At 48.7% G+C, this 57,671-nt stretch carries 52 protein-coding genes, 3 tRNA genes and 1 other RNA gene (2 of these 56 cut by a window edge); 26 read left to right on the forward strand and 30 right to left on the reverse strand.

What is annotated here, in order from left to right; all coding sequences use genetic code 11:
• The 9 genes from ftsW to rnpB all read right to left on the reverse strand — a co-directional run.
• On the reverse strand, positions 1 to 1,118 hold the 5' portion of the coding sequence (gene ftsW, locus ABD980_RS05970) for a putative lipid II flippase FtsW (protein WP_345370335.1). Its footprint begins 73 nt before the window's first position; only the first 1,118 of its 1,191 coding nucleotides appear in the window; it begins with the start codon at positions 1,116 to 1,118; its stop codon lies off the left edge, out of view.
• Entirely contained in the window at positions 1,115 to 2,572 is a 1,458-nt protein-coding gene (gene murD / locus ABD980_RS05975; protein WP_345371127.1) for a UDP-N-acetylmuramoyl-L-alanine--D-glutamate ligase, read from the reverse strand. Before murD ends, ftsW begins: the two co-directional genes overlap by 4 nt.
• The gene (gene mraY / locus ABD980_RS05980; protein WP_260649280.1) at positions 2,569 to 3,741 is read right to left on the reverse strand and encodes a phospho-N-acetylmuramoyl-pentapeptide-transferase; all 1,173 of its coding nucleotides are present in this window, start codon (positions 3,739 to 3,741) and stop codon (positions 2,569 to 2,571) included. The genes murD and mraY overlap by 4 nt, the downstream gene beginning before the upstream one ends.
• A complete protein-coding gene (gene murF / locus ABD980_RS05985; protein WP_345370338.1) occupies positions 3,731 to 6,502 on the reverse strand; it encodes a bifunctional UDP-N-acetylmuramoyl-L-alanyl-D-glutamate--2,6-diaminopimelate ligase MurE/UDP-N-acetylmuramoyl-tripeptide--D-alanyl-D-alanine ligase MurF in 2,772 nt (923 codons plus the stop codon). Before murF ends, mraY begins: the two co-directional genes overlap by 11 nt.
• Complete coding sequence (locus ABD980_RS05990; protein WP_345370340.1) at positions 6,502 to 8,241, reverse strand: peptidoglycan D,D-transpeptidase FtsI family protein; 1,740 nt, start codon at positions 8,239 to 8,241, stop codon at positions 6,502 to 6,504. The genes murF and ABD980_RS05990 overlap by 1 nt, the downstream gene beginning before the upstream one ends.
• Positions 8,238 to 8,540: a cell division protein FtsL gene (gene ftsL, locus ABD980_RS05995; protein WP_345370342.1), complete on the reverse strand. Its 303-nt coding sequence runs from the start codon at positions 8,538 to 8,540 to the stop codon at positions 8,238 to 8,240. Before ftsL ends, ABD980_RS05990 begins: the two co-directional genes overlap by 4 nt.
• Positions 8,537 to 9,604 carry a 16S rRNA (cytosine(1402)-N(4))-methyltransferase RsmH gene (rsmH, locus tag ABD980_RS06000; protein ID WP_345370344.1) on the reverse strand — a complete coding sequence of 356 codons (1,068 nt, stop codon included), beginning with the start codon at positions 9,602 to 9,604 and terminating at the stop codon, positions 8,537 to 8,539. Before rsmH ends, ftsL begins: the two co-directional genes overlap by 4 nt.
• Before the next feature lie 10 nt (positions 9,605 to 9,614).
• The gene (gene mraZ, locus ABD980_RS06005; RefSeq protein WP_260649502.1) at positions 9,615 to 10,043 is read right to left on the reverse strand and encodes a division/cell wall cluster transcriptional repressor MraZ; all 429 of its coding nucleotides are present in this window, start codon (positions 10,041 to 10,043) and stop codon (positions 9,615 to 9,617) included.
• A gap of 257 nt (positions 10,044 to 10,300) precedes the next feature.
• Positions 10,301 to 10,692: RNase P RNA component class A (gene rnpB, locus ABD980_RS06010), an RNA gene on the reverse strand.
• A gap of 58 nt (positions 10,693 to 10,750) precedes the next feature.
• Here rnpB and ABD980_RS06015 point away from each other — a divergent pair.
• Positions 10,751 to 12,562, forward strand: a complete 1,812-nt coding sequence (locus tag ABD980_RS06015; RefSeq protein WP_345370346.1) for an ATP-binding cassette domain-containing protein — start codon at positions 10,751 to 10,753, stop codon at positions 12,560 to 12,562.
• A gap of 63 nt (positions 12,563 to 12,625) precedes the next feature.
• Here the strand turns inward: ABD980_RS06015 and pyrC are convergent, their stop codons facing one another.
• Both pyrC and ABD980_RS06025 read right to left on the reverse strand, forming a co-directional pair.
• Positions 12,626 to 13,690 (reverse strand): dihydroorotase, encoded by a 1,065-nt coding sequence (gene pyrC, locus ABD980_RS06020; RefSeq protein ID WP_345370348.1) that lies wholly within the window; start codon positions 13,688 to 13,690, stop codon positions 12,626 to 12,628.
• A 1-nt stretch (position 13,691) separates the two neighbouring features.
• Entirely contained in the window at positions 13,692 to 14,894 is a 1,203-nt protein-coding gene (locus ABD980_RS06025) for a M20 aminoacylase family protein (protein ID WP_345370350.1), read from the reverse strand.
• Positions 14,895 to 15,116: 222 nt separating this feature from the next.
• Here ABD980_RS06025 and ABD980_RS06030 point away from each other — a divergent pair, with 222 nt between their 5' ends.
• Positions 15,117 to 15,344, forward strand: coding sequence for an SWIB/MDM2 domain-containing protein (locus ABD980_RS06030; protein WP_260649504.1), 228 nt, complete (start codon positions 15,117 to 15,119; stop codon positions 15,342 to 15,344).
• Positions 15,345 to 15,406: 62 nt separating this feature from the next.
• Complete coding sequence (locus ABD980_RS06035) at positions 15,407 to 16,219, forward strand: alpha/beta fold hydrolase (protein ID WP_345370352.1); 813 nt, start codon at positions 15,407 to 15,409, stop codon at positions 16,217 to 16,219.
• On the opposite strand, the gene ABD980_RS06040 is transcribed toward ABD980_RS06035, so the two are convergent.
• The 6 genes from ABD980_RS06040 to mog all read right to left on the reverse strand — a co-directional run bounded on the left by ABD980_RS06040 (position 16,190) and on the right by mog (position 21,545).
• Positions 16,190 to 17,182, reverse strand: coding sequence for an L-threonylcarbamoyladenylate synthase (locus ABD980_RS06040; protein WP_345370354.1), 993 nt, complete (start codon positions 17,180 to 17,182; stop codon positions 16,190 to 16,192). The two genes, ABD980_RS06035 and ABD980_RS06040, sit on opposite strands and share 30 nt — an antisense overlap.
• Entirely contained in the window at positions 17,175 to 18,344 is a 1,170-nt protein-coding gene (locus tag ABD980_RS06045; RefSeq protein WP_345370356.1) for a 5-(carboxyamino)imidazole ribonucleotide synthase, read from the reverse strand. Before ABD980_RS06045 ends, ABD980_RS06040 begins: the two co-directional genes overlap by 8 nt.
• Before the next feature lie 2 nt (positions 18,345 to 18,346).
• Positions 18,347 to 18,847 carry a 5-(carboxyamino)imidazole ribonucleotide mutase gene (gene purE, locus ABD980_RS06050; protein WP_260649290.1) on the reverse strand — a complete coding sequence of 167 codons (501 nt, stop codon included), beginning with the start codon at positions 18,845 to 18,847 and terminating at the stop codon, positions 18,347 to 18,349.
• Positions 18,848 to 18,852: 5 nt separating this feature from the next.
• The gene (locus ABD980_RS06055) at positions 18,853 to 19,734 is read right to left on the reverse strand and encodes a phosphoribosylaminoimidazolesuccinocarboxamide synthase (RefSeq protein WP_345371130.1); all 882 of its coding nucleotides are present in this window, start codon (positions 19,732 to 19,734) and stop codon (positions 18,853 to 18,855) included.
• A 51-nt stretch (positions 19,735 to 19,785) separates the two neighbouring features.
• A complete protein-coding gene (gene fba, locus ABD980_RS06060) occupies positions 19,786 to 20,850 on the reverse strand; it encodes a class II fructose-bisphosphate aldolase (RefSeq protein WP_260649291.1) in 1,065 nt (354 codons plus the stop codon).
• A gap of 74 nt (positions 20,851 to 20,924) precedes the next feature.
• A complete protein-coding gene (mog, locus tag ABD980_RS06065) occupies positions 20,925 to 21,545 on the reverse strand; it encodes a molybdopterin adenylyltransferase (RefSeq protein WP_345371131.1) in 621 nt (206 codons plus the stop codon).
• A 152-nt stretch (positions 21,546 to 21,697) separates the two neighbouring features.
• On the opposite strand from mog, the gene ABD980_RS06070 reads away from it, so the two are divergent.
• On the forward strand, positions 21,698 to 22,531 hold the full coding sequence (locus ABD980_RS06070; protein WP_345370360.1) for an NAD-dependent epimerase/dehydratase family protein: 834 nt from the start codon (positions 21,698 to 21,700) through the stop codon (positions 22,529 to 22,531).
• 3 nt (positions 22,532 to 22,534) lie between these two features.
• On the forward strand, positions 22,535 to 23,866 hold the full coding sequence (locus tag ABD980_RS06075) for an MATE family efflux transporter (protein ID WP_345370362.1): 1,332 nt from the start codon (positions 22,535 to 22,537) through the stop codon (positions 23,864 to 23,866).
• Between the two features lie 42 nt (positions 23,867 to 23,908).
• Here the strand turns inward: ABD980_RS06075 and ABD980_RS06080 are convergent, their stop codons facing one another.
• The 3 genes from ABD980_RS06080 to tkt all read right to left on the reverse strand — a co-directional run bounded on the left by ABD980_RS06080 (position 23,909) and on the right by tkt (position 28,242).
• Complete coding sequence (locus ABD980_RS06080) at positions 23,909 to 25,105, reverse strand: phosphoglycerate kinase (RefSeq protein WP_300647435.1); 1,197 nt, start codon at positions 25,103 to 25,105, stop codon at positions 23,909 to 23,911.
• Positions 25,106 to 25,166: 61 nt separating this feature from the next.
• Positions 25,167 to 26,183 carry a type I glyceraldehyde-3-phosphate dehydrogenase gene (gene gap / locus ABD980_RS06085; protein ID WP_260649295.1) on the reverse strand — a complete coding sequence of 339 codons (1,017 nt, stop codon included), beginning with the start codon at positions 26,181 to 26,183 and terminating at the stop codon, positions 25,167 to 25,169.
• Positions 26,184 to 26,196: 13 nt separating this feature from the next.
• Positions 26,197 to 28,242, reverse strand: a complete 2,046-nt coding sequence (gene tkt / locus ABD980_RS06090; protein ID WP_300647423.1) for a transketolase — start codon at positions 28,240 to 28,242, stop codon at positions 26,197 to 26,199.
• 165 nt (positions 28,243 to 28,407) lie between these two features.
• Between tkt and ABD980_RS06095 the strand changes: the two genes are divergently transcribed.
• Positions 28,408 to 29,154, forward strand: a complete 747-nt coding sequence (locus ABD980_RS06095; RefSeq protein WP_345370366.1) for a 16S rRNA (uracil(1498)-N(3))-methyltransferase — start codon at positions 28,408 to 28,410, stop codon at positions 29,152 to 29,154.
• On the opposite strand, the gene ABD980_RS06100 is transcribed toward ABD980_RS06095, so the two are convergent.
• The 3 genes from ABD980_RS06100 to ABD980_RS06110 form a co-directional block, all read right to left on the reverse strand.
• Entirely contained in the window at positions 29,151 to 29,618 is a 468-nt protein-coding gene (locus ABD980_RS06100) for a barstar family protein (RefSeq protein ID WP_300647424.1), read from the reverse strand. The two genes, ABD980_RS06095 and ABD980_RS06100, sit on opposite strands and share 4 nt — an antisense overlap.
• A 198-nt stretch (positions 29,619 to 29,816) precedes the next feature.
• A complete protein-coding gene (locus ABD980_RS06105; RefSeq protein WP_345370369.1) occupies positions 29,817 to 32,111 on the reverse strand; it encodes an NADP-dependent malic enzyme in 2,295 nt (764 codons plus the stop codon).
• 146 nt (positions 32,112 to 32,257) lie between these two features.
• A complete protein-coding gene (locus ABD980_RS06110; protein ID WP_345370371.1) occupies positions 32,258 to 33,130 on the reverse strand; it encodes a hypothetical protein in 873 nt (290 codons plus the stop codon).
• Between the two features lie 43 nt (positions 33,131 to 33,173).
• Here ABD980_RS06110 and ABD980_RS06115 point away from each other — a divergent pair, with 43 nt between their 5' ends.
• Positions 33,174 to 34,331 carry a pyridoxal phosphate-dependent aminotransferase gene (locus tag ABD980_RS06115; RefSeq protein ID WP_300647436.1) on the forward strand — a complete coding sequence of 386 codons (1,158 nt, stop codon included), beginning with the start codon at positions 33,174 to 33,176 and terminating at the stop codon, positions 34,329 to 34,331.
• Here ABD980_RS06115 and ABD980_RS06120 read toward each other — a convergent pair.
• Entirely contained in the window at positions 34,328 to 35,158 is an 831-nt protein-coding gene (locus tag ABD980_RS06120) for a transglycosylase SLT domain-containing protein (RefSeq protein WP_300647427.1), read from the reverse strand. The genes ABD980_RS06115 and ABD980_RS06120 overlap by 4 nt on opposite strands.
• Before the next feature lie 77 nt (positions 35,159 to 35,235).
• Here ABD980_RS06120 and ABD980_RS06125 point away from each other — a divergent pair, with 77 nt between their 5' ends.
• Entirely contained in the window at positions 35,236 to 36,780 is a 1,545-nt protein-coding gene (locus ABD980_RS06125) for a UbiD family decarboxylase (protein WP_345370374.1), read from the forward strand.
• Between the two features lie 164 nt (positions 36,781 to 36,944).
• A complete protein-coding gene (gene nadA / locus ABD980_RS06130) occupies positions 36,945 to 37,970 on the forward strand; it encodes a quinolinate synthase NadA (RefSeq protein WP_345370375.1) in 1,026 nt (341 codons plus the stop codon).
• A 4-nt stretch (positions 37,971 to 37,974) separates the two neighbouring features.
• Here the strand turns inward: nadA and ABD980_RS06135 are convergent, their stop codons facing one another.
• From ABD980_RS06135 to dacB, 5 genes are all read right to left on the reverse strand, one after another.
• The gene (locus tag ABD980_RS06135; protein ID WP_300648150.1) at positions 37,975 to 38,400 is read right to left on the reverse strand and encodes a hypothetical protein; all 426 of its coding nucleotides are present in this window, start codon (positions 38,398 to 38,400) and stop codon (positions 37,975 to 37,977) included.
• The gene (locus tag ABD980_RS06140; RefSeq protein WP_260649305.1) at positions 38,400 to 38,786 is read right to left on the reverse strand and encodes a phage holin family protein; all 387 of its coding nucleotides are present in this window, start codon (positions 38,784 to 38,786) and stop codon (positions 38,400 to 38,402) included. The genes ABD980_RS06135 and ABD980_RS06140 overlap by 1 nt, the downstream gene beginning before the upstream one ends.
• A gap of 55 nt (positions 38,787 to 38,841) precedes the next feature.
• The gene (locus tag ABD980_RS06145; protein ID WP_260649306.1) at positions 38,842 to 39,159 is read right to left on the reverse strand and encodes an ElaB/YgaM/YqjD family protein; all 318 of its coding nucleotides are present in this window, start codon (positions 39,157 to 39,159) and stop codon (positions 38,842 to 38,844) included.
• A gap of 167 nt (positions 39,160 to 39,326) precedes the next feature.
• A complete protein-coding gene (gene upp, locus ABD980_RS06150) occupies positions 39,327 to 39,968 on the reverse strand; it encodes a uracil phosphoribosyltransferase (protein WP_345370377.1) in 642 nt (213 codons plus the stop codon).
• 53 nt (positions 39,969 to 40,021) lie between these two features.
• Positions 40,022 to 41,443 (reverse strand): D-alanyl-D-alanine carboxypeptidase/D-alanyl-D-alanine endopeptidase, encoded by a 1,422-nt coding sequence (gene dacB, locus ABD980_RS06155; protein WP_260649308.1) that lies wholly within the window; start codon positions 41,441 to 41,443, stop codon positions 40,022 to 40,024.
• A 146-nt stretch (positions 41,444 to 41,589) separates the two neighbouring features.
• Between dacB and queA the strand changes: the two genes are divergently transcribed.
• From queA to ABD980_RS06230, 15 genes are all read left to right on the forward strand, one after another.
• Complete coding sequence (gene queA, locus ABD980_RS06160) at positions 41,590 to 42,651, forward strand: tRNA preQ1(34) S-adenosylmethionine ribosyltransferase-isomerase QueA (RefSeq protein ID WP_345370380.1); 1,062 nt, start codon at positions 41,590 to 41,592, stop codon at positions 42,649 to 42,651.
• Positions 42,648 to 43,784: a tRNA guanosine(34) transglycosylase Tgt gene (tgt, locus tag ABD980_RS06165; protein WP_300648158.1), complete on the forward strand. Its 1,137-nt coding sequence runs from the start codon at positions 42,648 to 42,650 to the stop codon at positions 43,782 to 43,784. Before queA ends, tgt begins: the two co-directional genes overlap by 4 nt.
• Positions 43,785 to 43,848: 64 nt before the next feature.
• Complete coding sequence (gene yajC / locus ABD980_RS06170; protein ID WP_260649311.1) at positions 43,849 to 44,184, forward strand: preprotein translocase subunit YajC; 336 nt, start codon at positions 43,849 to 43,851, stop codon at positions 44,182 to 44,184.
• Positions 44,185 to 44,255: 71 nt separating this feature from the next.
• Positions 44,256 to 46,130, forward strand: coding sequence for a protein translocase subunit SecD (gene secD / locus ABD980_RS06175; protein ID WP_300648161.1), 1,875 nt, complete (start codon positions 44,256 to 44,258; stop codon positions 46,128 to 46,130).
• Between the two features lie 2 nt (positions 46,131 to 46,132).
• Entirely contained in the window at positions 46,133 to 47,077 is a 945-nt protein-coding gene (gene secF / locus ABD980_RS06180) for a protein translocase subunit SecF (RefSeq protein ID WP_300648163.1), read from the forward strand.
• A 213-nt stretch (positions 47,078 to 47,290) separates the two neighbouring features.
• Positions 47,291 to 48,682 carry a tRNA (N6-isopentenyl adenosine(37)-C2)-methylthiotransferase MiaB gene (miaB, locus tag ABD980_RS06185; RefSeq protein WP_300648173.1) on the forward strand — a complete coding sequence of 464 codons (1,392 nt, stop codon included), beginning with the start codon at positions 47,291 to 47,293 and terminating at the stop codon, positions 48,680 to 48,682.
• Positions 48,682 to 49,677: a PhoH family protein gene (locus tag ABD980_RS06190; RefSeq protein WP_345370385.1), complete on the forward strand. Its 996-nt coding sequence runs from the start codon at positions 48,682 to 48,684 to the stop codon at positions 49,675 to 49,677. Before miaB ends, ABD980_RS06190 begins: the two co-directional genes overlap by 1 nt.
• 2 nt (positions 49,678 to 49,679) lie before the next feature.
• Positions 49,680 to 50,159, forward strand: a complete 480-nt coding sequence (ybeY, locus tag ABD980_RS06195) for an rRNA maturation RNase YbeY (protein WP_345370387.1) — start codon at positions 49,680 to 49,682, stop codon at positions 50,157 to 50,159.
• Positions 50,160 to 50,225: 66 nt separating this feature from the next.
• Positions 50,226 to 51,098 (forward strand): transporter associated domain-containing protein, encoded by an 873-nt coding sequence (locus ABD980_RS06200; protein ID WP_260649317.1) that lies wholly within the window; start codon positions 50,226 to 50,228, stop codon positions 51,096 to 51,098.
• A 4-nt stretch (positions 51,099 to 51,102) separates the two neighbouring features.
• Positions 51,103 to 52,734 carry an apolipoprotein N-acyltransferase gene (lnt, locus tag ABD980_RS06205; protein ID WP_345370390.1) on the forward strand — a complete coding sequence of 544 codons (1,632 nt, stop codon included), beginning with the start codon at positions 51,103 to 51,105 and terminating at the stop codon, positions 52,732 to 52,734.
• A gap of 200 nt (positions 52,735 to 52,934) precedes the next feature.
• Positions 52,935 to 53,010, forward strand: a tRNA-Ala gene (locus ABD980_RS06210).
• Positions 53,011 to 53,101: 91 nt separating this feature from the next.
• Positions 53,102 to 53,177: transfer RNA gene (locus tag ABD980_RS06215), tRNA-Glu, on the forward strand.
• Positions 53,178 to 53,208: 31 nt separating this feature from the next.
• Positions 53,209 to 53,285 (forward strand) — tRNA-Asp (locus tag ABD980_RS06220).
• A 239-nt stretch (positions 53,286 to 53,524) separates the two neighbouring features.
• Entirely contained in the window at positions 53,525 to 54,568 is a 1,044-nt protein-coding gene (gene bioB / locus ABD980_RS06225) for a biotin synthase BioB (RefSeq protein WP_300648183.1), read from the forward strand.
• Positions 54,569 to 55,417 (forward strand): EamA family transporter, encoded by an 849-nt coding sequence (locus tag ABD980_RS06230; RefSeq protein WP_345370392.1) that lies wholly within the window; start codon positions 54,569 to 54,571, stop codon positions 55,415 to 55,417.
• On the opposite strand, the gene ABD980_RS06235 is transcribed toward ABD980_RS06230, so the two are convergent.
• Entirely contained in the window at positions 55,414 to 56,745 is a 1,332-nt protein-coding gene (locus tag ABD980_RS06235; RefSeq protein ID WP_345370394.1) for an MFS transporter, read from the reverse strand. The two genes, ABD980_RS06230 and ABD980_RS06235, sit on opposite strands and share 4 nt — an antisense overlap.
• A gap of 216 nt (positions 56,746 to 56,961) precedes the next feature.
• Between ABD980_RS06235 and moaC the strand changes: the two genes are divergently transcribed.
• Both moaC and moaD read left to right on the forward strand, forming a co-directional pair.
• Positions 56,962 to 57,468: a cyclic pyranopterin monophosphate synthase MoaC gene (gene moaC, locus ABD980_RS06240; RefSeq protein WP_345370396.1), complete on the forward strand. Its 507-nt coding sequence runs from the start codon at positions 56,962 to 56,964 to the stop codon at positions 57,466 to 57,468.
• Between the two features lie 18 nt (positions 57,469 to 57,486).
• Positions 57,487 to 57,671, forward strand: partial view of a molybdopterin converting factor subunit 1 gene (moaD, locus tag ABD980_RS06245; RefSeq protein ID WP_300648199.1) — the 5' portion only. Its footprint extends 70 nt past the window's final position; only the first 185 of its 255 coding nucleotides appear in the window; it begins with the start codon at positions 57,487 to 57,489; its stop codon lies beyond the right edge, outside the window.

Raw genomic sequence — 57,671 nt, forward strand, 5'->3', positions numbered from 1 at the left:
TTCATTAAAATGGCTGAGCCACCGTAACTCACTAAAGGTAATGTCAGCCCTTTAGTTGGCAATAAACCCAAGCAAACACCAATATTAATAAAGGTCTGCACCCCAAACCACACGCCTACCCCTTGAGCTAGCATGCCATTAAATAACCGCTCCATAGCAATGGCTTGACGACCTATTTCAAAAGCACGCCAAATAATAAAGGCAAAAGTCAAAATAAGTAGGGTCACACCAACAAAACCAAGCTCCTCACCGATTACCGCTACAATAAAATCCGTATGCGCCTCGGGCAAATAATGCAGCTTTTCGATACTGGATCCAAGACCCACACCAAACCATTCACCACGCCCAAATGCAATCAACGAGTGGGATAACTGATAAGCACTACCATAAGCATTTTCTGGTTTCCAGGGGTCTAAGTAAACAAACAAACGCTCCCTACGCCATGGGGCAAACCAAATCATCGCTGCACCAATGCCACCAAAAAGTGTAATCATCCCTAGCATCCAGCGCAAAGCGATACCACCAATAAACAGAATCCCCATAGCAATGCAGGCGATGACAACAAACGCGCCAAGATCAGGCTCAAGTATTAGTAAGCCGCCGACCAAACCAACAACAGCGATCATTGGCACAAAGCCACGTAAAAACTCCGACATATGATCTTTTCTCACTACAACGTATTTAGCAGCAAAGATCATCATGGCGACCTTCATAAACTCTGATGGCTGAAAATTGACCAAGCCTAACGGGATCCAACGCCTAGCTCCGTTGACTTCTCGACCAATACCCGGAATCAATACGAGTAATAGCAACAGCACTGCAATAACAAAAACAGGGTAAGCCATTTTTTCCCATACACGCATGGGAATAAAACTGACGGCTCCCGCTAACAGCGCCCCTAGAGCTAAAAACAGAGCATGACGTAATACAAAATAATAATGCCCATAACCACGGTACTGCGGCCCATCAGCCAGAGCAATGGACGCAGAATACACCATGAGTAGCCCAAATGCCGCCAACATGCATACAACGGTAAGTAAAGAAATATCGATACTCGGCATCGTTGTGCGTGTAGGGCGCTTACTGCGCCAAAGACGTTGTGTTAACGGGGTACTCATGCGACTTCTCCATGATCTAAAGCCAAATCGGTCACGGCTTCTATAAAGCACTGACCACGCTCGATATAATTTTTAAACATATCCAAGCTAGCGCAAGCCGGCGATAGCAGTACAGCATCCCCACTTAAGGCATGAGAGAAAGCCTGATGCACGGCCTGTTCTAAGCTAGAGACTAACTCCACAGGAACCGATACCACCTGCAACTGCTCCGCTATTTTCTGCGCATCTTGACCAAATAAAACCACAGCTCTACATATGTTTTTTTGAATACTCGTGACCAATGGGGCAAAATCCTGACCCTTTCCAACGCCACCAGCAATTAAAACCAAAGGTCGCTTTAACCCTTCTATCGCTGCTACCGTCGCACCTACATTCGTCCCTTTGCTATCATTGATAAAGTCAATACCTTGAATATTGCGCACAAACTGACAACGGTGGGGCTCGCCCTGATAATGCCGTAAAGTCTCTAATAAAGGCCCCCATGCCAAGCCAGCGGCATGCGCTAAAGCTAAAGCAGCTAGCGCATTGCTCAAATTGTGCTTGCCCTGAACAAGCAAAGCGGCAGCAGGCAATAGATAATCAGGCTTCCCGTCTGCTGTTGTAGTACAAATCCAATCCTGACCCTGGAACTCGCAGACTCCCATATCCTGTCGCTGAGGGGGGCGATTCAATCCAAAACTTTGTACCTGGTGGTGAGCCACTAGGTTCAAGGTGGCCGCATCGTCTCGATTAACAATAGCTAACTGACTCATGCTTAGTAAGCGCGCTTTAGCCTGAGCATAAGCGGCCATTGAACCATGCCAGTCAATATGATCTTGCGATAAATTCAGTACCGTGCCCGCTAACACCGGTAAAGATTCGGTGTGCTGAAGCTGAAAGCTAGAGAGCTCAATCACCCAAAAGTCAGGTAGGGCGTCTTGGTCAAGGGCTTCAGTTAACGCCGCCAACGCCGCTGGACTAATGTTTCCTGCTGCCCGCACCGTTAAACCGCTCGCCTGCACCATCGCTTTTAGCATTTGTGTTACCGTGGTTTTACCGTTAGTTCCGGTGACTGCCAGCAGCTTGGGCTGATAGCCCTGTAAGCGTAAGTCAGCAAGCGCTTGCGCAAATAGCTCTATTTCGCTGATAACACGAATACCCCGCTCTGTAGCAGCCGTTAATAATGCCGCCACTTCAGGCTGCGTCACCGCTAAGCCTGGACTCAACACTACGGTTTGCACCCCATCAAGCACATTTAGCTGCATCGCCGCTGCGCCAAGAACCACCTCTATAGCGGCGATCTCATACTGCTGGTGTAGTTGATCGATATAGTCCTGATAATGTGGTCGCGTGTCGGCCAAACGTACGGGCAACTGTTGACGTAAATACCAATGTGCCGCCGCAAGACCGGTTTCCCCTAACCCGAGGATCAGTGTAAAGCCATTTTTAGAGGTGGAAAATATCGGGCTGTTCATCGTAATTTCAATGTGGAAAGACCAATCAATACGAGCATCATGGTAATAATCCAAAAGCGCACCACCACTTGGGTTTCTTTCCAACCACTGACCTCGAAATGATGATGTAAAGGCGCCATTTTAAAAATACGCCTACCTTCTCCGTAACGCTTTTTCGTGTATTTAAACCACGTGACCTGCATCATTACGGAAAGTGTCTCAACCACAAAGACCCCACCCATAATGAAAAATACGATTTCCTGACGAACGATCACAGCAATCGTACCCAAGGCGCCCCCTAAGGCTAACGCTCCCACATCACCCATAAATACTTGGGCAGGATAGGCGTTAAACCATAAAAAGGCCAAACCGGCACCCGCAATCGCAGCACAAATAACCATAAGCTCTGAGGCACCAGGAATATAAGGAAAGAGCAAATACTTGGAGTAATCCACACGCCCTACAACATAGGCAAAAATACCCAAGGCACTGCCCACCATCACCGTTGGCATAATGGCCAAACCATCTAACCCATCCGTCAGGTTAACCGCATTGCTCGAGCCTACAATTACAAACCACGTTAGCGCCGCAAAACCAAACACCCCCAGGGGATAACTAATGCTCTTGAAAAAGGGCACAATTAAGTCTGCCTGAGTGGGCAAGGGCATCGTAAAGCCGCTTAGTACCCACGCTTTAAACAAAGGCCATAAGTCCCCTGTGGCTGGCGCAGAGACCGCAAATGTGAGATACACCGAGGCAACAATGCCAATAACGGTTTGCCAAAAAAACTTTTGCCGAGAGGACATGCCCTCTGGGTCTCGATGCACCACTTTTTTATAATCGTCTGCCCAACCAATCCAACCAAAACCAAAAGTAACCAGCAATACCACCCATACAAAGCGGTTTGTCCAGTCTGCCCACAATAAAGTACTGACCCCTATTGAAATCAGTACCAGTACCCCTCCCATCGTTGGAGTTCCATTTTTTTGTAGATGGCTCTCAGGACCATAACTACGTACAGCCTGACCGATTTTCATTTCTGTCAAACGCCGTATCACCCATGGGCCACACCATAAGCCAATAACTAGCGACGTGGCACATGCTAACACCGCTCGTAGTGTGATGTATTCAAATACACCAAAGGCTCGAATATGTGATTCAGCCAACCAGCGGGCTAATTCAAGAAGCATTCTGGTTCTCCGTAAAATACTGCTCTACGGCTTCTACGACCCGCTCCATGCGTGTACTACGAGAGCCTTTGACTACAATTTGTGCCGGCATGGCCTGCAATAGCTGAGCAATTAATTCATCTAAACTCTCAAAGCCACATGCACCCTCCCCAAAAGCATCAGCGGCTTTTTGGGCATCGTTGCCTAAGGCCAATAACACATCAATGCCTTGTTCCCGAGCATAAGCTCCCACTTCGGAATGCACTGCCCCACTATGGATTCCAACTTCTGCCATATTGCCTAAAACAAGGATTTTTTTCCCTTTGAGCTGTGCCAAAACGTCAATAGCCGCTCGCACCGAATCCGGATTGGCGTTATAGCTATCATCAATTAACTGCATTCCATTAGGTAAAGGTTTAAGCTGCATGCGTCCTGCCACTGCTTGGAAAGACTCCAAGCCCGTAACAATCGCAGCAAGGGGGGCTCCAGCAGCCTGCGCACATGCTGCTGCGGCTAAAGCATTACGTAAGTTATGAACCCCAGGAACAGGCAAGTGCACAGCGGCACTATCTGCACCCATGACCAAACGAAAGCGGGTTACGGTTGCATCGGCATGGATGTTTTCCGCACGTACCACCGCTTGCTCATTTAGACCAAAGCACAAGGTTTGTCGCGCCCCGGCTAACTGCTGCCACAATGGTGTGTACGTATCATCAGCTGGAAATACGGCTACCCCTTGTTCTGGCAAAGCGGTGATCACGCTACCATTTTCTTGGGCTACAGCCTCCACCGTGTGTAGGTATTCTTGATGCTCTCGCTGCGCATTATTCACCAACGCAATCGTCGGCGCCGCCACCTGTGCTAAAGGTGCGATTTCCCCAGGATGGTTCATCCCCAACTCAAAAACTGCAGCCTGATGCGAAGGACGCAAGCGCAACACGGAAAGTGGCACCCCGAGTTGATTATTTAAATTTCCCTCTGTAGCTAAATATGTATTATCCGTACCTAGCCATTGTGCAAAAATGGCCGCTATCATTTCTTTGGTTGTGGTTTTACCATTACTCCCCGTTACAGCCACAACGGGGATAGCAAAACGCTGTCGCCATAATGTAGCGACCTTGGTTAACACCGCCTGCGTATCCCCTAAGACAAACTGGGGTAAAGACACGTCAACAGGGCGAGCCACAATGGCCGCTACCGCCCCTTTTTCTTTGGCCATTTGCACATAATCATGACCATCAAATTGTTCCCCTTGCAAAGCTACAAAAAGCTGCCCTGCTTGCAAGCGTCGGGTATCGGTACAAATAGAGACATGGCGTAGCCAAGTTAATGCAAAACCTGCCCAATGCGTATCATCAAAGACATAGCGCTGGCCTTGGATCTCTTGGTAAGTTTCATGGCCTTTACCTGCAATCAACACAATATCATTGGGCTCTGCTGCCCATAACGCATGTAGTATTGCTGTAGCTCGGTCTAGCTCTGTATGTACATGGCGTGTTGTTATACCTGCTAAAATCTGCTCTGCGATCGCTTGAGCGGACTCACTACGAGGGTTATCAGTGGTAACCACCACCTGATCCGCCAGTCGACTCGCAATATCCCCCATGAGCGGACGCTTAGCCGTATCACGATCCCCACCACAACCAAAAACACACCAAAGTTTGCCTTGTCGCACCTGAGCGACCTCACGCAAAGAATGTAAAGCATGTTCTAGGGCGTCGGGCGTATGGGCGTAATCCACCACTGCTAAGGGCAAAGGACGATGCTCGCCTACAGCCAACGGTTTTACAATCTGCAGACGACCGGGCACAGGGCCTAACGTTGCCATTAAACGAGCAATCTTAGCAATCGGCCAGCCTAGCTCTAAGAGCACGGCGGCCACCAATAACAGATTAGAAACGTTATGATCACCTAGCAAGTGCGTTAGGATCTGCGCTGTACCATGCGCTTCAATTAAATTAAAAACCTGTCCATCGGCACCAGTATGCACATCATCCGCGTACAAATCAGCAGAAGCATCTTTCATAGAGTAACTTAATACTCGTTGCGCCTGAGCCTCTGTTAAGAGTTCACGTCCAAATGCATCATCTTGATTGATCACGGCTAAGCGTAAACGCGGCCATTGAAATAAAAGACGTTTTGCTGCCTTATAGTTAGCTAAGGTTTGATGATAGTCCAAATGATCATGAGACAGATTCGTAAAAGCCGCGATATCTATCGCTACCGCATCTAAACGCCCCTGTTCTAAGCCGATAGAGGAGGCTTCGAGAGCCACTAAGTTTGCTCCGGCTTGATGCATCGCTGCTAAACTACGATGCATAGTTAAGACATCTGGGGTTGTCAGCACACCACCTAGATTTGTTCCATCTGGTAGACTCACCCCTAAGGTGCCAATTGTGCCGCATGAAACACCCGAGTTATTCAGCATGGCAGCAATCCACTGTACAGAAGATGTTTTGCCATTTGTCCCCGTCACAGCAATGACAGTCATTTGCTCAGAGGGACGACCATACCACTCATGCCCAATGGCCCCTAACAAAGCACTCAGATTCTCTACCTCTAAGGTTGGCACCGACGTAGTACGCGCATGTGCCTGATCCTGTACCACAGCAGCTGCTCCTGCCGCAATCGCCTGATCAATGTATTCATGTCCATTTGAATGCAAGCCTGAGCAAGCAAAAAACACATCGCCTGCTTGAATTGCACGCGAATCCAAACACAAGTGCGCAGAAGTCGATACCCCTTGCGCCGTTAACCAATCTACTATTTGTAATGCTTGCATTATTGTTTTTTCTCCTGATTGGGGTTTGCCGCCACCAATGCATCTACCGGCTCATCCGGCTCTATATCCAATCGGCGCAGGCTACTGGCAACAATCTCTGAAAACACAGGTGCCGCCACCCTTCCACCAAAATAATGCCCTTTAGGCTCATCAATACTTACAGCTACCACAATACGAGGGTTACCTGCCGGTGCAAAGCCAACAAAAGAGCTACGGTAACGCGAGCGGCTATACTGACCATTAACAATTTTTCTGGCCGTACCACTTTTACCCGCAACCCGATAGCCTTGTACCTGGGCGAGTTTAGCCCCATCAGGGCCTGCCGCGGCTTCGAGCATAGCTCGTACTGCTTGTGCTACCTCGGGCCTAAATACCTGAACACTGGTGGGGCTGGTTTCACGCTTTATTAACGAAAGCGATACCATATCGCCATTTCGAGCAAAAACCGTATAGGCTTGTGCCATTTGCATTAATGACACCGACAAGCCATAGCCATAAGCCATCGTTGCTCGCTCAATAGGCCGCCAACGATCCCAAGGACGCAAACGACCAGAAACTGCTCCGGGGAAGCCGATTTGTGGTGCACGCCCAAAGCCAAGGGCGGTAAAAGCCTGCCACATCTCCTCTGAGGTGAGTAGCTCTGATATCATCGTCATCCCAATATTGCTGGAACGTCGAAGAATCCCGGCCGCATCTAAGACACCATTATGGCGGCTGACATCAGTAATCGTATGTCCTTGATAGCGATACTGCCCACTACCGGTATTGAACTTTGTATTTAATCCAATACGTTTTAGGTCTAGTGCCAAAGCCACTGTAAAAGGCTTCATCGTAGAGCCCGGCTCAAACGTATCCGTCAGCGCTCGGTTTCGAGTCATCTCAGGGCGGATAGTACTGCGTTTAGCCGGATCAAATGTGGGCAGGTTAACCAAAGCTAAGATCTCACCGGTTTGCACATCCACCACAACAGCACTGGCCGCATCAGCATTATTTTCTGCCATTGCTTTGGTTAAAGCCGAAAATGTGTCGTACTGAATTCCTGCATCTAGGGATAAGTAAATATCTTTGCCATGCTGAGGTGGTATGACCTCGGCCACATCCTCAAGGATATGGCCTAAACGATCGCGTAAGACCTTTCGGGAACCAGCCTGCCCTGCTAACTCTGTGTTAAACGCAAGCTCTAAGCCCTCACTCCCTTTACCATCGATATCGGTAATCCCAACAATTTGTGAAACGGTTTCACCTTCGGGGTAAACCCGTCGTAATTCATCACGGGTACCAATACCCGGCACTTTTAAGGCTAGAATTTTCTCAGCGGTATCTAATTCCACCTGACGCTTTAAGTAAGCAAATTCTCGCCCACCATTAGCTATCAAGCGCTTTACCTCTGAGAGTGGTAACTGAAGTAATTCCCCGACTTGACTTAGCTGTGCATCCGTAGCTCGCGCCGTATTCTGAGGATTAGCCCAAATTGCCTTCACCAATACTGATGAGGCTAAAACGACTTTGCCACTACGATCAAAGATTTTCCCACGGATAGGAGGTAAGCTTAATTCTTGCAAATAGCGACGCTCACCCTGAGCTTGTAAAAAGTCCGTAGTCAGCCCTTGCAGATGTAAAGCACGCGCAATCAACGCGATAAAAGCTAATAAGATACACAGTAAAACGAATCTAGCCCGCCATAACGGTAAACTAATGGCGGGCTGCTTGTGACGTGATTTATGATCCCTAGGCCTCATGGCTGAGCCCCCCGTGGCGGTAGAATCGAGGGTTTGCCTTGAATGTAAAGCGTGCGACTTAGATCCGCGGGGTAAAGTGCTAAGTCTTGTCGGGCAATACGATCAATACGCGCATTACGCGCTAACTCAGCACGATCCGATTGTAAATGGCGCCACGCCACATCCAGCTCTTGCGCCTGTAATTGTAGCTGCTCGCTTTTAATAAAAAGCGCACGAGACTGATAGCGCGTATTAACTAAGTAAATCGCCGATGCCATCACTAGCAACGCTAAGATAGGGACCCAAATACGTAGATTCATCGGCGCCCTCCGCGTTTAGAGTGCGCCCCCGCTACGGCTGAATAGTCAATAGCCGCTGCTAACTGCTGCTGCCAGCCAGAAACCAAAGGTGCAGCCGTACGCTGGGCCACCCGTAATACCGCAGAACGAGCACGCACATTGTGCTCAATTTCCTCTGTGCTAGGCAAAACCCGCCCGAGACTCTCTAACCAAGCTGAAGGCAAATCTTTTTCTGCAATAGGTAGCCGTGCATACTGCATCGCTGGGTTAGCTGCGCCAGTGATAAACTGCTTAACGATCCGGTCCTCTAGGGAGTGAAAGCTAATTACCGCCAAACGACCACCCGTTTTTAATAGGCTTAAGATTGACGGGAGCGCATCCGTAAGCTCCTGGAGCTCGCGGTTGAGGAAAATCCGTATAGCCTGGAAGGTCCGAGTGGCTGGGTGATGATTCTTTTCCCGCGTGCGGACGGTGCTGGCGACCAGCTCGGCGAGATCATGCGTGGTACGTAGCGGGCTGGATTCGCGGCGACTTGTAATCGCCTTTGCAATCTGGAAAGCAAACCGTTCTTCGCCATAATCTGCGATGACCTCCTTAATATCATCTAGGTCAGCTGTAGCCAACCATTCTGCGGCCGTAGGGCCGGTTGAGTTATCCATACGCATGTCCAAAGGACCATTGCGCATAAAAGAAAAACCACGATCAGCATCATCTAGCTGAGGCGAAGACACCCCCAGATCCATCATGACGCCATCGACCTGATCCACCCCTAAAACGGCTAAGCGCTCTGCTATCTGCGCAAAACCAGCATGTACCACTGTTACACGCGTATCCTCGGCGCTTAAGGCTTGAGCATAAGCAATAGCCGCAGGGTCCTTATCAAAAACAATAAGGCGGGCCTTAGGGGAAAGAAACTGTAATAAGTATCGACTATGCCCACCACGCCCAAATGTTGCGTCGACAAAAACCCCGTCTTTAGGGGCAAAGGTGGTATCGGGCACAGACCAACGCCGCGCTTTAAATGCAGGCGCGATCAATGCAGAAACCGTAGGTTCCAATAAAACGGAACGGTGTTTGAGTTCCATGACTAGCCGATTAAAGAGAAAAATGATCTAAAGACTCGGGTAGGCCTTGAGCCAAATCTGCGGCTTGGCGAAGTTCGAGTTGCTCAGCGTCCCAGAGTTCAAAGTGAGCACCTAAACCTAACAGCATGACATTTTTGTGCAGACTGGCGACTTGACGTAGTTCAGGACTGATCAAAATACGCCCAGCCGAATCAATGTCCACGTCTTGTGCAGAGCCAAGCATCAGCCGTTGCAACGCCCTCGCTGACATAGGCAAAGCCGCAATTTGTTCACGCTTTTGCTCCCACGTGGAACGGGGATAGAGGATTAAGCAGCCATCAGGGTGTCGTGTCAAAGTCAGGCGGCCGGATTCCTCCGCCATTAAGACGGCTCGATGACGCGTAGGGATCGTCATGCGACCCTTAGCATCGAGGCTAAGCGCACTGCTACCTTGGAACACCCGACCCATCCTTTTCCACAAAAACCCACTTTTTCCCACTCTAAGCCATGCGGGTCGTAGGGTCAAGACTCTGAACGATTTTTTTCAATTACAACAATCACTTAGATTCGGATTCATTTCAAATTAAATCAAGAGAAAACCCTATAAAATCAATAAATTGAATCTGAATCTAAAAGTAAAATGTAACAAGCCATACCCTCTTGATGAATTATCAGGATACGGCTTTTACATATAGATACAATATGGAAAGAATGAGGAGGTGGGACAGGTCTATAGGCCGGATTTTGTAAGCCTGATCAGGCTGGCAATCATTCATCTAGGCGTATGGTTACCCATACGCTCAAGCCATCTACCCGCATATTCGGACGAGCCGCCCTTTCGGTGCTTTGAACACCTGCATATGCCTATTTGATGTTGCTCCAGATAGAGGTTACCGCGTTTCACCCTGCATCGTTATGGTGTGAAACACACCAAACAGTACGGAGATAGCCGTACCAGTGCATATAATAGATATGCCCCCGACGCAGTCTCGTCTCTGTGGCCCTATTCCTTGGCTCGGCGCATGCCTTGCCAGACGGCTGTTAGCCGCTATCTTGCTCTATGGAGTCCGGACCTTCCTCGGGGATCCCGCGATTGCCCGACCTGCCCCACAACCTTATTGTAACCTGCGACAATATAAACATTCATCTTTTATTTTAATTTTGCCTATGTCTACTCATCTCGTAACGCTAAACCGCGTACAACTCGCCTTTGGTCATTACCCCTTGTTAGATCAAGCTGACCTCATTATTTATGATAATGAGCGGTGCGGGCTTATCGGGCGCAATGGTACAGGCAAATCTTCACTACTAAAACTAATCGATCAACGCTTACAGCCTGATGAAGGCGAAATCATGTTCAAAAGTGGTTTGCGTGTGGCCACCGTGGAACAAGAGCCAGAGCTTCCTGCCCAAACCACTATTTATGATTACTTGTGTGGTGACTATGCTGAAACAGAAGACTGGCAGCGCGTGGGCCGTGTAGGCGCTCTTATTGACCAACTGGGCTTAGATGGCCAAGCCTATACCGATGCCCTATCTGGTGGAACACGTAAACGCGTGGCTTTGGCTAAAGCTATGGCGGATGAGCCCGACCTATTATTACTCGATGAGCCCACAAACCATTTAGACTTCGATGGGATTTTATGGCTAGAGCAACAGCTTAAACAGTTTAAAGGCAGTGTTGTGGTGATCACCCATGACCGTGCTTTTTTAGATGCGGTAGCCACCCGCATTATTGAACTGGATCGAGGCCAAATTTTTAGCTTCCCCGGTAACTTTTCTAAGTGGCAAGAACGTAAAGCCGAATGGCTAGAAGCCGAAGCACAACAAAATGCTAAGTTTGATAAATTTCTTGCACAAGAAGAAGTCTGGATTCGTACCGGCGTGCAAGCACGGCGCACACGCGACGAAGGGCGAGTACGCCGTCTAGAAGCGTTACGACGTGAACGCGCAGAGCGACGTGAGCGCTCTGGTAATGTGAATTTTGCTATTGCAGAGGGGCGCAAGTCAGGCAAAATCGTAATCGAAGCCGAGCACATTTATCAAATCTATGATGATAAAACGCTAATCGACAACTTTTCTACTGTTATTATGCGTGGTGACCGCATCGGTCTGATTGGACCAAACGGCGCTGGTAAAACCACTTTGCTACGTATCTTACTCGGCTTGCAAACTCCCACTCAGGGCCAGATCAAACACGGGACTCAGCTAAACATTGGTTATTTTGATCAAATGCGCGCTAATCTGGATGAAAATGCCACCCTCAAAGAAACCATTAGCCCAGGCACAGAATGGGTGGAGATTGGGGATCAGCGCAAGCACGTAATGAGCTATTTAGAGGATTTTCTCTTCCCGGCTGCGCGGGCAAATTCGCCTGTTAAAACCCTATCCGGGGGCGAGCGCGCTCGGTTGGCTTTAGCCCGTATGTTTGCTCAGCCAACAAATGTGCTGGTACTGGATGAGCCCACCAACGACCTAGATATTGAAACCCTTGAGCTATTAGAGCAGCTTCTTACCGAGTACAGCGGGACGGTTATGCTAGTTAGCCATGACCGCGCTTTTCTAAATAATGTGGTCACTCAAGTGATTGCTGCCGAAGGAAACGGGAAATGGGGCGAATACATCGGCGGCTATGACGAATGGCTTGCGCAACGCCCTGACCCAGAGCCTGCACCGAGCAAAGCAGCTGAAAAAGCACCAGCGCCTAAAGCCGCTCCAGCCCCCACACCAAGCCCTCGCCCTAGCAATAAAAATCGCCTCGCCCCCTGGGAAGAAAAGGAGCTAGCTGAGCTACCGGAAAAAATCGCAGCCATCGAGACCCAGCAAGCCGAGCTTGCCGAGCAATTGGCCGACCCCAATCTTTATAGCGAAGGTAATAACAAAGCCGAAGCCATTAACCAGCAGCTTGCCCAGCTCGAAGCAGACCTCATGGGGCTCTTTGACCGGTGGGAACAGCTAGAAGAGAAAAAAGGGGACTAACCTAACAGCACGTTTCGCAAAGCCAAGCCCCCACCTAGAAAAGCGCTTGGCTCTTTGGCCTTTTTAACCAACAAAACGCCAAGGCAATGACTCTCCTGCCGCCAAAGGCACAATCTGATCATTAGCCAATGCGAGCGCCTGTGGAATAGCCAACGGCGCCCGCTCTAGCGTCACATGCTCGGCATTTGGCTCCAACCCATAAAAAGCGGGGCCATTTAAGCTTGCAAATGCTTCTAAGCGATCTAACTTACCTACTGACTCAAAAGCGGTTGCATACAGTTCCAAGGCGTGAAATGCAGAATAGCACCCCGCACAACCACAGTCTTTTTCTTTTTGTCCTTTTACGTGGGGCGCACTATCTGTTCCTAAGAAAAAGCGGGGGCTGTCACTTGTAGCCGCAGCCAACAAAGCTTGTCTATGTACCTCTCGCTTTAAAATAGGAAGGCAATACCAATGTGGACGCAAGCCCCCTTGAAATAAAGCATTACGGTTATACAGTAAATGCTGGGGGGTAATGGTGGCGGCTACAGGCCCCTCGGCGTGCATGACATAGTCCGCCCCTTCTTTAGTGGTAATGTGCTCAAACACCACTTTAAGCTCAGGGAACTGACGTCGTAAAGGCAACATCACCCGATCAATAAATACTGCCTCTCGATCAAAAACATCAACGTCCGGATCTGTGACCTCGCCATGCACTAACAAAGGCAGCTCATGCTTTTGCATGGCTTCTAGTACCGCGCCGCCGTACTTTAATAGATCCGTTACGCCCGCATCGGAGTTTGTGGTCGCACCCGCAGGATAAAGTTTGACCGCATGCACTACGCCAGACGCCTTGGCTTTTTCAATTTCAGATGCCGGGGTATTATCAGTCAAATATAAAGTCATCAACGGCGTAAAAGTATAAGGCGAGTCTTGCGCAGCCAATGCCGACATAATCCGAGAACGATAAGCCACCGCTTGCTCTGTAGTTGTCACAGGCGGAGTAAGATTAGGCATCACTATCGCACGCGCAAACTGTCGGGCCGTATGCGCTACCACCGACGCTAATACGGACCCATCACGCAAATGCACATGCCAATCATCGGGTCGTCGAATTCGTAATTGCTCTGTAGCCACCGTTATTTTCATCCTATAGAGAATCTGTTGTTGCTAGAAACTGCTGCGCTAACCGTACAAACATCGCAGCACCGTGCGGAATCACCGCATCATTAAAATCAAACTGGGCATTATGCAGTACCCGCCCTTGCTCTGCGCCCCCCTGTCCCAAACGAAAATACGCCCCCGGACGCTGACGCAACATAAACGCAAAATCCTCAGCCCCCATCGATGGAGTTAACTGATCATCCACCTGCGCCGCCCCAAATAACTCTGTGGCAACCTGTGCCACTAACCTCGCATAATGTGGCGTGTTAATCGTGGCTGGAAATAACGGCATATAACGCAGTGCTACCTGTACCCCAAACATCGCCGCCACCCCATCACACACTTGCTGCATGCGCTGCTGAACATGTTGTTGCACAGCCTCAGAAAACGTACGTACCGTCCCACTCAGGTGCGCCGTATCAGGTATGACACTATATGCCGACAAATCTCCTGCCTGCATAGCTGACACCGTGAGCACAGCGGAGTCAAAAGGATGTACATTACGTGCCACAATGCTTTGCAAAGCCGTCACTAAATGCGCTGCGGCAACCAAGGGGTCTTTGGCCTGATAGGGGTGCGCCCCATGGCCCCCATGTCCAGTGATAGTAATCTCAAAACTATCTGCTGCAGCCATCATCGGTCCCTCATTGACACCAATATGCCCAGGAGGCAAGCTAGGCCAATTATGTAACGCAAAAACCGCATCACAAGGAAAGCGCTCAAACAAGCCATCCTCAATCATAGCTTGGGCACCCCCTAAACCTTCTTCAGCGGGCTGAAAAATAAAACATACTGTGCCAGAAAAATCTCGGTGTTTAGCAAGATACGCCGCTGTCGCCAATAAAATCGCTGTATGTCCATCATGCCCACAAGCATGCATTTTACCGGCCACAGTTGACTGGTAGCTTAACCCTGTACGCTCTTGTATAGGTAGTGCATCCATATCGGCTCTTAACCCTACCCAACGTCCATTATCCGGACCTAGCCCGCGCAAAACACCGACCACACCTGTTTTTCCAATACCTGTTGTCACCGCTATATCATGGGCTTGCAAAAACTGTGTTACCAATGCCGCCGTTTGGTGCTCCTCAAACCCCAGCTCTGGAAAAGCATGAATTTGCTGCCGTATTGCTCGAAGCTCTGGCAGCAAGCTGTGAAGTTCTGTTAATAAAGGTGTTTGTGGTGTCATTCGTACGGTTTCTATGGATAAAATAAAGAAATGGAGGAATAATTCCTGTCAGCGAAGATTAAATAGCCATAGCATGCTATGTTTTCATAAGGCTGACAACCCGCCTAATTATCATCTGCGACTTTCTTATAGGAGCAAGCCATGGCAAAAGCCACCAAAACCACAGCGGCAAAATCCACTAAAGCGGCTAAAACCACCAAAAAAACGGCTAACAGCGGTTTCATGAAACCCATGACCCCAAGCGCAGAGCTAGCCGAGATCGTAGGCAAAAAACCGTTACCTCGTACCGAAGTAACAAAAAAAATGTGGGAATACATCAAAAAGCATGATTTACAGGCCCCAGAAAATCGCCGTAATATTAATGCCGATGCTAAGCTCAAACCCATTTTTGGCAAAGATCAAATCAGTATGTTCGAGTTAAGCAAATGCTTAAATGCGCATTTGAGCTAAGCACATCGACCCTGATTTAATAAGCGACTGCTTTTCAGTCGCTTTTTTATTAAAAAATCACCATGATGAAAACCACACAAACCATTCACTTACACTGGAATGGTAGAGACAGAAATATTGAATACCAATGGGTAGGAGTCCAGGATTCTGCCGCGCCTTTGATGATTTTTTTACACGAAGGTTTAGGCTCTGTTGCCCATTGGCAGCATTGGCCCGAGCAGCTCTGCCAAGTCCTTGGCTATAGGGGCTTATTCTATTCCCGTTACGCCTATGGCAACAGCAGCCCTCGTCCTAGCGACGAGATTTGGCAAGGCGATTATCTGCACATCGAAGCACAGCAAGCCCTACCCGCTTTGCTCCAAGCCTTAGGCATTGACCAACCTTTTAGTCTTTTTGGTCATAGTGATGGTGGCACCATTGCTTTGTTATACGCCGCCCAGCCCAACAACCTTGCCCAAGACCTTATCGTTTTAGCACCGCATATTTACATCGAGGCACAAAGCACCCAATCCGTACAAAAAGCAATCCATTGGTATCAGCACGGAGATTTAAAACAACGTCTTGCTCGTTATCACGCAGATGTGGACTCTGCCTTTTGGGGCTGGGCAACAGTTTGGGGTGACGAAATCTACCAAAAAACGTGGAATATAGAGCGTGATATTCAGACTATTCGCTGCCCTATTTTAGCCATCCAAGGCACCGAAGATGAATATGCCTCTTTGGATCAGATCCACATTATTCAACGCCACCTGCCCCAGCAAACCACATTGTGTGTGCTAGAGCACTGTCGCCATACTCCCTATATTGACGCGCCCGAAGCCGTGACTAAAGCGGTACAAGACTTTTTAGCTGAACGCCGCTGCCGCACGAGCTAAGCGATCATTTACCGCCTCCCAAGCCTCATTGTGAGGCGGCTGCTGTACATAAATCGCACTATATCCCTGCTGATCCAACTGACGTAACATGCTATAGAGTTGACTTGCAAAATGCTCTGGTACTGCAGGGGCTTGATAATACGGCACTACAGACGGCGGCGATGCATCGATCACAACCGCTATGCTATTAGGCGCCGCTAGCTGCTCTATATGCTCTGCCGAAACCAAATATAACGGCGTACGTGGCGCATAATGTGCCTTAAGCGAACCAGATACACGTGGGGTATTCGGCGTACTTTTTTGCCCTAAGTCCTGCTGTAAAACACGAGCAATCTGTTGTGCCGTAATATGACCTGGGCGCAGCACCACAGGCGCTACCCCCTCGGCCACACGCGATACATCAACAATTGTGGACTCAATGCCAACATCCGCATCCCCCCCCGCTAGAATAAATAGCGTATCAGGGTCCAGGTCAGGAAACTCATCACGCACATGCTGTGCTTGTGTCGGCGACACCTGCCCAAACCGATTTGCCGATGGCGCCGCGACCCCCGCCGATGGATTAGCGGTAATCTGCGCAAAAGCTTTTAATAGTGCCTGTGCCACGGGGTGCGAGGGACAACGTATCCCAATGGTATCCTGCCCCCCTGTGACCAACGCGTTTACCGCCTTGGCTTTAGGTAAAATCAAAGTTAAAGGCCCAGGCCAGAATGCCTGCATCAGTTTCGTGGCTTCCTCTGGAATCGATGCCACCCAGGGCGTGATATCTGCATCCACAGCCACATGCACAATCACTGGATGATCAGCCGGACGCCCTTTGGCAGAAAAAATAGCGCGAACCGCCTGGGGGTTAGAGGCATCCGCCCCCAACCCATAGACCGTTTCTGTCGGAAAGGCGACCAACTGGCCTTTGGCTAAGCGCTGTGCCGCATCATGAACCAATGCGTCTAACTGCTTACTCATACCAATCAAAGCCTAGAATTTCAGCCACTTGGAGCGCTTTTGCCTGTAGCTGTTTCGCATTGGGCGCCAAGAGTGTGACATGACCCATTTTGCGCCCTTTTCGGGCTTCATTCTTGCCATACAAGTGCAAATATACCCCTGGCAGCGCTAATAACGCACTCCAGTTAGGCTCCTGGTGATGACCCTGCTCATCAAACCAAAGATCCCCTAACAAGTTGAACATCTTAGACAGCTGTAGATCTTGAGGGGAGCCTAAAGGCAAGCCCGCCATCACGCGCACCTGTTGTTCAAACTGGCTACTTAAACAGGCTTCTATCGTAAAGTGTCCACTATTATGTGGGCGTGGAGCAATTTCATTGGCTAATAATGTGCCATCAGCCAAAACAAAAAACTCCACACACAACACGCCATAGTAATTTAGGGATTCGGCAATAGCGATGGCAGCAGTTTTGGCTTGCTCATGATAAGGGGTCAAGCGACAAGGATTTGCTGCGGTTGATACTGCTAAAATCCCATCTCGATGTTGGTTATGCGACGGTGTATAAATTGCGGTTTTTCCATCTAAGCTACGCGCCACAATAACAGAGATTTCGTCCTCTAGGGGCTGTAAGGATTCCAGCACACAAGCAACCTGACCAAAATTTGCAAAAGCCTCTAAGGCTTGCTCTTTTGTTTGTACGCGAGCTTGGCCTTTACCGTCATAACCAAAGCGTGCTGCTTTTAATATGCCCGGAAACAATGCGGCATCGGCTTTCAACAAATCTTCCATACTATGGACCACACAATGTGGTACCACCGGCACACCCGCTTTGCTAATAAATTGCTTTTCCCGAATACGGTCCTGCACCACAGAAACCGCCTCGCCGCTTGGGGTCACCCGACTGTGCTCAGCCAGACGGTTCAAACTTTGGGCAGGTACGTTTTCAAACTCTGTCGTAATAGCTGGGCAAAGCTCTGCTAACTGCTGCAAAGCAGCCGTATCATCATAAGCAGCACAAATATGTTTATCCGCCACGGCTCCTGCGGGACTAAAATGATCTGGGTCTAAAATAGCGACTTTATATCCCATGCGTTGAGCGGCATAACAAAACATGCGTGCTAGCTGCCCACCGCCGACCATGCCTAGCCACTGGCCGGGTAAAATGGTTTCTACATTTGACATAACTAATTCGCTTCAACAGCAGGTAGATGCATAGCACGCGCATTTTCAGTTTGCTGTGCCCGAAAGGCTTTTAGTTTGGTTTTAAGCGCCGCATCATGCACCGCCAAATTCGCGACCACATGCAAAGCTGCATTCGCCGCGCCGGCCTCGCCAATGGCAAACGTTGCCACCGGCACGCCTTTAGGCATTTGCACAATAGACAAAAGCGAATCCTCGCCTTTGAGATAACGCGACGGTACCGGCACACCGAATACGGGGACCTCTGTCAGAGCCGCTAACATGCCCGGGAGATGCGCTGCCCCCCCTGCCCCAGCAATAATAGCATGGTAACCTTTAGCCGAGGCCTGTTGACCGTATTCCACCATATCTACTGGCATACGATGCGCTGACACCACCTTGGCTTCAAAAGGTATGCCAAAATCACTCAAAACCTGCGCCGCATGTTGCATCACCGGCCAGTCCGATGAGGACCCCATCACAATACCTACTTTTACTTCTGTCATGCGTATTATGCTCCTAGCCGTGTAACGGCTTCAGCGTATTTAGCTGCCGTTTGCTCAATCACCGTCTGCGGCAAACGTGGTGCCGGCGCCGTTTTATCCCAATCCTGAGCCGCTAACCAATCACGTACAAACTGCTTATCAAAAGATGGCGGGTTGCTCCCCACCTGATAAGTGCTAGCATCCCAAAAGCGGGAAGAATCAGGAGTTAAGACCTCGTCCATCAAATGAAGTTGCCCCTGCTCATCTAGACCAAACTCAAATTTCGTATCGGCAATAATAATGCCTTTGGTCGCAGCATAATCCGCCGCTGCTTGATAAAGAGCCAAGGTCGTATCACGCAGCTTTTCTGCAAGCCCTTGCCCTAGTTGGTCAACCACATAATCAAAGCTTACGTTGACATCGTGCTCACCCACTTCCGCTTTTGCGGCGGGGGTAAAAATAGGTTGCGCTAATTTTTGGGCTTGTTGTAAACCCGCTGGTAATGCAATACCACAGATCGCGCCTGTTTTTTGGTATTCCTCCCAGCCTGAGCCCACCACATAACCACGCGCCACGCATTCCACCATAATAGGGCGTAAGCGTTTAACGACCATCGCGCGGTCTTTGACCAGTGGTTGTTCTTCAGGGCTTACTACGGTTAACGGATCAATACCGGTAGCATGATTTGGCACAATTGATGCGAGTTTCTGTAACCAGAATTCGGTAAGATGCGTTAACACAGCCCCCTTTCCGGGAATGGGGTCATCAAGAATCACATCAAAAGCGGACAAGCGATCGGATGCAACAATGAGTAATTTGTCGTCGCCCACGGCATACATATCACGGACTTTGCCGCGGCCAAGTAAAGGCAACGATTTTAGCGTGCTTTGATATAGAGCTGGCACGATATATCCTATAAAACAAAGGGCGGTGTATCACACCGCCATAACCATGGTTAATTATTCAACACGTTGAGCAAGCTCGCCTGCGGCGTATTTTGCTGCCATTTCGGATAAAGGAATGGGTTTAATTTTGGAAGCATTGCCTGCCGCCCCAAACTGCTGGTAACGCGCAATACAAATGGCTTTAGCAGCTTCGCGTGCGGGTTTTAGGAACTCGCGAGGGTCAAATTTAGATGGATGCTCTACTAAGAAACGACGCACGGCCGCTGTCATTGCCAAGCGAATATCGGTATCAATGTTAACTTTGCGTACACCATATTTAATGGCTTCTTGGATTTCCTCGACGGGAACCCCGTAAGTTTCTTTCATATCGCCACCGAACTCGCGGATTTCCGCTAAGAGCTCCTGAGGTACGCTGGAGCTACCATGCATGACTAAGTGAGTATTAGGAATGCGCGCATGGATTTCTTTAACCCGATCAATCGCTAAAATATCACCCGTTGGCTCACGTGTAAATTTATACGCCCCATGGCTAGTGCCAATCGCAATCGCTAATGCATCAAGCTGCGTCCGGCGCACAAATTCAGCAGCCTCTTCGGGGCTGGTGAGCAACTGCTCTCGTGTTAAAGTGCCCTCGAAACCATGCCCGTCTTCTTTGTCACCCTGCATGGTTTCTAGTGAGCCTAAACAACCCAGCTCACCCTCTACCGTAACACCGAGCTTATGTGCCATTTCAACAACCCGACGCGTCACATCCACGTTGTACTCGAAATCGGCAACGGTTTTGCCATCCTCTTTGAGTGAGCCATCCATCATGACACTGGAAAAACCAAGGTCTATCGCCCCCTGACATACGGCAGGAGACTGCCCGTGGTCCTGGTGCATCACCACAGGAATATGTGGATAGCTTTCTACCGCAGCTTGAATCAGATGTTTTAAAAAACCTTCGCCTGCATATTTACGTGCACCCGCAGAAGCTTGCATGATAACAGGGCTATCTGTTTCATGGGCGGCTTCCATAATGGCCTGAACCTGTTCTAGGTTATTAACGTTAAATGCCGGAATGCCGTAACCATTTTCAGCCGCATGATCCAGCAACTGACGCATGGAAACCAAAGCCATGATGAAATCTCCTAGATAAACAAATAATGAATACTGTCATTTTAATGGGGAATGCCGTTTTTTGCTTGCTTGATTTAAGCCGTGGGCTGACGGCGCGCTGATTTAGGCCGGAAAGCTTTCACAACATGCTCGTGGGTTTCAATATAGGGCCCACCAATTAAATCAATACAATAGGGAACGGCGGCAAAAATACCGGGCACGATCGATTGGCCTGCTTCGTCTTTTAAACCCTCTAGGGTTTCAGCAATGGCTTTAGGCTGCCCTGGTAAATTGATAATCAGTGCTGCATGTGAATCTGTCTCACGAATCACCGCCACCTGGCGTGATAAAATCGCAGTAGGAACAAACCGCAAGCTAATTTGACGCATTTGCTCGCCAAAGCCAGGCATTTCTTTGGTCGCTACGGCTAACGTCGCCTCTGGAGTCACATCTCGCCGCGCTGGGCCTGTGCCCCCTGTAGTCAACACCAAGTCACAACCGACCTCATCTACCAGTTCGACTAAAGCATTAGAAATAGCTTGAGGCTCATCGGCTACCAAACGCGTAACATACTGAGAGGGCTGCACAACCGCCTTATCAAGCCAGTCTTTTAACGCAGGAATACCCTGATCCTCGTATTGTCCGGTGGCAGCACGATCAGAAATAGAAACCAACCCCACAATCAACTGATCGGGATGTTGGCGGTGTAAACGCATAGAGCTCATAGTTATCCTAATCAAAAAGCGTGTAATTTTAATCAGTTAGGCTCTATTCTACACCGAGCTTGCTCTTACTGCTGTGAAGCAGGCTGCAACAAAAATTAACTACGTTATGATGTGGGTTTTGCTTTTTCTTTTTGAGCATCATCATGAAATCATTACTTTGGATTGGAGCCGGTGATTTGGCTCAAAAAAGCGTATCTCAATTAAACGCTGACTGGAAAACCACAGCGCTACGTCGGCACTCGGCTGCGCAAGGTTTTCAACAAAGCCTGCTTGCCGATGTGACCCAAGCAGACTCGCTACGTGTACTCAACGCCCCTTATACACATCTGGTTTATAGCCCCACTCCTGCACAACGCACGGAGCAAAGCTATACGGCTATTTACCAGCAAGGCCTAGAAAACCTGTTACAGCACATAAACCTAAATACCTTAACCCGTTTTATTTTCATTTCCTCTACAGCGGTTTACGGTGCCGACGCTGTACCTCAAGACGAGTACTCCATGCTCCGTCCAGCAGCGTTTAATGGGGAGTCTCTTTTAAAGGCTGAGCAGTGGCTACAGCAGGAATTAGGCGATAAGCTCTGTGTGGTTCGCTTTAGCGGTATCTATGGGCCGGGGCGTTATCGTATTTTTGAGCGCTTACGCCAACAGCAGCTGCACATCAACCCAGCTATGGATAACTATGCTAACCGTATCCATAGTGAAGATGCGGCACGTGTCTGCTCGCACCTTTTAACGCTAGATACACCTTTGCCTTGTTATGTAGCAACCGATAGCACCCCGCTACCCGCACGTCAATTATATTCCCATATAGCTAAGCAGATTCAGGCCCCAATGCCTATTCTAGATCCAAGCATTCCCTACCAAAGTAAGCATTTTTCTAATCAGCGCTTACTTAACAGTGGTTTTTTATTTCATTACCCCAATACGCTAGAAGGATACACGACGCTTTTAGCTTCCCTGTCCCCAGACGCTTAACGTATGTCTCGTCTTTCCTACTCTGAGCTTTTCCGTCTAGCGCTTCCTATTATTCTGGCTAATGCCGCTGTGCCCTTATTGGGCTTAATTGATACAGCGGTCATTGGTCAAACAGGCTCTGCAGCAGACTTGGGTGCCATCGCTCTAGCCGCTTTGATTTTTAGCTTTGTTTACTGGGGGTTTGGTTTTTTACGCATGGGTACCACCGGCTTTGTTGCACAAGCCCTAGGCGCCAAAGATAAGCAAGAGCTGCACGCCTTGCTTTTTCGTACGCTCTTACTGGGCCTCAGTATTGGCGTTGCACTTATCCTATTACAAATTCCCATAGAACAAACTGCCACCTATTTACTTAAAGCCAGTAACGATGTAAATGCTCGTGTTCGCGATTATTTTTATATCCGTATTTGGGGTGCACCAGCCACACTGATGACCTTTGCACTGCTCGGTATTTTAATTGGCATGGGCTGGACACAACAGCTGCTATGGGTACAACTCCTTTTAAATGGTCTTAACCTGATCCTAAATGTGATTTTTGTGGTTGGCATGGATTTAGGTGTAGCCGGGATCGCACTCGGTACCGTACTCGCAGAATGGGTGGCCTGGCTGTTCGCTCTTTGGCTAGTCATTCAAAAAATGGAGATTAGCCACCCACAACAACGCCTATGGCAACTACGCCAACGCATTTTTGACCGTATTCGCCTCGTAGCATTGTTTCGAGTCAACAGCGACATTATGATTCGCACCTTGGCATTAATTACTGGCTTTGCTTGGTTTGCTAAGCAAGGAGCTCAGTTTGGTGATCACACTCTCGCTGCAAACCATATCTTGCTACAGTTTGTTTCCCTATCTGCATTTTTTCTCGATGGTTATGCCAATGTCGCTGAAATGCTGGTAGGCAAAGCCTATGGACAGCGCAATCAAAAACAGTTTGAGCTCGCCATACAGCGCTCTTCTATTCTGGCCGCTGCTACCGCTTGTTGTTTGGCACTACTCATTTTTTTATTTGGCAACCACTTTATTCCATGGCTCACCAAAGACCCGGTTGTACAACAGGTAGCAAGTGAACATGTCTTTTTAGCTGCCCTTTATATCGCCTGCTCTTTTGCTGCTTTTCAACTGGATGGAATTTTTATTGGTGTGACCTATAGCCAAGCCATGCGCAATTCCACGTTGGTGGCTTTGGCCTGTCTAATTGGCTTGGGCACATGGTGGATTATCCCCTACGGCAATACCGGCCTCTGGAGCGCTTTTATTGTTTATGTGGTGGTGCGCGCCGTTGTCTTGGGGTTTTATTATCCACGTATTTGGTCACGACTGCTGACTGGTACCCATTAAAAAAGCAGCCTAACGGCTGCTTTTTTAGCATTAATGCTGCCTTTAGTCTTGAGCGCGTTCTTCTAAAACGGCCACAGCGGGAAGTTTCTTACCCTCTAAAAACTCTAAGAAAGCGCCGCCGCCGGTCGAAATATAACCAACTTTATCTGCAATACCAAATTTGGCGATTGCCGCTAATGTATCGCCACCCCCAGCAATCGAAAAGGCCTGCGAATCCGCAATCGCATTAGCAATGGTACGAGTACCACTAGCAAAAGCGGGAAATTCAAACACCCCAACTGGGCCATTCCACACAATAGTCCCAGCATTACGCAAAATATCAGCTAGCTGGTGTGCTGATTCAGGACCAATATCTAAAATCATATCGTCCTCTGCCACGTTGTCTGCTGGTTTTATCGTTGCTGTGGCATCGGTAGAAAAGGTTTTTGCACAAACCACGTCAACAGGTATTGGCACTGCAGCACCACGCTCTGCCATATGCTGTAGTACCTCGTTGGCCTCACCGATTTGGTCCGTTTCCGCTAACGATTTTCCAATGGCTAAGCCTTGTGCTGCCATAAATGTATTCGCAATACCACCACCCACAATGAGCTGATCAACCTTATCGGCTAAAGCACGCAAAATAGAAAGCTTTGTCGAAACTTTGGCTCCTCCTACAATCGCAACCAAAGGACGTGCGGGCTCTTTTAGTGTACGCCCTAATGCTTCTAGCTCTGCCGCTAGCAATGGCCCGGCACAAGCCACTGGCGCAAAACGAGCAATACCCTCTGTAGAGGCTTGAGCCCGATGTGCGGTTCCAAAAGCATCGTTCACATAAACATCACATAATGCCGCCATCTTTTTCGACAACTCTGGGTCGTTCGCTTTTTCACCAACATTACAGCGGCAGTTTTCCAACATCACAACCTGCCCTGGTGCAACCTCTACCCCATCGACCCAATCACGACGCAAGGGCACAGGCAAAGCCAACATGCGTGATAGACGCTCTGCTACCGGCGCAAGAGAATCCTCTGGTGCTACTACCCCTTCTTTAGGGCGTCCCAAATGCGAGGTCACCATAACGGCAGCACCAGCATCCAAAGCCATTCGAATCGCCGGCAACGACGCTTTAATACGCGTATCCTCTGTGATTTCCCCATTGCTTAATGGAACGTTCATATCGGAACGGATAAATACGCGCTTACCTTTTAGCTGCCCTGCGGCCGCCAGCTCCGCCAATGTTGTGATATGTGTAGTCATGCTCATTTTGTCTAGACGAAATAAAGGCGGGGGTCAAACCCCGCCTAACAATTAAAAACGATTATTTAGCTGCCATCATCGCTGCGGTAGTATCCAACATACGCACAGAGAATGCCCATTCGTTGTCATACCATGCCGAGACCTTAACCAAGCTGCCTGAAACCTTTGTCAGCAATGAGTCCACAATACTGGATGCTGTGCTGTGATTATGATCAATCGAGACCAAAGGCTCATCACAATAAGCCAATACGCCTTTTAAGCGTCCTTCTGCGGCATTTTTCAAAATACCGTTTACTTCTTCGACCGTTGTCGGGCGGCTAGACACAAAAGTCAGATCTACCATCGAAACGTTAACCGTAGGTACGCGCACAGCAAAACCGTCTAGCTTTCCGTTTAACTCGGGTAGAACCAAGCCCACAGCCGCTGCGGCACCGGTTTTCGTGGGAATAATGCTTTCTGCTGCAGCACGAGCACGACGTAAGTCTTTGTGCGCCACATCAATTAACACCTGATCGTTGGTGTAAGCATGAATAGTCGTCATTAAACCATTGACCACCCCTAGCTCTTGGTGCAAAGGCTGCACCAAGGGTGCTAAACAGTTTGTGGTGCAAGAAGCATTCGACACCACCGTGTCAGTGGCCTTTAAGATATCGTGGTTAACACCGTAAACCACAGTGGCATCCACATCTTTGCCACCAGGAGCAGAAATCAATACTTTTTTCGCTCCTGCTTGTAAGTGCGCACTAGCGGCTTCCTTAGTGGTAAAACGCCCCGTACAATCCAGCACCACGTCCACCTTCAAATCCCCCCAAGGCAGCTTGGCAGGGTCACGCTCAGAAAGCAAACGAATACGATCGCCATTAACGATCAAGTACTGATTATCCTCGGATAGCTCCACGTCGGCGTTAAAACGCCCGTGTACGGAATCATAACGGGTGAGGTGACGTGCAACGACGTCTTGGCCGGGAGCGTTCACTGCCACAATCTCAATACCGTGTTTTTTACCGTATTCGTAGTGAGCTCGTAATGTCATGCGGCCAATACGACCGTAACCGTTAATCGCGACACGAATGGTCATGGATACATCTCCTTTATAAAACGTTTTCTACGGCCTCAACAAGCTTAGCCGCGGTAATTCCAAAATGCTCAAACAACTGTCCTGCAGGCGCGGATTCGCCATACGTATCTAACCCAATAACGGCACCGTCTAGGCCCACATATTTATACCAACCCATAGTCGAGCCAGCCTCTATAGCTACCCGAGGAACCCCTGGCAATAACACCTGATCACGCCACTCGGCCGGCTGCTCATCGAATACATTCGTACATGGCATCGATACCACTCGCACAGCGATACCCTTATCCGCTAGTTGCTTTTGCGCTGCCAGTGCGATTTCAACCTCGGAGCCGGTGGCAATAATAATGGCCTGTGGGTTCTCCACATCACGTAACACATAACCGCCTCGAGCTATCGCGGCGACGGTTTGCTCATCACGCTCAATAAAAGGTAGGTTTTGACGTGAGAGCAGTAATGCGCTCGGCCCCCCGTCTTTGACATCCATCCCCACACTTTGAGGGCGTGTTAACGCTTGCACCCAAGCCACGGCCGTTTCTGTCGTATCACAAGGACGCCAAACATGCAGATTCGGGATTAAACGCAGACTGGTAGCGTGCTCTACCGACTGATGGGTTGGACCATCTTCGCCTAAGCCAATAGAATCATGTGTAAAGACATGAATCACACGTTGCTTCATCAACGCCGCCATACGGATCGCATTGCGAGAATAATCCGAAAAAGTCAGGAAGGTTCCACCGAAAGGAATATACCCCCCATGCAGCGCCATACCATTCATAATGGCGGCCATACCAAACTCGCGTACGCCGTAGTTAATATGACGCCCAAACTGCAAGCCATCGGCCCCGACACGTAAGGGCGTCACCCCTGGCCAATTCGTTAGGTTAGAGCCAGTTAAGTCGGCCGACCCCCCAATCATCTCGGGCACAACATCCACCAAAGCGGTAATCGCTAATTGGGATGCTTTGCGTGTGGCCACGGTTTGCGCTTGCTTAGTGGTCTCAGTAATAAAGGCCTGCGCTTTTTCTGCAAAGTCAGCAGGAAGTTCCCCGGCCATACGGCGACGCAGTTCGACTGCTAACTCTGGATAAGCCGCCTCGTATTGGGCAAAGGCCTCGTTCCAGGCGGACTCAAGTTGCGCCCCACGAGCTTTAGCATCCCACAGCTCGTAAACATCAGCGGGAATCTCAAAAGGGGCATAAGGCCAATCGATCGCTTGGCGAGTCAGGGCAATTTCCTCATCACCTAATGGAGCACCATGCGATTTTTCAGAGCCGGCTAGATTCGGGGAGCCTTTACCAATGACAGTGCGACAACAAATCAGAGTCGGGCCTTTGTTTTCAGCCGCAAACTGCTTCGCTTGAATAATCGCGGCATTTACGGCCTCAGGATCATGTCCATCAACAGCAGGAATCACGTTCCAACCATAGCTGCGGAATCGCTCAGGCGTGTTATCGTTAAACCAAGGCTGTACTTGACCATCAATGGAAATACCATTGTCATCATAAAGGGCAATGAGCTTAGATAGCTTCAGTGTGCCAGCAAGAGAACACGCTTCGTGTGAAATCCCCTCCATCAAACAGCCATCACCAAGAAAAACATAGGTAAAATGGTCAATGATGTTGTGATTGGGGCGGTTAAACTCTTTGGCTAACATGGCTTCGGCTAAAGCCATCCCCACAGCATTAGTCACCCCCTGCCCTAGGGGGCCAGTCGTGGTTTCCACACCGGCGGTATAACCGACCTCTGGGTGGCCTGGGGTTTTAGAGTGCAACTGACGGAAGTTCTTTAACTCCTCAATTGACAAGTCGTAGCCGGTTAAATGTAATAAGGCATAAATCAGCATCGACCCATGACCATTGGACAAGACAAAACGGTCACGGTCTAACCAAGCAGGATTAGACGGGTTATGTTTTAAATGCCGATTCCATAAAACTTCGGCAATATCAGCCATGCCCATAGGGGCGCCGGGGTGTCCGGATTTGGCACGTTGAACAGCGTCCATAGCTAACGCACGAATCGCATTAGCCATCGTTTTTGCGGTGGAAGGAGGAAGATCCATGGGATATGCTCACAAGGGCTAGCAAAGTCGCTATGCACCTATTTAGTCAATCAGAAATTCTAAAGGTTAGATTTTACCATTATTGCGCAGCTCAAAGCGCCGCCCTGCTCTGCACAGACAATTTGCCCTCTAATTTAACGCATTTACTTTGTTTTTGTACAACTTATGAGCTTACCTCGCTTTTTCTATGCCGATTCTTTACAAAGCCAAGCACGTATTCTTCTTCCCAAAGAGCTCGCGCATTATATGCAACGCGTTTTGCGCTTAACTGACCAAAGCCCTGTAGTTCTATTTAATGGCCAAGGTGGTGAATATCATGCCACCCTCGAATATGAGGGCAAGCTTGTCTACGCCCATATAGGAGCACATCATGCCATTGAACGGGAGCTACCTTGGGCGATCAGTGTTGCTCAAGGTCTCGCCACGGGTGACAAAATGGACTGGATTTGCGAAAAAGCCGTAGAAATGGGGGTTGCACAACTATTTCCTATCGCCGCTCGCTACAGCACGTTAAAACTCGTAGGAGAGCGTCAAGAAAAACGCTTACAGCACTGGCAACGCATCGCTCAAGCGGCAAGTGAGCAGTGCGGGCGCAATCAAATCATGCCGGTCCATCCGGTGCTCACCCTGTCACAGCTCATACAACAACACAGCACAAAGGCCCAATTTATTTTTTGTGATCCAGATGCCAAAGACGACTTTCCTACGGTGCTCAAGCAAGCCGCGCAAAGCAATACGCATCATTGGGTATTACTAATCGGACCTGAAGGTGGGTGGTCTGAAGAGGAAAAAGAAATAGCGCTCGAAGCCGGCGCTATGGGGATGCGGTTTGGGTCACGTGTATTGCGCACCGAAACCGCTGCAATTGCCCTGGTTGGCGCTATTCGCGGCCAACTAGGGTGGACGGATTAGTTATCATCCGCACTACCAGAATAAGGCGTGGGCGCGACGCCAGGGTCAGGATCAGGATGCTTTCCGGCATGAATCACCGTATAAGCAAAATAGCGATCTTTGGTGCTGGCAAAATCCGATACATCGTTGCAAACACTTAAAATAGCTTGCGCGTCCTCGGCCAACGAGGGATCCCCCGTATGAAGCTTGTTAAACCACAAATACAGACCGGTTTTTTGATCCATTACGGTGTCACATAGGCAGTCGTACAATGCGTCTAAGTCATTGCCAAAAAACTCGGGGAAATCCACGGCTTTTACAATTGCGCGTAAAACAGCTGAACGACTACGAGCGCGATCACACTCGACTGTCAAAGCGGTTATTTCCGCTGCTTGTGCCAAAGCAAAAATGCCCTCTTGTTGGGACTCGGTAGCCTCAATGAGACCGCCATTCTGCAGTAAAGCTTGCAGTGTCGCTTGGCTCATTACCAGGCCTCCTGAATAGTGTGGATACGATTGATTCCAATCATGGTGGTGTAAATCCTGCTATAAAAATGATGTCACTACGATTAAAAGAGGCTTTTTAATCCATTTAGATAGACTTAGGCAAGCGCAGTAAAAAAATTACCACGCCTGCCTAAGCGAAATGCTGCTTTCTGATCACACCTAGCCGCAAGTTAAACACTATGCATTGGCTTTGGCGTTGGCCTCAAGAACGGTTAAAGCAGTCATATTAATAATACGGCGTACAGAAGAGGTCGCGGTCAAAATCGAGACCGGTGCATTTGCCCCCAGCAAAAACGGACCTATCGCTACATTACCGCCCCGGTCTGTTTTAAGTAGATTGTAGGCAATATTTGCAGCATCCACGTTGGGACAAACCAACAGATTAGCGGAACCGGTGAGTGTCGTTTGCGGCAAGATGCTTTTACGCATTTCCTCATCTAAGGCACAATCCCCGTGCATCTCCCCATCCACCTCTAAATCTGGCGCTTGGTTACGGATCAAGTGCAAGGCTTCGCGCATTTTCTGACTAGAAGGTGTTAGCTCCGTGCCAAAATTAGAGCGGGAAAGCAAAGCTGCTTTAGGCTCAATACTGAGTGCTTTCATACGATGTGCTGAAGCAATGGTGATTTCGGCTATCTGCTCAGCAGAAGGGTTGTCATTGACATGGGTGTCTGCAATCGCTACCGTACGCTCTCCTAGCAGCAAAATGTTCATCGCCCCATAAGTCTTTGCCCCTGGAGCTTGACCTATGACCTCGTCCACATACCGCAAATGATTCGCATAGGTACCCACCGTACCACAAATCATGCCATCGGCCTCGCCCAAGTACAGCATCATAGCGCCAATTAACGTAAAGCGCCTACGCATTTCCACTCGTGCCATTTCTCGTGTGACACCATCACGACAACGTAGCTCCCAGTAAGCTTTCCAGTACGTATCAAAGCGCTCGTCTTGTTCTGGATTGGTAATTTCAATGTCTACCCCAGGACGTAAGCGCAAACCATAACGTGCAATACGCTGCTCGATCACAGATGGTCGCCCCACCAAAATGGGTTTAGCAAGCTTCTCGTCCACCACCACTTGGACTGCTCTCAGTACACGCTCGTCCTCGCCTTCGGCGTAAACAATTCGTGCTTTAGCGCCGTCTTTAACCAAGCCTTTGGCAATACCATAAATTGGCTTCATGAACGCGCCCGAGCGATACATAAACTGCTGCAACTGATAGATATAACTGCTGAAATCATTAATCGGGCGGGTAGCCACCCCTTCTAACATACCCGCTTGGGCTACGGCAGGGGCAATACGAGAAATCAAACGAGAATCAAAAGGTTTAGGTATGAAGTAGTTGGGCCCAAACTCCATATTGTCTAACCCATAAGCAGCGGCGACTAGCTCGTCTTGCTCTTCACGAGCTAATTGACAAATAGCATGTACTGCAGCTTTTTCCATGCCCCGTGTAATAGTCGTCGCGCCAATATCTAAAGCACCACGGAAAATATACGGGAAGCAAAGCACATTATTGACTTGGTTAGGGTAATCGGAACGTCCGGTCGCCATCACCACATCATCACGTACAGCGTGTGCGACCTCGGGTAAAATTTCTGGGGTGGGATTGGCCAGCGCTAGAATCAACGGGCGCGGTGCCATTTGTGCCACCATTTCGGGTTTTAATACCCCCCCAGCAGACAGGCCTAAGAACACATCGGCATCAGGAATAACCTCGGCTAATGTACGCGCCTCTGTTGACTGAGCATACTGCTGCTTTTTTTCATCCATCAGCACTGTACGCCCTTGGTAAACTACACCTTCAATATCAGTTAACCAAATGTTTTCCACGGGCAGGCCTAAATCCACCATCAGATCCAAGCATGCCAAAGCCGCTGCTCCCGCCCCTGATACCACGACTTTAACTTTTTTCAGGTCTTTTTTAACAACAGATAAGCCATTTAAAAAAGCCGCCGCCACACAAATCGCCGTGCCATGCTGGTCATCATGGAAAACAGGGATATTCATACGTTCACGCAGCTTGCGCTCCACCTCGAAACACTCTGGCGCTTTGATATCCTCGAGGTTAATTCCACCAAATGTAGGCTCGAGCCCAGCAATAATATCCACTAACTTATCGGGGTCGGTTTCATTAATTTCAATATCAAAAACATCTATACCCGCAAAGTTTTTAAACAGAACCGCTTTACCTTCCATCACGGGCTTAGAGGCTAAAGCACCGATATTGCCTAAGCCCAACACAGCAGTGCCGTTAGTAATCACGCCCACTAAATTACCCCTACCGGTGTAGCGATAAGCATTTTGTGGGTCAGCCACAATTTCCTCACAAGCAGCCGCCACCCCAGGCGAATAAGCCAGTGCTAAGTCGCGTTGGTTGGCTAACTGTTTTGTGGGCGTAACAGATAATTTACCGGGGCGCCCTTGTTCGTGATATTCCAGCGCGGCTTTACGAAGATTCTCATCCATGGTGACAACTACCCTACAAAGAGTGAATGGGGATTGTTACAAAAACGATTAAAAGACTTATTCTACCCGCAGCCGCCCCTAAAGACATGCTGCACTACAACATCGCTATCTACATATAAGACACCAGAGGGCGCCATGATAGGTTTTTAGTATGAAAACAACGCGTCAGGATCAAAAGCCGCACGTACGGCAGCATCAAGCTCCTGGGCTAAAATCTGCAGGGTGGCGCTAAGCGGAGGGCTCTTTAAGGGCGGTGGTACACGTAGCTCCGACTGTTGTATGACCACCCACTCCAATACACCTAAATGCCCACCGTGGCCTAAAAGTAAATAAGCAAGATTCACGGGCTCAGTTACCAGAGCATCCAGTCGATACTGTGCCCCCCAGGCTGGTAGCCTTAGTAGCTGCTGCATCGCCTCGGACTGACTCAGCTGAAACAACTGTGGCACCAATTGCCTTAGGGTGGGTGTGTTCAGTGGCTTGGTATTTTGGGTGCCAAAAGCCCCTAGGCTACTTACTGTGCCATCAGCCATTAATAATGAAGCATGCACCAAACCGCTTTTTTGTACCTGTTGCGGCGCATAGGGATGATACTGTGGCTGCGCTAACCAACAGGCCACATTTAGCGTATCGGGCAGGTCCGCGAGCTGACTAAAGCCCGCCGCTTTTAACTGTGCCATGGTCACACCAGCCTGCATAAACCATTGGTTTTTTTCCTTGTCTACAAGCAGCAATTGATTAAGCTGCCCCACATCTACCCACAAAACGGGGTCGACCAAGTCCTCGGCACAGTAAGGTATCCCCAAAACGTAGAGCTTTACCCCAAAGGCATGGCATAATTGACGAGCATGATGTAAATCCGCAATAACTGCCACTGTAAGCAATGCTTGTGAGCTTTCTGCTTCCAAAGGATGTACGGTGCCTTGTACCTTACGGTGCAACTGCAATAAAAACTGATCCCATGGACTGAGCTCAGGGACTTTGCCCCCTAAAAATGCACGTCTTGATGGATTTTCCATGCCTCTGCTTTCCTTTTTTCGCATTTATTACAACGAGACTGTTATGCCCCGCCTTGCCCATCGCACAGAGCTGGCTGTGCCTTTTCATGCTGTAGAGCTTTTTAAAGAAGCCAATACCCTAATTGCCCAAGGTAAAGATATTATTAGCTTGGGAATCGGAGAGCCGGATTTCACCGCTCCCCCCACTGTGGTTGAAGCCCTACAACGCGCGGCAGCGGCAGGCCAAGCTCAGTACACCCCTCCCTCTGGCACCGATGAGCTTAAGGCAGCCTTGTGTGATTATTATCGCGATCATTTTAATGCTTCTGTTCAACCGGAACAAATCCTTGTCACAGCCGGTGCTTCCGGTGCATTGAACTTAGCCGCCTTAGCGCTGGTTAACCCCGGCGATGAGGTGCTCATGCCTGACCCCTCCTACCCTGCAAACCAAAACTTTATTCTGGCTGCTGGTGGTATCCCACGCTTAATACCCAGCACGGCCGAAAACCGTTTTCAGTTGACCGCAGCCGATATTGAACAACACTGGACAGAAAAAACACGTGGGGTGTTGATAGCATCTCCCAGCAACCCAACTGGCGCCACCATAGACCCTAAAGATCTTGCTGAACTTATTCAAGCCGTAAAAGCCCGAGATGGTTTTATCATCATGGATGAAATCTACTTAGGGCTTTACTACGAGGACAAGCCACAAAGCGCACTCTGCTTAGACCCAAGCCTGATTGTTATCAATAGTTTTTCTAAGTATTTCCATATGACAGGCTGGCGCCTAGGCTGGTTGATTGTGCCCACTGAAATCCGCCCAGCCATAGAGAAAATCGCCGCAAGCTTAGCGATTTGTGCTCCTGCCTTAGCCCAGCATGCGGCTTTAGCCTGTTTTGAGCCCGAGGCCATGGCTATTTACGAGCAACGCCGTCTGGCTTTTAAAGCGCGCCGTGATTTTTTATTACCTGCTTTTGCTGCCATGGGGATTCAGGTGCCCGTTACGCCAGACGGGGCATTTTATATTTATGCGGATATTAGCCAGCACAGCCAAGACAGTGATGATTTTTCTCATCGTCTCTTGCACGAAGCCCACGTTGCAGCGGTACCGGGCTTGGATTTTGGCCCTGCGTATGCCAAAAAAATGTTACGGTTTTCGTATTCCACCTCTCTGGAACGACTGGAAGAAGCTGTCGAGCGTATGCGCCGCTTTTTAGCCTAATCTTTAATCGGGATCCCTGACGCCAAGGCTATACGACGGCGCTCGGCTAATACCCGTGCGCCGTATCCACCATCGCTAGGCCCTGTGGCTCCCACATAACAAGCCAAAGCACCGGTTATCGACCCCCGACGCTTTCTACAGTCATACAAAATCTGGGTGCCTGCTCGAATATTGGCTTCGGGGCTAAACACAGCCAAATTACCCTCACTGTACATATCGAGCTTATCCTGATGCACCCGGGTCATTACCTGCATTAGCCCTTGCGCGCCAGCATGGCTCTCTACAAAAGGGTTATAAGACGACTCAATCGCAATCACCGCTAAAATCAGTAGCGGATCCAGGTCTTTTTCCCTGCCATTCACATACGCCAAGTGAATCAAGGCCGAAGTCACCTGATTAGCTAGCTTATACTTACGAGAAAGATAACTGCGCAAAGCATTCAGCTGTGTGCGAGACACCCCACTGATTGTAAAGTTTGTACTGCTTTGCTGTAGTGTCTGTGCAAAACCCAAATAGGCCGAAGGAGATGGGCGGCTGACCAGGGGCTCGTCGCCCTCTTCTATAGAATAGCCCTCACCTGACTGACGCCCAAACCAACCTAACGTTGCATAGTGATCATTACTCATCACTTCAGGGCGCAAAGCCTCCATCACCACTTGATAAATTTGCTTGGCTTGCTCTCGCATTGATGGCACCACTGCCCCTGCCGCCAACGTTACTAAAACGGCGATCCCTAAATAAATAGCACAGAGGTGGATAAACTCGCCCAAGCGCGAATGCAGCCCCTTAAAACCACGCACTAACCATGAGGTATTGGCTGTGACCATACCCTTGTTCCTATAAAATGAATTAAACTGATCATACCGTTATTGGACTTAGAGTTAAACTGGAGCCCTATACCCCTGTGAAATACCGAGACCTCAGAGACTTCATGGCTCAGCTTGAGCAAGCTGGTGAACTAAAACGCATTCACCACCCGATTTCCACCCATTTAGAAATGACGGAAATAGGGGACCGTGTTTTACGCGCCGAAGGCCCAGCATTGTTGTTTGAAAACCCCATTCATCTCGGCCAGCCAGCCAAAATGCCGGTGCTCGCTAACTTATTTGGTACACCAAAACGCGTTGCTTGGGGCATGGGAGCCGAAAACATCGACGCTCTACGCGACGTTGGTGAGCTGCTTGCTAACCTGCGTGAGCCAGAGCCTCCGCGCGGCTTTAAAGATGCTCTATCTAAAATCTCCATGCTAAAAGCCGCCCTTTGGGATATGGCACCCAAACAGATTAAAAACCCAGCCTGCCAAGAAATCATCCTTGAGGGCGACGACGTAGACCTGGATACGATCCCTTTGCAACACTGTTGGCCCGAAGACGCTGCCCCCTTATTAACATGGGGATTAGTCATCACCAAAGGCCCACATGCTAAACGTCAAAACCTAGGCATTTATCGCCAACAACAGCTAGGGCGCAATAAGCTTATTATGCGCTGGTTATCGCACCGTGGGGGCGCCTTAGATTTTAGGGATCATGCTTTGGCTCACCCCGGTCAGCCTTTTCCTGTTGCTGTAGCTCTGGGCTGCGATCCAGCAACCATTTTAGGGGCTGTAACACCTGTACCGGACAGTTTGTCAGAGTATCAGTTTGCAGGGTTATTGCGTGGTGCTAAAACCGAGCTAGCTAAGGCAATCGGCAGCGACTTATCTGTGCCGGCCTTTGCTGAAATCGTGCTCGAGGGCCATATTTTACCTGCCAACCACCCAGATGCTATGACTCCCGACGTACCCGAGGGAGTCAATCCACTTCCCCCCTCGGATTACGAAATGGCCTTAGAGGGGCCCTATGGCGACCACACTGGGTATTACAACGAGCAAGACTGGTTCCCAGTGTTTACGGTCGAGCGCATCACTATGCGTAAAAATCCTATCTACCACAGCACCTACACGGGCAAACCCCCAGATGAGCCTGCTGTACTCGGGGTGGCGTTAAACGAGGTTTTTGTCCCCTTATTAAAAAGGCAACTCCCTGAGATTGTCGATTTTTACCTACCTCCCGAAGGCTGTAGCTATCGACTGGCTGTGGTCTCCATCCGCAAACAATATGCCGGACATGCTAAGCGCGTGATGTTCGGCGTATGGAGTATTCTGCGACAATTTATGTACACCAAATTTATTGTTGTGGTCGATGAGGATGTAAACACGCGAGATTGGAAAGAAGTCATCTGGGCCATGACAACGCGTATGGATCCTGTGCGCGATACGGTACTAGTGGAAAACACCCCTATCGACTATTTGGATTTTGCGTCGCCGGTTTCAGGATTGGGGGGCAAAATGGGCATGGACGCCACCAACAAATGGCCGGGAGAAACCCAGCGCGAATGGGGCCGCGTCATCAAAATGGACGAAGCCACACGCCTAAAAGTGGATAGCATCTGGGACAAGCTCGGCTTTTGACAACCTCACTACCCTAAAGGACGGGGTTTTTCGCGCAAAGCTCATAAAAAACAGGCGGTTTTTACCGCTTGTTTTTTTCTTCATCTCTACTTATACTCAAAAAAAGCATAATTGCTATTATTTTTTACCCCCATTATGCTCAAAAAGAGCAATAAGGAGACGCTATGCCCTCACTACAAGAACTAGCGACCCAATTACAAGAAAAAAATATCGCCCTCATCGCTCATTACTATACCGACCCACTGGTTCAAGATCTCGCAAAACTGAGCCAAGGTTGTGTTGGGGACTCGCTAGAAATGGCGCGCTTTGGCCACGATCATCCTGCTCAAACCCTCATGGTAGCGGGTGTGAAGTTCATGGCAGAAACCGCTAAAATACTTAGTCCCGACAAAACCGTGTATTTGCTCGATCAAGATGCCACCTGTTCTTTAGACATCCATTGTCCTAGTGATGCCTTTGCTGCGTTTAAAGCGCAACACCCAGATAGAGTGGTCGTGGTGTATGCCAACACCAGCGCCGCCGTGAAAGCCCAAGCCGATTGGGTGATTACCTCTTCTATCGCCCTAGACGTTGTACGTCATTTACATAATCAAGGGAAAAAAATCCTCTGGGCTCCAGATAAATATCTTGGGCATTGGATCCAAAGCCAAACCCAAGCCGATATGGTAATTTGGGATGGGGCTTGTGTGGTGCACGAAGAATTTAAGGCCAAAGAGCTAGCCGCTTTGCAAGCGCAGCATCCCGAAGCGCTTACCTTAGTACACCCAGAATCTCCCGCCGATGTCATTGCTCTGGCTGATATCGTAGGCTCTACAACCCAGCTTATCAAAGCCGCTAGCACGCATCCTGCTACCCTATGCATTGTGGCAACAGACCAGCATATTTTGCATGCAATGCGCCAAGCCGCACCACATAAGCAATTCATTGCAGCCCCCACTGCTGGTCATAGCGGCAGCTGTAAAAGCTGCGCATTTTGTCCATGGATGGGCTTAAACACTATCGAAAAAGTTCAAGCACTATTACAACAGCCTTCGACAACCGCCATAGAGGTCCCCACTCCGGTACGCACCAAAGCCTTTCAAGCTCTAAAAAAAATGCTGGACTTTGCACAGCAAAACCAGCAACGAGTACAGACCTCTGGAGACGTGGAAAAAGACCAGCCCTTATTCGAACATACAGGCATGGCCTAAACGATTAAAAAGGCCCGATCACTCGCCCACTTTTGGGTTGACTGGGTTGAATGTATTTTTCTTTTTTCTTCTTTTGAAGTTTTTGATAAGCACTAAATAGGCGCCAGCCCGTCATCGCTAAGGCGCCTAAGCGCCACTTTTTCTTACCAACCACCGTACCTGCAAGCGCTGATAGCCCGGATACCACTAGCGGGTATCGCTTTCCTAAGGACAAGACAAAATCCAACCATCCTCCCGCTTTGGATCCTGCCCCAAAGCTTGCAGATAGACCTTGGGTAAATTGACCTTTAACCATACCTAACAAATGTTCAGGCTGTAGCGAACTACTAATTTCACGGGCTAAATAGCACGCCTCGCGGCGCTCTAGCTCCGCACGCGCCCGTAACAATTCGATACGAACCAAGCGATTAATTTCTGTTTTTTTTGCCATTATTTCGCCTCATCATCGGATCGTAAGCGTTCTAACATTTGGATATCTTTGCCTAGCTCCTCTATCGTAGCAGCAAATGGCATAGGCCCTTTATTTAATCGATTCATAATCGTTAACACTAAAACTGCCGCTAATCCTGCATAGACCACAATTAAAATACCAATTGCCCAATAACGATATTCTGTAGGCCAAAAAAACAAAGCAATTAATAAACTAAATATCAATAACGCCAAGGTAGAAAATAGCAACGCACCAAATAACATAGCTAATAATGTTAGCAACCCTGATTTTTGTTGCCCGGCTTCTAGGGCAAACAACTCTAGGCGTGTACGCACAATCGAAATTGCGGTGCTGCTTAGATCCCCTACACGTTGTCTTAAGGACATGCGTAATCCTTTTGTCAAAAAAGCCCCCTATGGGTTTAGGGGGCTATATCATCAATTACTTACGGCTCACTAACATCCCGAAGAGCAAGCCAACAATCCCTGCGATACCAATCGCTTGCCAAGGATTATCGTGCACGTAATGATCCGTGGCCTTAGCGGCCTGACGACCACTTTCTACAATGGCGTCCTGCGTATCTTGCAAGGCTTCGCGCGTGTTACGCAAGGATCGCATGGCGGCCTCGCGAATCTCATTGGCTTTATCGCCTGTCGCCTCTGCGGCCTCGCTAAGCAAGCGCTCGGCTTCATCTAGACTTTTTTTAACGTCTTCCATGAAGTCGTCCTCTACTTTTTGCGCATTTCGTTTGGTAACCATGATTGAACTCCTTGAGTAATAAAATAACGAAGCAATCCATCAACACTCTATTTATTAACTAAAGCATAAATAGATATGCACTCAGTTTATGCTACCTGATTTTTTATCACTCTGCGTGTTTAGATGGCGCAAGGATTGTAAAAAAATATCGCAAAAGTAAAAATAAATCAGGACTCCACTTTTTGGCGTGTACCAAAAATACGATCCCCAGCATCCCCTAAACCGGGCACAATATAGCCATTTTCATCCAAATGACTATCTATCGATGCTGTATAAATTTCCACATCTGGATGGGCGTTTTGTACAGTACGTATCCCCTCGGGGGCGGCAACCAGTACTAAGGCCCGAATCGTTTTACAGCCTGCTTTCTTTAATAAATCGATAGTGGCAACCATCGACCCCCCTGTAGCCAGCATTGGGTCAATAATTAACGCAAAGCGTTGGTCAAGCTCACCCACAAGTCGCTCTAAATACGTTTGAGCCTCGAAGGTTTCCTCATTACGAGCAATACCAATTACAGAGACCTTAGCACCCGGGATAAGACTTAACACGCCATCTAACATCCCAATCCCAGCACGTAAAATTGGCACAACGGTTACTTTTTTACCAGCAATTTTCTCTACGTTCACCTCACCACACCAACCTTCGATGGTGGTGGATTCTAAAGGTAAGTCTTTGGTGGCCTCATAGGTCAGCAATGCCGCAATCTCTTGCGACATTTCCCGAAAATTCTTGGTGCTTAAATCTGCTCTACGCATTAGACCAAGCTTATGGCGAATCAAAGGGTGTTGTATTTCATGTATAGCCATGCTGTACTCATTAAGTAATCACCTAATCCATTAGGTTTGTTATTGAACAAAAATTATTGGGCGGCAAGCCATTTTACTAGCGCATCATCAAAAGGCCGAACCGAAGCAGCCCCCTCGCCATTGACCATACTCACCATAATATAGCGTTTGCCGCTCGTGCCTAAAACATATCCTGCCAAAGCACGTGCATCGCGTAAGGTGCCGGTTTTTAAATGAGCACGACCCTGAACCTCATCGTCCTTTAACCGTCGTCGCACCGTGCCATCTACCCCGGCAATAGCTAACGACGACATAAACTCTGGCATGTAATTAGAGCGCCAAATCACATCCAACATCTGCGCCATACCCTGCGCCGTTACCCGCGCTTGTCGTGATAGCCCTGAGCCATTATCAATACGCCAGCCATTGGTATTGATTCCCTGCGACTGCAACACCCGCATCGCGGCCTGCTCTGCGGTAGCTACCGTTGCCCCAGCACCATTTAGTTGTTGCCCTAACCGCAATAACAACAACGTTGCCATTACATTATTACTTTGTTTATTGATCACACGTATTTGATCTGCCAGCGTTGGCGAGTCATGCCAAGCTAACGCTTTTGCCTGAGCAGGGACTTTACCTGAGCGAATATCGTGCGCTAACGTGCCACCCAGCTCTTTCCAAATCATTTTAAAAACATGATTGAAAAATGGCTGTTGCCCCATGGTAAGGCGATATACACTGAACTCGCCACAGGAGCCGGCAGCTGTACCCGAAGCAACAACCTGAATGCCATTGGGTGCTTGTTGTATACGGGTACTAATAGCCGGAGAGCCTGGGCAGCGTTGGTCGCTCCAACTGACTTGGTTGTCTATGCGTAGGCCGGGAACCGGTGGATCCATCACGCCTATCCATTTTTTATTCTTCTCATCCGGCAAAAACAATAAGCGCGACGCCCCAAAACCAACCATCATGGCATCAGGACTTGCATTATAAGGACGATCCCCAGCCCCATCAAACGCATAAGGGTCTGTGGCCACCTGCCCAAAAACAGAGCGATCCACCACCACTTCGCTTAAGTTTTTAACACCTCGCAAACGTAAGTCACGTAACAAATTCCATAAGTCTGATATGGAAAAAAAGGGGTCACCCGATGCCTGAATATATAAAGGGCCTTGTAGAGTGCCCTGAGCATCAATCGTCGCGTTTGCTTGTCGATATAAGGTAGTACGCCATGTGTGTTCGGGCCCTAAAGCCGATAACCCCGCCCATGTAGTCACCATTTTCATGACAGAAGCTGGGTTACGAGGCGTGGTCGCGTTATGATTTACTAAGGTAGGACCGTCCACCTCTTTGATATAGACCGATAGATTTTGCTCAGAGAGCCGCGTGTTTTTCCAAGCTTGCTGTAACTCAGCAGGCAGTGCTTGCGCTAAAACTGGCACACTGACTACCCATAGAGCCACCCAAAGCATGGCGCGCTTTTTTAGCTTATTCATGTTTTGCCCTGTTATTTCTACAAATCCGACTTTATGATCTAAGCATAACCAAAATCTGTCCACCCATGGATTTTTATATGCAAATCCAGCAATCGGCTTAAAATAGCTAGTTATGCCTATTGCTGTTGCTTCTTATTTTATTCGTTATGGCCGATTCTGCTAAGCTTTCCCTGTCTTTATTTGACTACCATCTACCTGAGGCCTTAATCGCCCAGCACCCTGCCCCAGAACGTGTGGGCAGCCGTTTACTTGTTTTAGAAAAAAACGGGCATTATTACGACAGCCAATTTAGCGCCTTGCCACAGTTGCTGCGCGCCGGTGACTTATTGGTTTTTAATAATACTCAAGTCATTAAAGCCCGCCTCCAAGGGCAAAAGCACACCGGTGGCCGGGTCGAAGTACTCATTGAACGTGTGCTGGATGAGTACCATGCCATCGCGCATATTCGTGCCAGCAAAGCTCCTAAACCAGGCACAGACTTACTCTTTGCTGAAGGCGCTCTCATCCTCACCGTTACTGGCCGCGATGACGCACTCTTTCATGTGCGCTTTAACCAACCAGCGCTGGCCGCTCTAGAGCAATATGGAGCACTACCGCTACCACCTTATATTAGCCATACTGCGGACGCCGAAGATGAACAGCGCTATCAAACGGTGTATGCCTCTGAGCCTGGCGCCGTTGCCGCCCCCACTGCAGGGCTGCACTTTGATGAAAATATGCTAGCCTTATTACAAAAGCAGGGCATACAAACGGCGTTTGTCACTCTTCATGTGGGCGCAGGTACCTTTCAGCCGGTACGTGTTGAGCATATAGAAGACCACCAAATGCATGCCGAACGCTATGTGGTTCCAGCCGAAACTCTAGCGCTTATTGAGCAAACTCGCGCCGCAGGAAACCGCGTGATTGCAGTGGGGACAACCAGTGTTCGTGCTCTTGAGTCTGCCGCCCAACCGGAGCTCACTCAAGGCCTAACCCTTAGCAATGGTGATCAATGCGGCGACACCCGTATTTTTATCACCCCAGGCTATACATTTCACTATGTGGATGCCTTAATTACTAACTTTCATCTACCTCAATCCACCCTATTAATGTTAGTGTCTGCCTTAGCTGGTATTGAGCCCATTCGTGCCGCTTATCAGCACGCAGTAGAACAACAATACCGATTTTTTAGCTATGGCGATGCCATGTTTATAGAAAAAAATTCATGAGCGGACTCAATTTTCAATTATTAACCACTGACGGCCAAGCACGTCGCGGTACGATCACACTCAACCATGGTCAAGTGCAAACCCCTATTTTTATGCCCGTAGGCACCTATGGCAGCGTAAAAGCCATGCTTCCACATGAACTGGAAGACATTCAAGCACAAATTATCTTAGGGAATACCTTCCACCTATGGTTACGCCCCGGCACCGAGATTATGGATCTACACGGTGGGCTCCATGATTTTATGGGCTGGAACAAACCTATTTTGACCGACTCTGGGGGCTTTCAGGTTTTCAGCCTTAAAGGTATGCGTAAAATTACCGAAGAGGGGGTAACCTTTGCCTCTCCCATTAACGGCGACCGTCTCTTTCTCACCCCAGAAAAATCCATGCAAATCCAGCGTGCTTTGAATTCGGATATAGCCATGGTGTTTGATGAATGTACGCCATACTTAATCAACGACCGCCCCGCCACCCACGATGAGGCAGCGCAATCAATGCGCATGTCTTTACGCTGGGCTAAGCGTTCACGTACGGCATTTAAAGAATCAGAAAACCCCAATGCCTTATTTGGCATTGTTCAAGGGGGGATGTACGAAGATCTGCGCGATGAATCTTTAGCGGGACTGGTCGATATTGGCTTTGAAGGCTACGCTATCGGTGGGCTCTCTGTTGGCGAACCCAAAGAAGATATGCTACGCATTCTTTCTCACATCACGCCCGCATTACCTGAGCAAGCCCCCCGCTATTTAATGGGTGTGGGAACGCCAGAAGATCTCGTTGACGGGGTCGCCAATGGGGTAGATATGTTTGACTGCGTTATGCCTACACGCAACGCGCGTAATGGCTGGCTCTTTACTCGTTTTGGTGACGTTAAAATCCGTAATGCTCGCTATAAAGACGATACCAAACCTTTAGACCCCAGCTGCTCGTGCCACACCTGTCAACACTTCAGCCGCTCGTACTTGCATCACTTACAGCGAGCCAATGAGATCACAGGGGCTCGACTTAATACGCTGCATAACTTACATTTTTATTTACAAATCATGCAAGAGATGCGCGATGCGATTGAAGCTGGAGAATTTTCTCAGTGGCGGGCACAATTTCAAGAAGATCGCGCCCGAGGCACCGATTAAGCATTACAATAGCCCCTTTTAGCTAACTATTTCCTGAATACTTTCCCTTTGTGGAGCAACTCTTATGACTTTAACCGACGTGTTAACACTGGTTCCTGCTCAAGCAGAGCCCAATGCCCTCGCTAGCATGCTACCCATCATTTTAATGTTTGTGATTTTATATTTTTTGATGATTCGTCCCCAGATGAAACGTCAGAAAGAGCATCGCAATATGGTAGCCAACCTTGCTAAAGGCGATGAGGTCATCACTGGTGGCGGCATTCTAGGAAAAATCACCAAAGTCAGCGATAACTACATCACACTCGAAGTCGCAGACTTAGCCGATAAACCCGTTGAGATTCTGCTACAGCGTCAGGCTGTTAGCTCTGTTCTGCCAAAAGGCACGATCAAATCCCTCTAATGGGTTACGCTATCTTGTCGGTCTAGTCCATACTAGACCGATCTCCTTTTCGTACCGTTGCCGCTAGAACTATGAACCGTTATCCCCTTTGGAAATACCTCACCGTATTGGTGGCCCTCATAATTGGGGTGCTGTACTCCATACCCAATTTATTTGGTGAATCACCCGCTGTACAAATTGCCAGCGCCAAGTCCGTCGTCAAAGTAGACGTCTCCACCCTAAGCCGTGTAGAAGACATACTACGCCGTCACAATATCCCTATCAGCGGTAGCTATTTCGAACAAAATGGTCCTGCCGGCACCGTGCGTATTCGCTTTGACTCCACAGACACCCAGCTCAAAGCCAAAGACATTTTAGAAAAAGAATTGGTCCCCAATGCCGAGGACCCTTCCTATACGGTTGCTTTAAACTTAATGTCCGCTACCCCAAACTGGTTGACCTCTCTGGGTGCTAAACCCATGCACCTAGGCTTGGACTTGCGTGGTGGCGTGCACTTCTTGCTCGAAGTTGACATGCAAGGCGCCCTCAATGGCCGCTATGATTCGCTCGCTTCAGAAATTCGTACCGTATTACGAGAGGCCGACCTACGCGCACAAAGCATTGAGCGTCAAGATCAGTCTGTTGTCATGCGTTTTGACTCTCCTACAGCTCGTGATGAGGCTCAAACTCGTCTACGTCGTCAAATCCCGGATTTGCAATTTGCTCCTACCTCAGACAACCAGCTCCAAGCGACCTTATCTGAAGCCTCTATCTTGCAGGCACAATCAAACGCCTTACGTCAAAACATCACCACTTTACATAATCGAATTAACGAGCTAGGTGTTGCTGAACCCATTATCCAGCAACAGGGGGCTGATCGCATCGTGGTTCAACTACCTGGTGTGCAAGACGTAGCAAAAGCCAAAGAGATTCTAGGCCGCACTGCCACCTTAGAAATCCGGATGGTCGATGACTCTCCTACCGCCATGGCAGCCCTTGCAGCCGGCACCGTTCCTTTTGGTTTAGAGCGCTATAAAGACCGTGATGGTCATGAGCTTTTGCTGCGTCGACAGGTCATTCTTACCGGTGAAAACCTTCAAGACGCTCAACCTGGACGCGACTCACAAACCCAACAACCCACTGTCAACCTAACGCTAGATAGTAAGGGCGCCCGCATTTTCCGTGATGTCACGCGCAACAACATCAACAAGCGTTTAGCGATTGTCTTATTTGAAAAAGGGCAAGGCGAAGTCGTCACGGCGCCTGTGATTCGCTCTGAAATCCCCGGTGGACAGGTACAAATCTCCGGCAGCATGGGTGTACAAGAAGCCGCTGACGTTGCCTTGCTTTTACGCGCCGGATCTTTGGCAGCCCCCATGGCTATTATCGAAGAGCGAACCATTGGGCCTAGCCTTGGTGCAGAAAACATCCAACAGGGTTTTAACTCCACGTTGTATGGTTTTATTGCACTCGCCATTTTCATCATCGCCTACTACCACCTATTTGGGATCTTTTCTACCTTAGGTCTCACCTTTAACCTACTGCTCTTGATCGCCGTGTTATCTATGCTGCAAGCTACCATGACTCTACCGGGTATTGCCGCACTTGCCTTAACACTAGGTATGGCTATTGATGCTAACGTTTTGATCAACGAGCGCATACGCGAAGAGCTACGCAATGGACTTAGCCCACAAGCCGCTATTCACGCCGGTTTTGATCGGGCATGGGCTACCATTTTTGACTCAAACTTAACTAGCCTCATTGTGGGAGTGGCCCTGCTCACCTTTGGTTCCGGCCCCGTACGTGGCTTTGCCGTGGTCCACACCATAGGGATTTTGACCTCCATGTTCTCCTCTGTCGTAGGGGTACGAGCTTTGGTTAACCTTTGGTACGGTGGGCGTCGTCGCCTGCAACATATTTCCATCGGTCAGGTATGGAAACCTAAAGACACGAATAAGGCAGACTAGTCATGGAATTTTTTCGTATTTCGCGCATTATTCCTTTTATGCGCCATGTTAAGCTGCTGAACCTTATCAGTTTGGCCGTATTTATTGCCGCCGTGTTTTTTATCGTCACACGTGGCTTTAATCTTTCTATTGAGTTTACCGGCGGTACGGTCATGGAGGTCCACTACCAGCAAACCGCACAGGTAGAGGAGGTCCGCGAAGCCTTAACTGACTTAGGCTACAACGACTTTCAGGTTCAAAGCTTTGGTACATCGCAAGATGTTTTGATCCGCTTACCGGCTACCGATACCAATGACACCACAGCCCAAAGCGAATCCGTACTCAGAGCACTTCAGGCACAACATAGCGATGTGGAGCTACGGCGGGTAGAGTTCGTTGGCCCACAAGTTGGGCAAGAGCTGATTCATAATGGCTTGATGGCGCTACTTTTTGTGGTCATTGGCATTATGGTGTATTTGGCTTTCCGCTTTGAATGGAAGCTCGCTATTGCCTGCGCGGTGGCAAACTTACACGACGTGGTCATTATCCTAGGCTTTTTTGCCCTATTCCAATGGGAGTTTTCTTTGCCCGTGCTAGCTGGGGTGCTTGCCGTACTAGGCTACTCGGTGAACGAGTCCGTGGTGGTCATGGACCGTATCCGTGAAAACTTCCGTAAACAACGTCGTATGCCTGTACCTGAGATCATTAACCTCTCCATTACCCAAAACATCTCTCGTACGATTATTACTCATGGCTCCACGCAGCTCATGGTGCTATCCATGCTGTTTTTTGGTGGGCCTACCTTGCACTATTTCTCATTGGCACTAACCATTGGGATTTGGTTTGGTATTTATTCTTCTGTTTTTGTGGCTTCTGGGATTTCCCTAGGCCTAGGCTTAAAGCGCGAAGACCTGATCCCCAAACCTGTTAATAAAGACGAGGATCCAGCCGTAGAAATCATGGATTAAAACCGTAGACTACACCTAAAGAACGCTCTGTTATTTCTCAGAGCGTTCTTTATTTTAGACATAGGCATAGCCACGAGTTCGTTACAGAGCTTAGTGCTGCTTTACGTACACGCCTACGGTTATTATTTTTATTGAAATCCAATTACATGGTTATAATTAGAGGTTTAATCTTATTTTTGCCCACGGGGTCAACACCCGCTACGGCTTATCATTATGCAAAAAGATCCATTACAAAATACCGTAACTACCACAGCATCACCCAAAAAACTCTTCATTCGCACTTTTGGCTGCCAAATGAATGAGTACGATTCGGATAAAATGGCAGATGTTCTCAATGAGCACGGCCCCATTGAGCTCACTACCAACCCTGACGAAGCCGATATTATTCTTTTTAATACCTGCTCCGTACGCGAAAAAGCGCAAGAAAAAGTTTTTTCTGATTTAGGGCGTGTGCGCCATCTTAAACAGCAAAATCCCAATCTCATTATTGGCGTAGGTGGCTGTGTGGCCAGCCAAGAAGGCAAAACGATTATCGAGCGTGCGCCTTATGTAGATGTGGTCTTTGGCCCACAAACCTTGCATCGCTTACCCGAGCTCATTGTAGAGCGCAAAAAACGTGGGCGTGCCCAAGTCGATATCAGCTTTCCTGAAATTGAAAAATTCGACAACCTCCCCCCAGCACGCATCGAAGGGCCAACGGCCTTTGTCTCCATTATGGAAGGCTGTAGCAAATACTGCAGCTTCTGCGTCGTGCCCTACACACGTGGTGCCGAGATTTCCCGCCCTTTCGAAGACGTTCTCATCGAGGTCGCTGATTTGGCAGACCAAGGTGTCAAAGAGGTCACCCTTTTAGGTCAAAACGTAAACGCATACCGTGGTGCCTTGCCCGACTCCGAGGAGATCGCCGACTTTGCCATGCTCCTCGAGTATGTACACGAAATCCCTGGCATCGAGCGCATTCGCTACACCACCTCGCACCCCAAAGAAATGACATCGCGCCTCATCGAAGCACATGGCAAATTACCCAAACTGGTGCCGTTTTTACACTTGCCTGTGCAAGCAGGTAGTGACCGTGTACTCAGCGCCATGAAGCGTGGCTACACAGCGCTAGAGTTTAAATCCATCGCTCGACGCCTGCGCGAGGCTCGCCCCGGGCTCACCCTGTCATCGGATTTCATTGTTGGCTTTCCTGGAGAAACTGAAGCCGATTTCGAGAAAACCATGCAGCTGATCCGCGACGTGGGTTTTGATACTTCGTTTTCTTTTGTGTATTCTCGTCGTCCCGGCACCCCAGCCGCTGATCTTGAGGACGATGTCACCAAAGAAGAAAAACTCAACCGCTTGCACCGTTTACAAGCCCTCATCAACGAGCAGGCTAACGCCATTGCCCAAAGCATGATTGGCACGGAACAAATGGTTCTGGTCGAGCGTCTTTCCCGTCGCGATGATTCCGAGATCATGGGGCGTACAGAGAATAACCGTATTGTTAACTTCCCAGGTCAGGCTCGCCTTATTGGTCAAATGGTAAAAGTTCGTATTACCGAAGCCATGACGAACACCTTGCGGGGCGAAATTGTCACCACCGAAAGCGTGAGCGGAGCCTAATGTCTAAATTAAAGCAAACGGTACACCTAGAGGGCGATAACACGCATTTAGCTAATTTCTGCGGGCCTCTTGATGAAAATCTACGACAAATCGCCGTGGCATATGATGTGCAGCTGCGTCGCCGCGGCGAACACGTCATTATCGAGGGAGACTTAGCTGAACCCGCCGCCGATGCAGTTCGCTGGTTTCATGACCGCTCGGTCCACAAAGCGCTCAGCTTAGACGATATCCAGTTAGGTTTAGTTGAGCTTAAAGCTCAGCATAAACCTAGCTCTACCGATCCTATTACCGACTTTAGCGAAGAATACGTTCCCGTTGCTCCCGTACTAAACGAAGGGGAGCTAAACCTACGCACGCGGCGCCGTGATTTACGCCCGCGCACCCCACGGCAACGGGACTATTTAGCCCAAATTTTAAATCACGATATTACCTTTGGTGTTGGTCCAGCCGGTACGGGTAAGACCTTTTTGGCAGTGGCTTGTGCAATAGATGCCTTAGAACGCGAAGCCGTAGAGCGCATTGTACTCACCCGTCCCGCCGTAGAGGCCGGCGAACGCCTGGGCTTTTTACCAGGTGATTTATCACAAAAAGTCGACCCTTATTTGCGTCCGCTTTACGATGCCCTATATGATTTGATGGGCTTTGAAAAAGTACAACGCTTATTTGAAAAGCAAACCATCGAGATTGCTCCCCTTGCTTATATGCGCGGGCGCACCCTTAATCACTCCTTTATCATTTTGGATGAGGCACAAAACACCACGCCCTCACAAATGAAGATGTTTCTCACGCGCACTGGCTTTGGTAGTAAAGCTGTCATCACCGGAGACCCATCTCAGGTAGACCTGCCCAAAGGGCAGTCCAGTGGTTTAATGCATGCTATCTCCATCCTAAAAGGGGTCAAAGGCATTGCGCTTAGCCAACTAACAAGCCAAGACGTGGTGCGCCATCCTTTGGTGGGACGCATCGTCGAGGCCTACGAGGCACATAACCAATAATCATGGTTGATATTGAACTTAACCTACAATTCCAAACCCCTCATCCGGAATTAACCGAGCCCTTGCTTTACCAGTGGGTAAGCACCACGGTGCACGAGATCGCGGCAATTTATCAGGAAGCCAACCAGGCCGTTCCTTTTCAAAAAATCGCATTAACGTTGCGTTTTTGCGATGAAACAGAAGGCCGAGCTTTAAACCAACAGTTTCGTCATAAAGACTATGCAACGAACGTGTTAACCTTTGAATATGGTATTGATGCAACGGGTACGCTCAGCAGCGATATTATTATTTGTATCCCAGTACTGATACAAGAAGCTAAAGAGCAAAAAAAACCCTTTTTACATCATGCTGCACACCTCTGTATCCATGGCGTACTTCATGCTTTAGGTTATGATCACCTGGATGACGAGGAGGCCGAAGAAATGGAATCCTTGGAAATCGATATCCTACATACTATGGATATTCCTAATCCTTACCACTAAAATTAAGCCCAACCCCTAACTCATTTTGGGTTATGCTTAATCATTATTAACTCCGTCCTTTAGGGCATGTCAGAATCTTTATCACCCGAACCCGAATCGCGTTCTAAAAAACGCCCCTCTGCTTTTAGTCGTTTTTTTAAACGTCGCGCCGAACCCGCTGATCGCGAAGATATTAAAGCAATTCTCGAAGCAGCGCTCGAGCGTCAAATTATCGATAATGAAGCCTACGCTATGATCGTAGGGGCTTTAGATGTGGCAAGCAAAACCGTATCCGATATTATGGTGCCACGCTCTAAAATCGATCTCATCGATGTCAACAAGCCCCTCGCCGAGCTTCTTCCTTTTATCGTCGAAACCGGTCGCTCACGTTTTCCTGTCTATGATGGCGATCGCGATAATATCGTCGGTATCTTACTCGCCAAAGACTTACTCCTTTCCATTGCTAACCCAAATATTGATTTACGCCCTTTAATTCGGCCTGCGGTCTTTATCCCAGAAACCAAAAAACTCAATGTGCTTTTACGCGAGTTTCGAAGTAGCCGTAATCATATTGCTATCGTCATTGATGAGCACGGGGGTACTGCTGGTTTAGTCACCATGGAAGACGTACTTGAGCAAATTGTTGGCGATATTGAAGACGAATACGATGAGGACGATGCGCAAACCATCTTCCAAGCCGGTAATAACAGTTGGCGAGTTATGGCAGTAACAGAAATCGGTGACTTCAACGAAGCCTTTGGCACGCATTTATCCGACGAAGATTATGACACCATTGGTGGTTGGCTCGCGGCCGAAATGGGACAAATCCCTAAGCGCGGGGACAGTACAGCTATCCAAGGCATCAAAATCACGGTTGTTCGCGCAGACCCCAAACGTGCGCTCTGGCTCCACGTGCAGCGCGAAACTGCACCCCTTGTGTCGGACACCTCAACTGAGTAATGCTGTGACTGCACAACGTTCTGCTTTTTCCTATTTTCTACCCTTATTTGGGATTGGGGCTCTACATGCAATTAGCTTTGCTCCCGATCCGCTCCCCCTGCACTTTTTGCCCTTTGTGCAGCTCATCACTTTGGCTTGCTTGGCTTTTTACAGCTTTAAAGCCGCTCGAGCGAGCCAGTTTGTATGGGGGGCTTTTGGGTTTGGATTAGCGAATTTTGGGGTAGGCATCTACTGGCTACATATCAGCATGCACCAATATGGCGGCATGCCCTTTTTACTCGCCGCTATGGCTGTCGCGCTCTTTGCGGGACTAATGGCGCTTTATTATGTGGTGGCTATTGCCTTAGCTCGCTTTTTTATTCCTAATGCGCGCGGTGCTTGGCAACAACAACTTGCTGCCGCTGCCATTTGGGCCAGCGCGTGGACTCTATTAGAATGGGTGCGCGGTACTTTTTTAACGGGCTTTCCCTGGCTTAATATCGCCTATGCTCACGTGGACAGCATGTTCACTGGTTGGGCTACAGTCCTTGGGGCATATGGAGTCGCGTGGTGGGTGGCTTTTACCGCCGCGGTCATGGCTTTGTTTGCGCTCAATACACATAAGCATGCCCCTAAATCATATAGCTTCCCGCTTGGGCTCGCATTATTAGGCGCTTTGGCTGGTATTTTACTCGGTGGCATCCAATGGCATCAGCCGCATGGTGACCCTTTTTATGTCCGTCTTGCCCAGGGAAATATCGACCAACAAATGAAGTTTGACCCAGCGCACCTACAAGACGGAGTTAAACTTTACAAACAACTTGCTGCCGCCGCCCCAAAAGATCCAGAAGCCTCTCCCGCACTGATTATTCTGCCCGAGACCATCATTCCTCTATTTCAACATCAATGGCAATTAGATTTTTGGCAAGAATGGATCGATATCGCCAAACAACAACAAGCCACAATTTTACTTGGAGCGCCGCTCTATGCCCAACAAGGAGAACGCGGCATCTATACCAATAGCGTGATCAGTATTGACGAAAACAGCAGCCCAACCGCTATTCAACAACTCCAGCTGGATTACCGCTATGATAAACACCATTTGGTTCCCTTTGGGGAGTTTATTCCCCCGGGCTTCCATTGGTTTTTAGAGTTATTGCATATTCCCCTAGGGGATTTTAACCGTGGCGCCACACGCCAAGCCAACTTGTCTCTTCACCAACAGTATATCGGACCAGACATTTGTTATGAGGATGTATTTGGCGAGGAAATCATTCAAAGCGTGCGTCCTCACGCCGATCATGGTAATGGGGCAACGATGCTTATCAATATCAGTAATTTAGCGTGGTTTGGCGATACGTGGGCGCTGCGTCAGCATTTACAAATTGCACGCATGCGTAGTATAGAAACAGCTCGCCCAATGTTACGCGCAACCAACACAGGGGCAACGGCCGCCATTTTCCCTACCGGTGAGGTCCAAGCACTCTTACCTACCCATACCGTGGGTATTTTAGATGTAGAGGTCCAAGGCACCCAAGGTCTTACCCCCTATGTGCAATTAGGAAATTGGCCTATCGTCACCTGGTCTCTAATAGTACTACTCTTATTAGGACGGAAACTACGAGCCACTCATCCACACTCTCAGCACAACAATTAGGGCTTTACTTTTAATAAAACCATGCTATAATTATTTTTTTACGGCAAATCAAGCAAAAAGGCCATTGTTTTTAGCTTAGGTTTATGCTTAGTTGTCGTCTAACATAGTCTTTTTTAAATTAAAAAAGACTTGCACAAAATAAAAATTTAGTGCATAATTATATTTCTTTGTTGCAGAGAGCTTAAAAGCTTAACGCATACGGGGGTATAGCTCAGCTGGGAGAGCGCTTGCATGGCATGCAAGAGGTCAGCGGTTCGATCCCGCTTACCTCCACCAAAACAAAGAAACAAAACAAAATTAGCTTGACAATTTTAAATTTAAGTCTTATAATTTTGTTTTATCGGTTAGCAAAAAGCTAACAGCTTAGGTCCCCATCGTCTAGAGGCCTAGGACATCGCCCTTTCACGGCGGCAACCGGGGTTCGAATCCCCGTGGGGACGCCAACACCTTAAGGTGTTGAGCACATAACTACTAGGAGTGGTAGTTCAGTTGGTTAGAATACCGGCCTGTCACGCCGGGGGTCGCGGGTTCGAGTCCCGTCCACTCCGCCAAGATACCAAAAGCCTTGTAAGATAATTCTTACAAGGCTTTTTTACTGCCTAAACAAAATCAAAACGTAACAAAAAGATTCTGCAAAATTCCCTATTTGCCCTTATTTTGCATTAACTTGCCGTCAACTACAGTTAACTCGCAAATAAATTATAAAAACCACTCAAATATTACATTTTGTAAATTTTGAACGTGACGCAAAACTCTCTATATTGTGCCCATCAATGATTAGGAGAGGCACATGACACATCAAAATACCACCACTTGGTCTGTTAAAGACATCATTCGCTTATATGAACTTCCATTAATGGATCTGTTATGGCAAGCACAACAAGTGCACCGGGAGCACCACGAAGCCAATGCCGTTCAGCTATCCAGCTTGCTTTCTATTAAAACAGGGGGCTGCCCTGAAGACTGTAGCTACTGCCCTCAATCGTCTAAATACAATACCGATGTAGAAAACGAGCGACTTTTAGATGTAGAAACAGTTGTGGCTGCAGCCAAACGTGCTCGTGATAGTGGTGCCCAACGTTTTTGCATGGGGGCAGCATGGCGCTCCCCTACCGAAAAACAAGTCGATCAAGTCATTGAGCTCGTTCAAGCAGTCAAAGCATTAGGAATGGAAACCTGCGTTACCTTAGGTATGCTCAAAGATGGTCAGGCCGAACGCCTTAAAGAAGCCGGCCTTGACTACTACAATCACAACCTCGATACCTCTGAAGATTTCTACAAAGAAATTATCAGCACGCGTACCTACCAAGACCGCATTGACACCCTCGATCGCGTGCAAAAAGCCGGATTAAAAAGCTGTGTAGGTGGCATTGTAGGTTTAGGAGAAAGTCGAGAGCAACGCGCTAAATTTATTGCCCAGCTCGCTAACCGCAACCCTTACCCCGAATCCGTACCCATTAACCAGCTCGTTCGTGTTCAAGGCACACCATTAGCAAATAACGAAGACTTGGACGAGTTTGAATTTGTACGTACGATTGCCATTGCTCGCATTACCATGCCCAAAGCCGCTGTACGCTTATCGGCAGGACGTAGCAATATGAGCGATGCCACCCAAGCCCTCTGCTTTATGGCTGGCGCCAATTCCATTTTTTATGGCGATCAATTACTTACCACAGGCAACCCGCAGTTTGTCGCGGACCAAAAGCTCTTTGAGCGCCTTGGCTTACACGCAGAAAAACGCAGCTACGCTATGGAAGACTGCCCAAGTAAACAAATCGATCCCAATGCCATCCGCCAATGTGGTCGAGCCCGCGCAGTAGCCGAGGCACTTTAAATGTTCACTTTAGTTGCAAGCATTAGCTGTAGTGTTGCTGTCTCCGTTTTGCTAAAAATAGCACGGAGCCGGCAGATTGATGTGGCCCAAGCCATTGCCTTTAATTATGTAATGGCGGTCACCTTAACTGTATTACTCCTGAATCCTGACCCTCAGGGCTTTATCCATAACCCCACCACCCCTTACTGGGTGGTTATTGCCTTAGGATTACTGCTTCCCAGTATATTCTTAGTTATGGCCAAAGCCGTTAAACATGCCGGCATTGTACTCAGTGATGCAGCACAGCGCTTATCTTTAATCATCCCGCTGATTGCAGCGGTGCTGATTTTTGGTGAGTCATTACAAGGCTTTAAACTACTTGGCATATTGCTCGGGCTGGCAGCACTATGGTGCTTGACCTTAGGATCAAAGCAAGTCGATAGCTCGCCCCACCCCCACGCTATGCATTGGCTTTTAGGCGTTTGGGTAGGGTATGGGGTCATAGACGTACTTTTTAAGCAGCTCGCTAAAAGTGGTGCAGCCTTTAGTAGTAGTTTGTTGATTACCTTTAGCTTAGCCGGTGTTTTGCTCTTTATTTGGCTACTAAGCCAAAAAGTAACGTGGCGTCTACGCAATCTCTATGCAGGCTTATTATTAGGCTTGTTGAATTTTGGCAATATTTATTTCTATATTCGGGCTCATCAGCAGTTCCCCGATAACCCCACTCTGGTTTTCTCGGCCATGAACATTGGGGTTATCAGTGTGGGAACGGTGATTGGTGCGATTGCTTTTAAAGAAAAGTTAAGTCGCAGTAGCCTACTTGGTATTGGTCTTGCCATCTGCGCCATTATAGCGCTAGTGCCTCGTTAGTTTCCCATTGACGCTGGGCTCCCCTTTACACTCGGGTCTGTGGCCTCAGCCACAGGCTCACTCTCTTCTTCGATGACCGGATCATGCGAAATATCACTCGTAATGTCCACGCGTGGGTCTAATGCCGCTGCCGCCGCAGAAGGTACACTGGCCATGGGCACAAACTCGGTGGGCGCATCCTGACTTAAGTGATCGCCCGTTACTTTTTGTGGACGAATCAATCCAACTAAAAGAGCACCACAGGCCGCCACAAAAATAAAATAGAAATGGCTACCCCATCTGTCCATTAAAATCCCAACCAACAGCGGCCCTACACATGCCCCAACCCCATACACCATATATAAAATAGCGCTTAGCCCCACACGACGGTCAGGGTCTACGTTATCATTGGCAAAAGCGGCACCTAATGGGTAAAGCGTAAACTGCAACACCCCAAAAGCGGCAGAAAAAACCAACAACCACGTATAGGAAAAACTTAGCCAACCAACTAAAGGCAAAGCCAGTAAAAACAAACAGAGTGCGTTGATCCGAATGGTCAACACCCGACCTAAGCGGTCAGCAAGCCAACCGATAGGCCACTGAGCCAACACCCCCGCCGCCACCGATACCGCCACAAAAACCGCCACTTGCTCACTGTTTAAATCGGCACGCAAACCATAAACCGGAGCCAGTGCATAAAAAGCTCCTGTCACCATCCCCGCAATCAATAGCACAATAATCGATAACGGGACGCGCTCCACATAATATTTGGCGTTAATGGGTGCTGGTACTTGTAAAGCCGGGTGCAAACGACGCGTCAATGCCACCGGCACCAAACTCATCACAGAACAAATTGCCACAAAAACCAACGGCTCATAATTCATTTGTGGAAAATAGGTTAAAGCAATTTGCCCTAATACCGTACCTAAACTGGTCATTACCATATAAAAAGCAAAAACCGTCCCACGTTGCTCGTTTTCTGTTTGCTCATTGAGCCAACTTTCCAAGCCCATAAACTGCGTCACCATGGCGGCACCGGCAAAAAAACGCAGCACTAACCAGATCCACAGATTATCCACAAGAATTTGAATTAAAACCGCTGCCGTCACAAACGCCGCACTGGCGGCATAAGCCCGTATATGCCCAATACCTAAAATGAGCTTATGACCTACCCGCGCCCCTACGACTAGACCTAAATAAAATATGGCTAATAATGCTCCCACCCAAATTTCTGATACGGAAAGCTGCGTTAAACGCACCCCCATATAGGTATTAAACAAACCTGAACCAGTCAGTAGCACTAGGGCTGCCAAATACAAAGAGAAAAAAGCACCGATCGTATTAAACATGGAAATAAAAAAGCAGCGGGTTAAAAAATACGCCTAAGCCAGTCGGCCTAAGCAATGATTCATTGTAGGCAAAAGGCACAGCTCTCGGGAAAAATTTGTCTATTTTTCAATCTTTTACTTCAATTGGGTTTTAGCAACGATTTTCAGCAAGCTGGCTATAATAGAGTTCTACTCTTTAACCCTGCGAGCTTAGCTCGTTTCAACAATGAGAAACCTATGGGTTTTACACATCCCGACTCAGATCTTAGCTTGACGCATTTGGACGCCAGCGGCCAGGTTCGCATGGTGGATGTCAGCCACAAAAATCGCAGCGCCCGTGAAGCCATTGCCGCTAGCACCGTACGGTTAAGTGCCGACGCCTTTGCCTTATTAACAGCTCAAGCCAATGCCAAAGGCGAGGTCTTAAATACCGCTCGCATTGCGGGGATTCAAGCCGCCAAACGCTGTGCAGAGCTAATCCCCCTATGCCATACACTTGCCTTGGACTTTGTTGGCATTGATTTTGAATTAGATAGCCAACAACACCTGGTACATATCCAAGCCACCTGTCGCTGCTCCTATACGACTGGCGTAGAAATGGAGGCCATGACCGCAGCTAGTGTGGCGGCGCTCACTATTTACGATATGTGCAAAGCTGCCGACAAAGGCATTGTGATTGAAAATACACGCTTGCTACGCAAATCAGGTGGCAAATCCGGCGTGTGGCAAGCCACTGAGCGTTGATTGTTTTTTACCTCAAGGATACGTATGTCCAGCATTACTGTTTTGTATTTTGCCCAAGTCGCTGAGCTGACGCAGCAGCGTCAAGAAAGCTGGGAAATAGCCGCCCCTACATCAGTCAGTACTTGGCTAACACAACTGGTAGAACGCTACCCCGCCCTAGCGCCCATGCAGGAACGGCTTAAGGTCGCCGTTAACCAGTATCA

The organism is Paenalcaligenes hermetiae (assembly GCF_039543645.1).
Classification (GTDB): Bacteria; Pseudomonadota; Gammaproteobacteria; order Burkholderiales; family Burkholderiaceae_B; genus Paenalcaligenes; species Paenalcaligenes hermetiae.

What these genes read in the sequence shown, in the direction of transcription:
- ABD980_RS06095 (WP_345370366.1), top strand. Translation starts at nt 28,408, where the DNA reads ATGAGCTTACCTCGCTTTTTCTATGCCGATTCTTTACAAAGCCAAGCA.
- ftsL (WP_345370342.1), bottom strand. Translation starts at nt 8,540, where the DNA reads ATGAATCTACGTATTTGGGTCCCTATCTTAGCGTTGCTAGTGATGGCA.
- ABD980_RS06200 (WP_260649317.1), top strand. Translation starts at nt 50,226, where the DNA reads ATGTCAGAATCTTTATCACCCGAACCCGAATCGCGTTCTAAAAAACGC.
- gap (WP_260649295.1), bottom strand. Translation starts at nt 26,183, where the DNA reads ATGACCATTCGTGTCGCGATTAACGGTTACGGTCGTATTGGCCGCATG.
- bioB (WP_300648183.1), top strand. Translation starts at nt 53,525, where the DNA reads ATGACACATCAAAATACCACCACTTGGTCTGTTAAAGACATCATTCGC.
- ABD980_RS06105 (WP_345370369.1), bottom strand. Translation starts at nt 32,111, where the DNA reads ATGGATGAGAATCTTCGTAAAGCCGCGCTGGAATATCACGAACAAGGG.
- ABD980_RS06110 (WP_345370371.1), bottom strand. Translation starts at nt 33,130, where the DNA reads ATGGAAAATCCATCAAGACGTGCATTTTTAGGGGGCAAAGTCCCTGAG.
- moaC (WP_345370396.1), top strand. Translation starts at nt 56,962, where the DNA reads ATGGGTTTTACACATCCCGACTCAGATCTTAGCTTGACGCATTTGGAC.
- secF (WP_300648163.1), top strand. Translation starts at nt 46,133, where the DNA reads ATGGAATTTTTTCGTATTTCGCGCATTATTCCTTTTATGCGCCATGTT.
- ABD980_RS06015 (WP_345370346.1), top strand. Translation starts at nt 10,751, where the DNA reads ATGTCTACTCATCTCGTAACGCTAAACCGCGTACAACTCGCCTTTGGT.
- purE (WP_260649290.1), bottom strand. Translation starts at nt 18,847, where the DNA reads ATGACAGAAGTAAAAGTAGGTATTGTGATGGGGTCCTCATCGGACTGG.
- dacB (WP_260649308.1), bottom strand. Translation starts at nt 41,443, where the DNA reads ATGAATAAGCTAAAAAAGCGCGCCATGCTTTGGGTGGCTCTATGGGTA.
- yajC (WP_260649311.1), top strand. Translation starts at nt 43,849, where the DNA reads ATGACTTTAACCGACGTGTTAACACTGGTTCCTGCTCAAGCAGAGCCC.
- ABD980_RS06190 (WP_345370385.1), top strand. Translation starts at nt 48,682, where the DNA reads ATGTCTAAATTAAAGCAAACGGTACACCTAGAGGGCGATAACACGCAT.
- ABD980_RS06075 (WP_345370362.1), top strand. Translation starts at nt 22,535, where the DNA reads ATGTCTCGTCTTTCCTACTCTGAGCTTTTCCGTCTAGCGCTTCCTATT.
- ABD980_RS06115 (WP_300647436.1), top strand. Translation starts at nt 33,174, where the DNA reads ATGCCCCGCCTTGCCCATCGCACAGAGCTGGCTGTGCCTTTTCATGCT.
- ABD980_RS06035 (WP_345370352.1), top strand. Translation starts at nt 15,407, where the DNA reads ATGATGAAAACCACACAAACCATTCACTTACACTGGAATGGTAGAGAC.
- miaB (WP_300648173.1), top strand. Translation starts at nt 47,291, where the DNA reads ATGCAAAAAGATCCATTACAAAATACCGTAACTACCACAGCATCACCC.
- ybeY (WP_345370387.1), top strand. Translation starts at nt 49,680, where the DNA reads ATGGTTGATATTGAACTTAACCTACAATTCCAAACCCCTCATCCGGAA.
- tgt (WP_300648158.1), top strand. Translation starts at nt 42,648, where the DNA reads ATGAGCGGACTCAATTTTCAATTATTAACCACTGACGGCCAAGCACGT.
- secD (WP_300648161.1), top strand. Translation starts at nt 44,256, where the DNA reads ATGAACCGTTATCCCCTTTGGAAATACCTCACCGTATTGGTGGCCCTC.
- mraY (WP_260649280.1), bottom strand. Translation starts at nt 3,741, where the DNA reads ATGCTTCTTGAATTAGCCCGCTGGTTGGCTGAATCACATATTCGAGCC.
- ABD980_RS06100 (WP_300647424.1), bottom strand. Translation starts at nt 29,618, where the DNA reads ATGAGCCAAGCGACACTGCAAGCTTTACTGCAGAATGGCGGTCTCATT.
- mog (WP_345371131.1), bottom strand. Translation starts at nt 21,545, where the DNA reads ATGCGTTTACACCGCCAACATCCCGATCAGTTGATTGTGGGGTTGGTT.
- ABD980_RS06025 (WP_345370350.1), bottom strand. Translation starts at nt 14,894, where the DNA reads ATGACACCACAAACACCTTTATTAACAGAACTTCACAGCTTGCTGCCA.
- ABD980_RS06045 (WP_345370356.1), bottom strand. Translation starts at nt 18,344, where the DNA reads ATGTCAAATGTAGAAACCATTTTACCCGGCCAGTGGCTAGGCATGGTC.
- queA (WP_345370380.1), top strand. Translation starts at nt 41,590, where the DNA reads ATGGCCGATTCTGCTAAGCTTTCCCTGTCTTTATTTGACTACCATCTA.
- upp (WP_345370377.1), bottom strand. Translation starts at nt 39,968, where the DNA reads ATGGCTATACATGAAATACAACACCCTTTGATTCGCCATAAGCTTGGT.
- ABD980_RS06235 (WP_345370394.1), bottom strand. Translation starts at nt 56,745, where the DNA reads ATGTTTAATACGATCGGTGCTTTTTTCTCTTTGTATTTGGCAGCCCTA.
- ABD980_RS06135 (WP_300648150.1), bottom strand. Translation starts at nt 38,400, where the DNA reads ATGGCAAAAAAAACAGAAATTAATCGCTTGGTTCGTATCGAATTGTTA.
- ABD980_RS06230 (WP_345370392.1), top strand. Translation starts at nt 54,569, where the DNA reads ATGTTCACTTTAGTTGCAAGCATTAGCTGTAGTGTTGCTGTCTCCGTT.
- rsmH (WP_345370344.1), bottom strand. Translation starts at nt 9,604, where the DNA reads ATGGAACTCAAACACCGTTCCGTTTTATTGGAACCTACGGTTTCTGCA.
- ABD980_RS06120 (WP_300647427.1), bottom strand. Translation starts at nt 35,158, where the DNA reads ATGGTCACAGCCAATACCTCATGGTTAGTGCGTGGTTTTAAGGGGCTG.
- ABD980_RS06080 (WP_300647435.1), bottom strand. Translation starts at nt 25,105, where the DNA reads ATGACTACACATATCACAACATTGGCGGAGCTGGCGGCCGCAGGGCAG.
- murF (WP_345370338.1), bottom strand. Translation starts at nt 6,502, where the DNA reads ATGCAAGCATTACAAATAGTAGATTGGTTAACGGCGCAAGGGGTATCG.
- fba (WP_260649291.1), bottom strand. Translation starts at nt 20,850, where the DNA reads ATGGCTTTGGTTTCCATGCGTCAGTTGCTGGATCATGCGGCTGAAAAT.
- ABD980_RS06070 (WP_345370360.1), top strand. Translation starts at nt 21,698, where the DNA reads ATGAAATCATTACTTTGGATTGGAGCCGGTGATTTGGCTCAAAAAAGC.
- murD (WP_345371127.1), bottom strand. Translation starts at nt 2,572, where the DNA reads ATGAACAGCCCGATATTTTCCACCTCTAAAAATGGCTTTACACTGATC.
- ABD980_RS05990 (WP_345370340.1), bottom strand. Translation starts at nt 8,241, where the DNA reads ATGAGGCCTAGGGATCATAAATCACGTCACAAGCAGCCCGCCATTAGT.
- ABD980_RS06145 (WP_260649306.1), bottom strand. Translation starts at nt 39,159, where the DNA reads ATGGTTACCAAACGAAATGCGCAAAAAGTAGAGGACGACTTCATGGAA.
- tkt (WP_300647423.1), bottom strand. Translation starts at nt 28,242, where the DNA reads ATGGATCTTCCTCCTTCCACCGCAAAAACGATGGCTAATGCGATTCGT.
- pyrC (WP_345370348.1), bottom strand. Translation starts at nt 13,690, where the DNA reads ATGAAAATAACGGTGGCTACAGAGCAATTACGAATTCGACGACCCGAT.
- ABD980_RS06140 (WP_260649305.1), bottom strand. Translation starts at nt 38,786, where the DNA reads ATGTCCTTAAGACAACGTGTAGGGGATCTAAGCAGCACCGCAATTTCG.
- ABD980_RS06040 (WP_345370354.1), bottom strand. Translation starts at nt 17,182, where the DNA reads ATGAGTAAGCAGTTAGACGCATTGGTTCATGATGCGGCACAGCGCTTA.
- ABD980_RS06030 (WP_260649504.1), top strand. Translation starts at nt 15,117, where the DNA reads ATGAAACCCATGACCCCAAGCGCAGAGCTAGCCGAGATCGTAGGCAAA.
- nadA (WP_345370375.1), top strand. Translation starts at nt 36,945, where the DNA reads ATGCCCTCACTACAAGAACTAGCGACCCAATTACAAGAAAAAAATATC.